Annotated in this window: 49 protein-coding genes, 2 tRNA genes and 1 riboswitch (2 of these 52 running past the window's edge); of the genes, 29 read left to right on the top strand and 22 right to left on the bottom strand. The window is 71.3% G+C overall.

Annotated features, from left to right (window positions below; translation table 11 throughout):
• Positions 1-789, top strand: partial view of a CDP-glycerol glycerophosphotransferase family protein gene (locus tag DEJ31_RS03575; RefSeq protein ID WP_111121224.1) — the 3' portion only. The gene continues 444 nt to the left of window position 1, outside the view; 789 of the gene's 1,233 nt are visible here — the last part of the coding sequence; its start codon lies off the left edge, out of view; its stop codon occupies positions 787-789.
• Positions 790-876: 87 nt separating this feature from the next.
• Here DEJ31_RS03575 and DEJ31_RS03570 read toward each other — a convergent pair whose 3' ends face one another.
• From DEJ31_RS03570 to DEJ31_RS03555, 4 genes are all read right to left on the bottom strand, one after another.
• Entirely contained in the window at positions 877-1,179 is a 303-nt protein-coding gene (locus DEJ31_RS03570; RefSeq protein WP_110903249.1) for a hypothetical protein, read from the bottom strand.
• A 108-nt stretch (positions 1,180-1,287) separates the two neighbouring features.
• Positions 1,288-2,058, bottom strand: a complete 771-nt coding sequence (locus tag DEJ31_RS03565) for an ABC transporter ATP-binding protein (protein ID WP_110903248.1) — start codon at positions 2,056-2,058, stop codon at positions 1,288-1,290.
• Positions 2,058-2,882, bottom strand: coding sequence for an ABC transporter permease (locus DEJ31_RS03560; protein WP_111044676.1), 825 nt, complete (start codon positions 2,880-2,882; stop codon positions 2,058-2,060). The genes DEJ31_RS03565 and DEJ31_RS03560 overlap by 1 nt, the downstream gene beginning before the upstream one ends.
• Positions 2,883-2,960: 78 nt before the next feature.
• Positions 2,961-3,656, bottom strand: a complete 696-nt coding sequence (locus DEJ31_RS03555; protein WP_110903246.1) for an NTP transferase domain-containing protein — start codon at positions 3,654-3,656, stop codon at positions 2,961-2,963.
• A 361-nt stretch (positions 3,657-4,017) separates the two neighbouring features.
• Here DEJ31_RS03555 and DEJ31_RS03550 point away from each other — a divergent pair, with 361 nt between their 5' ends.
• The 3 genes from DEJ31_RS03550 (at position 4,018) to DEJ31_RS03540 (ending at position 7,148) form a co-directional block, all read left to right on the top strand.
• Positions 4,018-5,241: an ABC transporter ATP-binding protein gene (locus DEJ31_RS03550; RefSeq protein WP_258366125.1), complete on the top strand. Its 1,224-nt coding sequence runs from the start codon at positions 4,018-4,020 to the stop codon at positions 5,239-5,241.
• Positions 5,217-6,788, top strand: coding sequence for an ABC transporter permease (locus tag DEJ31_RS03545; RefSeq protein ID WP_146236698.1), 1,572 nt, complete (start codon positions 5,217-5,219; stop codon positions 6,786-6,788). Before DEJ31_RS03550 ends, DEJ31_RS03545 begins: the two co-directional genes overlap by 25 nt.
• 96 nt (positions 6,789-6,884) lie before the next feature.
• A complete protein-coding gene (locus tag DEJ31_RS03540; protein ID WP_110823714.1) occupies positions 6,885-7,148 on the top strand; it encodes a DUF3039 domain-containing protein in 264 nt (87 codons plus the stop codon).
• Between the two features lie 16 nt (positions 7,149-7,164).
• Here DEJ31_RS03540 and DEJ31_RS03535 read toward each other — a convergent pair whose 3' ends face one another.
• Entirely contained in the window at positions 7,165-8,451 is a 1,287-nt protein-coding gene (locus DEJ31_RS03535) for a nicotinate phosphoribosyltransferase (protein ID WP_110903244.1), read from the bottom strand.
• 131 nt (positions 8,452-8,582) lie between these two features.
• Here DEJ31_RS03535 and murI point away from each other — a divergent pair, with 131 nt between their 5' ends.
• The 3 genes from murI (at position 8,583) to rdgB (ending at position 10,878) form a co-directional block, all read left to right on the top strand.
• Entirely contained in the window at positions 8,583-9,422 is an 840-nt protein-coding gene (murI, locus tag DEJ31_RS03530) for a glutamate racemase (protein ID WP_110903243.1), read from the top strand.
• Positions 9,423-9,505: 83 nt separating this feature from the next.
• Complete coding sequence (gene rph / locus DEJ31_RS03525; protein ID WP_110903242.1) at positions 9,506-10,252, top strand: ribonuclease PH; 747 nt, start codon at positions 9,506-9,508, stop codon at positions 10,250-10,252.
• Positions 10,249-10,878 (top strand): RdgB/HAM1 family non-canonical purine NTP pyrophosphatase, encoded by a 630-nt coding sequence (gene rdgB, locus DEJ31_RS03520; protein WP_110903241.1) that lies wholly within the window; start codon positions 10,249-10,251, stop codon positions 10,876-10,878. The genes rph and rdgB overlap by 4 nt, the downstream gene beginning before the upstream one ends.
• Positions 10,879-11,018: 140 nt before the next feature.
• Here rdgB and DEJ31_RS03515 read toward each other — a convergent pair whose 3' ends face one another.
• The 3 genes from DEJ31_RS03515 to DEJ31_RS03505 form a co-directional block, all read right to left on the bottom strand.
• Positions 11,019-11,696, bottom strand: coding sequence for a DedA family protein (locus tag DEJ31_RS03515; protein WP_110903240.1), 678 nt, complete (start codon positions 11,694-11,696; stop codon positions 11,019-11,021).
• A gap of 133 nt (positions 11,697-11,829) precedes the next feature.
• Positions 11,830-11,909, bottom strand: a tRNA-Leu gene (locus DEJ31_RS03510).
• A 67-nt stretch (positions 11,910-11,976) separates the two neighbouring features.
• Positions 11,977-13,284, bottom strand: coding sequence for an MFS transporter (locus DEJ31_RS03505; RefSeq protein WP_110903239.1), 1,308 nt, complete (start codon positions 13,282-13,284; stop codon positions 11,977-11,979).
• A gap of 41 nt (positions 13,285-13,325) precedes the next feature.
• On the opposite strand from DEJ31_RS03505, the gene mnmA reads away from it, so the two are divergent.
• The 9 genes from mnmA (at position 13,326) to DEJ31_RS03460 (ending at position 26,400) form a co-directional block, all read left to right on the top strand.
• The gene (gene mnmA, locus DEJ31_RS03500; protein WP_111044677.1) at positions 13,326-14,432 is read left to right on the top strand and encodes a tRNA 2-thiouridine(34) synthase MnmA; all 1,107 of its coding nucleotides are present in this window, start codon (positions 13,326-13,328) and stop codon (positions 14,430-14,432) included.
• Between the two features lie 73 nt (positions 14,433-14,505).
• Positions 14,506-16,860, top strand: coding sequence for an NAD-dependent DNA ligase LigA (gene ligA / locus DEJ31_RS03495; protein ID WP_111121223.1), 2,355 nt, complete (start codon positions 14,506-14,508; stop codon positions 16,858-16,860).
• Between the two features lie 248 nt (positions 16,861-17,108).
• Positions 17,109-18,383, top strand: a complete 1,275-nt coding sequence (locus DEJ31_RS03490) for an alpha/beta hydrolase (RefSeq protein ID WP_146243091.1) — start codon at positions 17,109-17,111, stop codon at positions 18,381-18,383.
• A 202-nt stretch (positions 18,384-18,585) separates the two neighbouring features.
• Entirely contained in the window at positions 18,586-20,952 is a 2,367-nt protein-coding gene (locus DEJ31_RS03485; RefSeq protein WP_146243090.1) for a transglycosylase domain-containing protein, read from the top strand.
• A 111-nt stretch (positions 20,953-21,063) separates the two neighbouring features.
• Positions 21,064-21,363 (top strand): Asp-tRNA(Asn)/Glu-tRNA(Gln) amidotransferase subunit GatC, encoded by a 300-nt coding sequence (gene gatC / locus DEJ31_RS03480; protein WP_110903234.1) that lies wholly within the window; start codon positions 21,064-21,066, stop codon positions 21,361-21,363.
• A gap of 11 nt (positions 21,364-21,374) precedes the next feature.
• On the top strand, positions 21,375-22,922 hold the full coding sequence (gene gatA, locus DEJ31_RS03475; protein WP_111078680.1) for an Asp-tRNA(Asn)/Glu-tRNA(Gln) amidotransferase subunit GatA: 1,548 nt from the start codon (positions 21,375-21,377) through the stop codon (positions 22,920-22,922).
• Positions 22,922-24,424, top strand: coding sequence for an Asp-tRNA(Asn)/Glu-tRNA(Gln) amidotransferase subunit GatB (gatB, locus tag DEJ31_RS03470; RefSeq protein ID WP_111044682.1), 1,503 nt, complete (start codon positions 22,922-22,924; stop codon positions 24,422-24,424). The genes gatA and gatB overlap by 1 nt, the downstream gene beginning before the upstream one ends.
• 120 nt (positions 24,425-24,544) lie before the next feature.
• Positions 24,545-25,714, top strand: coding sequence for a type III polyketide synthase (locus tag DEJ31_RS03465; RefSeq protein ID WP_110903231.1), 1,170 nt, complete (start codon positions 24,545-24,547; stop codon positions 25,712-25,714).
• Positions 25,711-26,400 (top strand): methyltransferase domain-containing protein, encoded by a 690-nt coding sequence (locus DEJ31_RS03460; protein WP_258366121.1) that lies wholly within the window; start codon positions 25,711-25,713, stop codon positions 26,398-26,400. Before DEJ31_RS03465 ends, DEJ31_RS03460 begins: the two co-directional genes overlap by 4 nt.
• 14 nt (positions 26,401-26,414) lie before the next feature.
• Here DEJ31_RS03460 and DEJ31_RS03455 read toward each other — a convergent pair whose 3' ends face one another.
• A complete protein-coding gene (locus tag DEJ31_RS03455; RefSeq protein ID WP_110903230.1) occupies positions 26,415-27,467 on the bottom strand; it encodes a zinc-binding dehydrogenase in 1,053 nt (350 codons plus the stop codon).
• A gap of 79 nt (positions 27,468-27,546) precedes the next feature.
• Here DEJ31_RS03455 and DEJ31_RS03450 point away from each other — a divergent pair, with 79 nt between their 5' ends.
• Positions 27,547-28,491, top strand: a complete 945-nt coding sequence (locus DEJ31_RS03450) for a DUF3097 domain-containing protein (RefSeq protein WP_111121362.1) — start codon at positions 27,547-27,549, stop codon at positions 28,489-28,491.
• 67 nt (positions 28,492-28,558) lie between these two features.
• A complete protein-coding gene (locus tag DEJ31_RS03445) occupies positions 28,559-29,212 on the top strand; it encodes a spermidine/putrescine ABC transporter substrate-binding protein (protein ID WP_110903229.1) in 654 nt (217 codons plus the stop codon).
• On the opposite strand, the gene DEJ31_RS03440 is transcribed toward DEJ31_RS03445, so the two are convergent.
• The gene (locus DEJ31_RS03440; RefSeq protein ID WP_110903228.1) at positions 29,209-29,634 is read right to left on the bottom strand and encodes a DUF3054 domain-containing protein; all 426 of its coding nucleotides are present in this window, start codon (positions 29,632-29,634) and stop codon (positions 29,209-29,211) included. The two genes, DEJ31_RS03445 and DEJ31_RS03440, sit on opposite strands and share 4 nt — an antisense overlap.
• A 105-nt stretch (positions 29,635-29,739) precedes the next feature.
• Between DEJ31_RS03440 and DEJ31_RS03435 the strand changes: the two genes are divergently transcribed.
• The 4 genes from DEJ31_RS03435 (at position 29,740) to DEJ31_RS03420 (ending at position 34,229) form a co-directional block, all read left to right on the top strand.
• On the top strand, positions 29,740-31,326 hold the full coding sequence (locus tag DEJ31_RS03435) for an inositol monophosphatase family protein (protein ID WP_111121220.1): 1,587 nt from the start codon (positions 29,740-29,742) through the stop codon (positions 31,324-31,326).
• A gap of 124 nt (positions 31,327-31,450) precedes the next feature.
• Positions 31,451-32,239, top strand: coding sequence for a hypothetical protein (locus tag DEJ31_RS03430; protein WP_110903226.1), 789 nt, complete (start codon positions 31,451-31,453; stop codon positions 32,237-32,239).
• 86 nt (positions 32,240-32,325) lie between these two features.
• Positions 32,326-33,372, top strand: a complete 1,047-nt coding sequence (locus DEJ31_RS03425; RefSeq protein ID WP_111121219.1) for an ATP-binding cassette domain-containing protein — start codon at positions 32,326-32,328, stop codon at positions 33,370-33,372.
• Positions 33,369-34,229, top strand: a complete 861-nt coding sequence (locus DEJ31_RS03420) for an ABC transporter permease (RefSeq protein ID WP_111121218.1) — start codon at positions 33,369-33,371, stop codon at positions 34,227-34,229. Before DEJ31_RS03425 ends, DEJ31_RS03420 begins: the two co-directional genes overlap by 4 nt.
• A gap of 44 nt (positions 34,230-34,273) precedes the next feature.
• On the opposite strand, the gene DEJ31_RS03415 is transcribed toward DEJ31_RS03420, so the two are convergent.
• Positions 34,274-35,959, bottom strand: coding sequence for a long-chain-fatty-acid--CoA ligase (locus tag DEJ31_RS03415; RefSeq protein ID WP_111121217.1), 1,686 nt, complete (start codon positions 35,957-35,959; stop codon positions 34,274-34,276).
• Positions 35,960-36,168: 209 nt separating this feature from the next.
• Here DEJ31_RS03415 and DEJ31_RS03410 point away from each other — a divergent pair, with 209 nt between their 5' ends.
• Positions 36,169-37,119 (top strand): oxygenase MpaB family protein, encoded by a 951-nt coding sequence (locus DEJ31_RS03410; protein WP_111044686.1) that lies wholly within the window; start codon positions 36,169-36,171, stop codon positions 37,117-37,119.
• Between the two features lie 783 nt (positions 37,120-37,902).
• Here DEJ31_RS03410 and DEJ31_RS03405 read toward each other — a convergent pair.
• The 4 genes from DEJ31_RS03405 to DEJ31_RS03390 all read right to left on the bottom strand — a co-directional run bounded on the left by DEJ31_RS03405 (position 37,903) and on the right by DEJ31_RS03390 (position 41,662).
• Positions 37,903-38,904, bottom strand: coding sequence for an aldo/keto reductase (locus DEJ31_RS03405; RefSeq protein WP_111044687.1), 1,002 nt, complete (start codon positions 38,902-38,904; stop codon positions 37,903-37,905).
• Between the two features lie 103 nt (positions 38,905-39,007).
• Positions 39,008-39,574: a TIGR03086 family metal-binding protein gene (locus DEJ31_RS03400; protein WP_110903220.1), complete on the bottom strand. Its 567-nt coding sequence runs from the start codon at positions 39,572-39,574 to the stop codon at positions 39,008-39,010.
• Positions 39,575-40,057: 483 nt separating this feature from the next.
• Positions 40,058-40,618, bottom strand: a complete 561-nt coding sequence (locus DEJ31_RS03395; RefSeq protein ID WP_110903219.1) for a YceI family protein — start codon at positions 40,616-40,618, stop codon at positions 40,058-40,060.
• Positions 40,619-40,720: 102 nt separating this feature from the next.
• Positions 40,721-41,662: a hypothetical protein gene (locus DEJ31_RS03390; protein ID WP_146243089.1), complete on the bottom strand. Its 942-nt coding sequence runs from the start codon at positions 41,660-41,662 to the stop codon at positions 40,721-40,723.
• Positions 41,663-42,065: 403 nt separating this feature from the next.
• Here DEJ31_RS03390 and DEJ31_RS03385 point away from each other — a divergent pair, with 403 nt between their 5' ends.
• Complete coding sequence (locus DEJ31_RS03385; protein ID WP_111045262.1) at positions 42,066-43,070, top strand: aldo/keto reductase family protein; 1,005 nt, start codon at positions 42,066-42,068, stop codon at positions 43,068-43,070.
• A gap of 97 nt (positions 43,071-43,167) precedes the next feature.
• Here the strand turns inward: DEJ31_RS03385 and treZ are convergent, their stop codons facing one another.
• Genes treZ through glgX form a run of 3 tightly spaced genes read right to left on the bottom strand, consistent with a single transcriptional unit; the run spans position 43,168 to position 49,849 of the window.
• Positions 43,168-44,922 (bottom strand): malto-oligosyltrehalose trehalohydrolase, encoded by a 1,755-nt coding sequence (gene treZ, locus DEJ31_RS03380; RefSeq protein ID WP_110905062.1) that lies wholly within the window; start codon positions 44,920-44,922, stop codon positions 43,168-43,170.
• Complete coding sequence (gene treY / locus DEJ31_RS03375) at positions 44,919-47,447, bottom strand: malto-oligosyltrehalose synthase (RefSeq protein WP_111045263.1); 2,529 nt, start codon at positions 47,445-47,447, stop codon at positions 44,919-44,921. The genes treZ and treY overlap by 4 nt, the downstream gene beginning before the upstream one ends.
• Positions 47,444-49,849 (bottom strand): glycogen debranching protein GlgX, encoded by a 2,406-nt coding sequence (glgX, locus tag DEJ31_RS03370; RefSeq protein ID WP_258366119.1) that lies wholly within the window; start codon positions 49,847-49,849, stop codon positions 47,444-47,446. The genes treY and glgX overlap by 4 nt, the downstream gene beginning before the upstream one ends.
• Before the next feature lie 213 nt (positions 49,850-50,062).
• On the opposite strand from glgX, the gene DEJ31_RS03365 reads away from it, so the two are divergent.
• The 5 genes from DEJ31_RS03365 to DEJ31_RS03340 all read left to right on the top strand — a co-directional run bounded on the left by DEJ31_RS03365 (position 50,063) and on the right by DEJ31_RS03340 (position 54,562).
• On the top strand, positions 50,063-50,392 hold the full coding sequence (locus tag DEJ31_RS03365) for a hypothetical protein (RefSeq protein ID WP_110905060.1): 330 nt from the start codon (positions 50,063-50,065) through the stop codon (positions 50,390-50,392).
• Between the two features lie 64 nt (positions 50,393-50,456).
• Positions 50,457-50,567, top strand: a riboswitch (TPP riboswitch).
• Positions 50,562-51,209, top strand: a complete 648-nt coding sequence (locus tag DEJ31_RS03360) for an ECF transporter S component (protein WP_110905070.1) — start codon at positions 50,562-50,564, stop codon at positions 51,207-51,209. (Overlaps the previous riboswitch by 6 nt.)
• Positions 51,206-53,158 (top strand): ATP-binding cassette domain-containing protein, encoded by a 1,953-nt coding sequence (locus DEJ31_RS17695; RefSeq protein ID WP_309147269.1) that lies wholly within the window; start codon positions 51,206-51,208, stop codon positions 53,156-53,158. Before DEJ31_RS03360 ends, DEJ31_RS17695 begins: the two co-directional genes overlap by 4 nt.
• A gap of 83 nt (positions 53,159-53,241) precedes the next feature.
• Positions 53,242-53,961 (top strand): energy-coupling factor transporter transmembrane protein EcfT, encoded by a 720-nt coding sequence (locus DEJ31_RS03345; protein ID WP_258366118.1) that lies wholly within the window; start codon positions 53,242-53,244, stop codon positions 53,959-53,961.
• Positions 53,954-54,562, top strand: a complete 609-nt coding sequence (locus tag DEJ31_RS03340; protein ID WP_258366117.1) for an ATP-binding protein — start codon at positions 53,954-53,956, stop codon at positions 54,560-54,562. The genes DEJ31_RS03345 and DEJ31_RS03340 overlap by 8 nt, the downstream gene beginning before the upstream one ends.
• Before the next feature lie 8 nt (positions 54,563-54,570).
• Here the strand turns inward: DEJ31_RS03340 and DEJ31_RS03335 are convergent, their stop codons facing one another.
• From DEJ31_RS03335 to DEJ31_RS03320, 4 genes are all read right to left on the bottom strand, one after another.
• On the bottom strand, positions 54,571-54,915 hold the full coding sequence (locus DEJ31_RS03335; RefSeq protein ID WP_110905059.1) for a metallopeptidase family protein: 345 nt from the start codon (positions 54,913-54,915) through the stop codon (positions 54,571-54,573).
• A gap of 125 nt (positions 54,916-55,040) precedes the next feature.
• Positions 55,041-55,116: transfer RNA gene (locus DEJ31_RS03330), tRNA-His, on the bottom strand.
• A 73-nt stretch (positions 55,117-55,189) separates the two neighbouring features.
• On the bottom strand, positions 55,190-55,864 hold the full coding sequence (gene orn / locus DEJ31_RS03325) for an oligoribonuclease (protein ID WP_111045264.1): 675 nt from the start codon (positions 55,862-55,864) through the stop codon (positions 55,190-55,192).
• Between the two features lie 891 nt (positions 55,865-56,755).
• A protein-coding gene (locus DEJ31_RS03320) for an MFS transporter (RefSeq protein WP_111121359.1) crosses the window boundary here: on the bottom strand, positions 56,756-57,190 show its final stretch. Its footprint extends 771 nt past the window's final position; 435 of the gene's 1,206 nt are visible here — the last part of the coding sequence; its start codon lies off the right edge, out of view; it ends in the stop codon at positions 56,756-56,758.

The raw sequence follows: 57,190 nt of genomic DNA, 5'->3' as shown, positions 1-57,190 counted from the left end.
ATGACGACGAACCAGTTCAAGGCCTACGACGCTGCGCTGATCGCCGGCGACGCGGCCCGGGACCGGCTCGCCGACGCGCTCTGGGACTACGACCTGGACGCCCGGACGATCGCGATCGGTCGGCCTCAGGCGGACCACTTCGCCGGCGAGCCACCGTACCCGGCGGACGACCGCACCGTCGTGCTGTACGCACCGACCTGGGAGGGCGACCGTCCCGCGGCCGCCTACGGGTCGATCGCCAGCCACGGCACGACGATCGCCGAGCAGGTCCTGGCGTCGGCACGACACCGGCTGGTGTACCGGCCGCACCCTCGGAGCGGTGTGCTCGACGCGGACTACCGGGCGGCCCACCAGCGGATCGTCGCCGCCATCACGGCCGCGAACGCCGCCGACCCGTCGGCGCGCCACGTGTACGACGACGGGCCGACGCTGGGCTGGCAGCTCGCCGGGGCCGACGTGGCGATCACCGACATCAGCGCGATGATCTACGACCGCCTGGCCGTGGGCAAGCCCCTGATCGTCACCCGACCGGTGTCGCCCGAGGCCGACGTCGACGAGCGCGGCTACCTGGGTGACGCGAACTGGCTGCGGGCGGAGGACGCCGGGGACGTCGTGGCGCGAGTGGACCGCGCCGCCACGGACGCGGACGAACTGGCCCGGCTCCGTCACTGGGTGGAGCGGTACTTCGGGGACACCACGCCGGGCGTCGCCACGGCGCGTTTCCACGACGCGATCGACCGGCTCGTCGCACGCTGGCACGAGGTCGCGCGCGCCCGATCGGCCGACTGACCACTGGCGTGCGGCGGCGTCGCCCGTGCCGGCGTCGCCCGTGTCGGCGCCGCACGGGTGCTCGGGTGCCCCGGGCCGGGTACCCGGTCACGGGGCGAGCCCGGGGCCGGCGAGCGACATCCGCCACAGGAACTCCGTGCGGTCCGGTCGGCGCCACCGGACGATGACGACACCGGTCTCGTCCGCGCCGGCGCCGAAGACGGCCAGGGACAGGCCGCGCCCCGGCTCGAGGCGTCGGACGACGAGCGGTGGCGAGTAGCCGGTGCCGAGGTGGGTGAGGGAGATCCCGTCGAGGGTCTCGGTACTGGTGTTGACCAGTTCGTAGCGGCGTGGAGCGGCTGATCGGTCGATGGAGAAGGGAACCGGGTAGGCGGTGGTGGGGTGGTGCATGGGGAGCACGTTAGGGGTGGGGTCCGACGTCGGGACCCCCGGGGAGCCCTCGGGGACCCGGGGCTGTGGAGCGTGCTGCGGAGGTGCTCGGTTGTGGAGGAGTGGGCGTCAGACGCCGTGGTCCGCGTTGTACCGCTCGAGGGCCTCGTCGATGGGTCCGTCGAACTGCAGTCGGCCACCGTCGAGGTACAGGCCCCGGTCACAGAACCGGCGCAGGTCCTTGTCGTTGTGCGAGACGAAGAACAGCGTCCGGCCGCCCGCCAGGAGCTCCTCGATCCGCTTGTAGCACTTCTCGCGGAACTTCTTGTCGCCCACGGCCAGGACCTCGTCGACCAGGATCACCGGCTCGTCCAGCCGGGAGATGACGGCGAAGGCGATCCGCACCTTCATGCCGCTCGACAGGTGCTTGTAGGGGGTGTCGACGAAGTCCGCGATCTCGGCGAACGCGATGATCTCGTCGAAGGCAGCGCGGATCTCGGCCCGCGACATGCCGTGCAGCCCCGCGGTCAGGTAGACGTTGTCCCGCACCGTCAGGTCGCCGACGAACCCACCGGTGATCTCGATCAGCGGCGCGACACCGGCCCCGACGTGCACACGGCCCTCGTCCGGCAGCATCACCTGGGCGACGAGCTTGAGGAGCGTCGACTTGCCCTGCCCGTTCCGTCCGACGACGCCGATGGCCTCGCCGGGACGGACGTCGAACGACACGTTCCGGAGCGCCCAGAACTCGTCCGCCTTCCGCCGGCGCTGTCCCCGGCCGAAGAGGTCCTTGAAGCTCCGGCTGGCACGGCGGTTCCGTTTGAAGCGGATCCCGGCGTCGGTCACGGAGATCACCGGCGCGGTGGCGCGAGCGGTCGTCACGGGTTCGGTCGTGGCCATCACAGCTCCTTGAGGACGCGGTGCTCGCTCCGACGGAACACCACGAGCCCGATGACGAGGACGATGCCCGTGACGACGACCGACGCGAGCACCTCCTTCCAGTCCAGCTGCCCGGGGAAGAACGCCGAGCGGTAGATGCCGAAGATCCCGCTCAACGGGTTGATCGCCGCGAGGTCGTGCAGGGCCTCCGGCAACGCCTGCGTGCCGTAGATGATCGGGGATGCGTAGAACAGGAAGCGCAGGACGAGCTTGACCGCGCGTTCGAGGTCGCGGAAGAAGACCACGAGCGGTGCCACGATGAGCCCGAGACCGTAGACCAGCGCGACCTGCAGGACGATCGCGAGCGGCCACAGCACGACCTGCCAGTGCAGGTGGGCACCGGTGGCGATGACGAATACCGCGAGCACCGGGATGCTCAGCAGGAACTCGATGCCCTTCGACGCGTCGATCCGGGCGACCCAGATGCTCCGCGGGATCGTCGTCGAGCGGATCAGCTTGGCTTCCTTGATGAAGGCCCGGGTCGAGTCCGACACGGCCCCGGTGAACCACATCCAGGGCAGCAGCGCGGTGAGCAGGAAGACGATGTACGGCTCCTCGCCCACCTTGCCGCGGTGGAACACCTGGGTGAAGACGAACCAGTAGATGGCCGACATCACCAGCGGGTCGAGGATCGACCAGAAGTACCCGAGCGCCGACGTCGAGTACCGCACACGCAGGTCGCGCACCGTCAGCAGCCAGAGGGCCTGGCGGTACCGACGACCGGAACCACGCTGAGCCACCGGCGTCGCGGCGACGACGGTGGTCTGCGTCTGCGCGTCAGTCATGGGTTCCCTCCGGCCGGGACCGCGCCGAGGGGCGGGCCACCCGGGCCGGTGGGCCGGACCGGGGGATCCTGACCGGGCTCAGGCGAACAGGTCGTTCGCGCGCTGCAGGTCCTCGGCGAAGTCGATCTCGACCGCGTACAGGTCGGAGATGTCGATCGGCGTCCAGCGTAGCCCGTCCTCGGCGATGGCAGCCTCGATGCCGCCCTCGAAGTACTCCTGGTCGTCGACCCGGCCGAGCTGGCGGATCAGCGCCTGCTTGTCGGCTGCGGAGACGTAGTTGATGCCCACGGCTTCACCCAGGCCACCGACGACCTTCTTCGAGAGCTTCGCGATGAAGCCCTCGGCGTCGACCGTGTACTTGACCTCTTCGTCGGAGACCTTCTCGGTGTTGACGCTGACGAACGACCGACCCTCGTCGATCATGTCGGCGGCACGGACGAGGGCCATCGGGTCGAAGACCACGTCGCCGTTCATCCAGAGGACGCCGCTCTTGCCGGTCGCCTTGAGTGCCCGGAGCAGGCTCTTCGAGGTGTTCGTGGAGTCGTAGGACTCGTTGTAGACGAAGTTCGCCTCGGGGAAGGCCTCGACGATGTACTCCGACTTGTAGCCGACGACGATCGTGACCCGCGCGCTGGACCCGAAGGCGGCACGGATGTTGTCGAACTGCTGCTGCATGATGGTGCGGCCGTCGCTGAGCTCGGTGAGCGGCTTCGGCAGGCTGCGCCCGAGGCGGCTGCCCATCCCCGCTGCGAGGATGACGATCTGCGTGGTCATGCTTGTCCCTTCCGGTGTCCGCCTGCGCCCGGTCCGCCCGCGAGGGTGGAGGTTCCGGTCCGCACTGGGGACACGTCGAGCGTGTCCTGACGGGCACTTCGATACGGCTTTCCTGAATACTGCTCGCACCGCGTTCGAGTTGGCCGGGAGTCGCGTGATCCGGAGCGACGAACGCCCGGTCCAGCAACCGCTCCGGGAGCGCTGCGGGCAGGTTTCCGAGTGGTGAACACTCCGTCGTGTCTCGGTGAATGATACGGAACCACCCGGTGCCGGGGTACGGGCCGGGCAGCATCGTGTTCAATTCGTGACCCGGTCGGACACGGCTCAGCGAGCGGTCGGAACCGTTGGTACGGTTGGCCTCGTGTCGGCAGGAACAACGGGAAACGACGACGTCTACAGCACGTCGGACGCGACGTGGACGGCCGACGCGGACGACGACGGCACGACCGTCGCCCTGGGGACGGGCGACGACGACCACGACGACACGGGGGACACGGGTGCGTACGGCGCGCTCGCGGGTGACGACATGACGGACGACAGGACCGGCTCGGAGACGACGGCGGGGGCGGGCGTCCTGCCCGCCGGGTCGCCGTCGAGCACGACGTCACAGCCTCGCCAGGGGAAGAAGCGGGACAAGCGTTCCGGCCGGGCGACCCGGCCGCAGGGCGCGGCCCGGACGGGCGACGAGCCGGACGGCCGGGAGGCCCGGGGTGGTTCCGGCACGTCGGCATCCCGGGGCGGCACGGGCGGCTCGGCTGGCACGGGCGGCGCGCCCGGCTCGACCACGACGAAGCGCCCCACCGGTCGGCCGAACGTGCCGCAGCAGCCCGTCGTGCTCCGCGCCGACGGCCTCGTCAAGCGGTACGGCCAGACGCTCGCCGTGGACGACGTCGACCTGGAGATCCGGAAGGGCTCGATCTTCGGGGTCGTCGGCCCGAACGGCGCCGGCAAGACGACGACGCTCTCGGTCCTCACGGGCCTCCTGCGCCCGGACGCCGGCACCGTGACCGTGCTGGACCACGACGTCTGGGCCGACCCGATCGCCGCCAAGCGGGCGATGGGCGTCCTGCCGGACCGGCTCCGCCTGTTCGACCGCCTGACCGGCGCGCAGATGCTCTTCTACTCGGCGACGCTGCGCGGACTCGACGGCAAGACCGCTCGGAGCCGCAGTGCGGACCTGGCCGAGGCGTTCGGCCTCGGCGACGCCCTCGGTCGACCGGTCGCGGACTACTCGATGGGCATGGCGAAGAAGATCGCCCTCGCCGCCACGCTCATCCACTCGCCGCGCGTGCTGGTGCTCGACGAACCGTTCGAGTCCGTCGACCCGGTCAGCGCGACGACCATCACCGACATCCTGCGGCGCTACACCGCGGGCGGCGGCACCGTCGTGCTCTCCAGTCACTCGATGGAACTCGTCCAGCGCACGTGCGACTCCGTGGCGATCATCGTCGGCGGCAAGGTCCTGGCCGCCGGCACCATGGCGCAGGTCCGCGGTCGTCGGAGCCTCGAGGACAAGTTCGTCGAACTCGCCGGCGGTCGTCCCGTCGCAGAGAGCATGGAATGGTTGCACAGCTTCTCCGGCTGAGGGCCGACCTGCTCGCGGGCGAGGTCCGCGGTGGGGCGCGTCGTTCGGCCGCCGTGGTCGTCGGCAGCCTGGCCGCCCTGGTCGTCGTCCTCTGGGCAGCGACCGTCCTCGGCGGGCTCCGCGCCGGCGACCCGGTCGCCGCCCGGACGACCGTGGTCCTGGTCGGCACGGCGGTGGCCCTCGGGTGCACCCTCGTGCCGTTCGCCGTCGGTGTCGCCGACCAGTTCGACCCGCGGCGTTTCGCCGCCTTCGGGATCGGGCAGCGCGACCTGGCCGTCGGGCTCGGTGTCGCCGGGCTCCTGGGCGTCCCGGTCGTCGCGGTCGCCGTGCTCGCCGTCGCGCAGGTCGTCACCTGGAGCCGTGGTGCCGGCCCGGCCCTCCTGGCCGTCGTCGCCGCGGTGCTCGTGCTCGCCACCACGGCCCTGCTCATCCGGGTCGGCAGCACGCTCGGCGCGCTGGCGTTCGCCGGCCACCGCGCCCGCGAGGCCACCTGGCCCGTGGTGCTCGTCGGACTCGTGCTGCTCGTCCCGTCCGTCTCGCTCCTGCTCCGGACCGACCGGCTCGACCCGGCCGGACCCGGACTGCAGCGACTCGCCGACATCGCCGGGTGGACGCCGTGGGGTGCAGCGTGGGCCGTGCCCGCCGACGCCGCCACCGGCCACGTCGGGACGGCGGTCGCCCGGCTGCTCGTGGCGCTCGTCGTCGTCGGGCTGCTCGGCCTGGCCTGGTGGGCACTGGTCGGTCGCGTGCTCGTCACGGTCCCGCGTCCGCTCCGTGCGCGCCGACACCGCGCGCTGGGCTGGTTCGACCGGCTCGGCTCGACCCCGTTCGGCGCCGTCGCGGCCCGGGCGCTGACGTACTGGACCCGCGACCCGCGGTACCGCAGCTCGTACCTGATCCTGGCGTTCGTGCCGATCGTGGTGCTGCCGCTCGGAGTGGCCGGGGTGCCCTGGGCGTGGACGGCCCTCGTGCCGCTGCCGCTGATGGCCCTGATCGCCGGGTTCCTGCCGCACAACGACGTCTCCTACGACAACACCGCGGTGTGGTTGCACGTCGCCTCCGGCGCTCCGGGCTGGACCGACCGCCTCGGCCGTCTGGTGCCGCTCATCGTCGTCGGCGTGCCACTGCTGGTCGCCGGGGCTGCGGTGTCCGCCTGGCTGTACGGCGACATGGCCGCGTTCCCGCTGCTCGTGGCGGTGTCGGCCAGCGGGTTGCTCGGCGGGCTCGGCCTGTCGAGCATCGTCTCGGTCGCACTGCCGTACCCGACCGTCCGACCGGGTGACCACCCGTTCCACCAGCCGCAGGCCGCGGGGGCGACGGCGACCGTCGCGCAGACCCTGATGGTCATCGGCACGGTGCTCTGCATGGTGCCGGCCGGGTGGCTCGGCGTGCGCGCGCTCATCGGCGCGGAGGACCCGTCGCTGACGCTCGTCCTCGGTGTCGGGATCGGCGTCGGCGTGGTCGTCCTGGTGCTCGGCGTCGTCGTCGGAGGCGCGGTGTTCGACCGACGTGGCCCGGACCTCCTGGCCGCCGCGCAGCGGAACTGACCCACCGCAGCCGGTCCGCCCGCGCACTGCAGCCGCTCCGCCCACAGCGTGACCGATCGGCCGACGGACCCGGCGGTGACGACGTACCCTGGTGACATGAGCACGACGGAACCCGGTGGTGGCGGCCTCGATGTGATGGACCGCGAACTCGAGAAGCTCCTGGAAGAGGAGGCGATCGAGCCCGGCGACCACGAGCGCTTCTCGCACTACGTCAAGAAGGACAAGATCCTCGAGTCTGCCCTGACCGGCAAGGCCGTCAAGGCCCTGTGCGGCAAGAAGTGGATCCCGGGCCGGGACCCCGAGAAGTTCCCGGTCTGCCCGGACTGCAAGGCGATCTACGAGAAGATGAAGTCCGAGTGACCCCCGCCGACGCCGCTCAGACGAGCAGCGTCGGGATGGCCGGGTCGCCCCGACCGATCCGCTCGGCATCGGCCGGCAGTTCCGCCTTCGCGCGCTTGTGGTGGGCCCGAGCGGCCTCGACCCCGGCGGATCCGAGGAACGCCGGATCGACCTCGCCGTGCGTGACGACGGGGACGAGCAGGTCCCGCTCGTCCGGGCCGACGGACCCGGAGGTCAGCACGACCTCCGCCGTCGCGATGCCGTTCCGCAGACGACGGCCGGCCTCCTTCCGTCCGCCGACCGACGCCTTGTCGGCGGACTTCTTCGCCACCGGCACCCACTCGCCCGCGGGGGAGTGGTGTGCGACGAGCTTGAAGACCATGCCCGCGGCCGGGTGCCCCGACCCGGAGACGACCGACGTGCCGACGCCGTAGGAGTCGACCGGTGCGGCACGGAGTGCGGCGATCGTGTACTCGTCCAGGTCGTTGGTCACCGTGATCTTCGTCGCGGTCGCGCCGAGCCGGTCGAGCTGCGCGCGCACCGACGCGACGACCGACGGCAGGTCACCGCTGTCGATGCGGACCGCGCCGAGCTTGCCGTCGGTCAGGCGGACGGCCGTCTCGACCGCCGCCTCGATGTCGTACGTGTCGACGAGCAGGGTCGTACCGCTGCCGAGCGCGTCGAGCTGGGACCGGAACGCGGCCTCTTCCGAGTCGTGCAGGAGCGTGAACGCGTGCGCCGCGGTGCCCATCGTCGGGATGCCCCAGGTCCGGCCGGCCTCCAGGTTGCTCGTCGCACCGAAGCCCGCGATGTAGGCGGCCCGGGCGGCGGCGACGGCGTTCCACTCACCGGTCCGACGCGAGCCCATCTCGGCGAGCGGGCGCCGGTCGGCGGCGGACACCATGCGCGCGGCGGCGGAGGCGATGGCGGAGTCGGCGTTGAACACGCTGAGCGCCAGGGTCTCGAGCATCACGGCCTCGGCGAAGGTGCCCTCGATCTGCAGCACGGGGGAGTTCGGGAAGAAGACCTCGCCCTCGCGGTACGCACGGACGTGCCCGCTGAACCGGTAGTCGGCGAGCCACCGGGCGGTGCCCTCGTCGATGACGCGGCGGTCCCGGAGGAACCCGATCTCCTCGTCGCCGAACCGGAACTCGGTCAGCTGGGTGAGGAAGCGTCCGAGGCCCGCGGCGACGCCGTACCGGCGCCCGTCCGGCAGTCGTCTCGCGAAGACCTCGAAGACGCAGCGGCGGTCGGCGGTGCCGTCCTTCAAGGCGGCGTCGACCATGGTGAGTTCGTACTGGTCCGTCAGGAGCGCGGTGGTCACCCCTCCGACGATAGTCACGACCGGTACCGGAACGCACGGCTCGGGGCAGGAGAGCGTCCCCGGCGGTCCGTGTCGGACTGGAGGCCCGGAGCACGCCCGCAGGGTCGGCGCGCGTCGGTACGCTGGTCACCGTGACGGATGCACCGATCGGAGTCTTCGACAGCGGCGTCGGCGGGCTGACGGTGGCCCGGGCGATCATCGACCAGCTGCCCCGCGAGAGCATCCGCTACGTCGGGGACACGCTGCACTCGCCGTACGGCCCGAAGCCCATCGCCGACGTCCGCCGCTACGCACTCGAGGTCATGGACGACCTCGTCGACCAGGGCGTCAAGGCGCTCGTCATCGCGTGCAACACCGCGAGTTCCGCCGTCCTCCGCGACGCCCGTGAACGCTACGAGCAGGCGTACGGCATCCCCGTCGTCGAGGTCATCCAGCCCGCCGCGCGGGCCGCCGTCAAGCAGACCCGCACCGGCCGCATCGGGGTCATCGGCACCATCGGCACCATCGCGTCCCGTGCCTACGAGGACGCCTTCGCGGTGGCCGCGGACGTGACCCTCACCACCGCCGCGTGCCCCCGCTTCGTCGAGTTCGTCGAGGCCGGGGACACCTCGTCCGCCCGGCTCCGCGAGGTCGCCGCGGGCTACCTCGCACCCGTGCGGGCCGCCGGGGTCGACACGCTGGTCCTCGGTTGCACGCACTACCCGCTCATGTCCGCCGCGATCCAGTACGTCATGGGGCCGGACGTCACGCTGGTCTCGAGCGCCGAGGAAACCGCGAACGACGTCTACCGCCGACTGGTCGAACACGGTCTGGAACGCACCGGCACCGAACCGCCGGAGTACTCGTTCGAGGCCACCGGTGCCGACGAGGCCGGGTTCGTCCGCCTGGCCCGCCGGTTCCTCGGCCCCGAGGTCGCGACCGTCGGCCACCTCGAGACCGGCTCCATCACGCTACCGCGCACCCTGCGCTGACCATGCCCCACGCCGCCGCCCGGCGGACGCACGACGACCGGACCACCCGCACCGAGCCTCCAGGCCGGACCGAGAGGAACACCATGAACGCCACCGACGGCACCGTCCGCATCGACGGCCGGACCACCACCGACCACCGACCCGTCACCATCGAACGCGGCTGGAGCACCCAGGCCGAGGGCAGCGCGCTCATCTCGTTCGGCAACACCCGGGTGCTCTGCACCGCCTCGTTCACCAACGGGGTTCCACGCTGGATGGCCGGCAAGGGCACCGGCTGGGTCACCGCCGAGTACTCGATGCTCCCGCGGTCCACGAACGAGCGCATGCAGCGTGAGTCGATCAAGGGCAAGGTCGGCGGGCGCACGCACGAGATCTCCCGGCTGATCGGCCGTTCGCTGCGCGCCGTCGTCGACATGAAGGGGCTGGGCGAGAACACCCTCGTGCTCGACTGCGACGTGCTGCAGGCCGACGGCGGCACCCGCACCGCGTCGATCACCGGCGCCTACGTGGCGATGGTCGACGCGATCGAGTGGGGTCGCGAGCGTGGCTTCATCGGCAAGAAGGCGACGCCGCTCACCGACAGCGTGCAGGCGATCTCCGTCGGCATCGTCGGGGGTGTGCCGATGCTCGACCTGGCCTACGAAGAGGACTCGCGCGCCGACACCGACATGAACATCGTCACGACCGGGTCGGGCAAGTTCATCGAGGTGCAGGGCACCGCCGAGCACGCGCCGTTCGACCGCCAGGAGTTGGACGCGTTGCTCGAACTCGGGCTGGCTGGGAACGCGTCGCTCGCCGCGGTGCAGCGCACGGCACTGGGGCTGGCATGACCGCGGCGACGGCGGACGGCACCGCCCGGACCGTCGTGCTGGCCACGCACAACCAGGGCAAGGTCGTCGAACTGCGTGAGATCCTCGGTTCGGCCCTGGGCGACGGCGTGACGCTCTCGTCCTACGACGGGCCCGAACCCGTCGAGGACGGTGACACCTACGCGGCGAACGCGCTCATCAAGGCACGGGCCGCGGTCGCCCACACCGGACTGCCGGCCCTGGCGGACGACTCCGGCATCGCGGTCGACGCGCTCGACGGAGCACCCGGCATCCACTCCGCCCGGTACGCCGGCACCCGGGTGGACGCCGACAACATCGCGCTGCTGCTGCAGAACCTGGACGGTGTGGTCGAGCGCACCGCGGCGTTCGTCTGCGCCGCCGCGTTCGTCACGCCCTCCGGCGTCGAGCACGTGTTCGAGGCCGTCTGGAACGGCGAGGTCCGCACCGAGCCGATCGGGGACGGCGGACACGGCTACGACCCGGTGTTCCAGCCGGACGACGCGGACCGCTCGGCGGCGCAGCTGACCCGGGCGGAGAAGAACGCGCTGAGCCACCGGTCGAAGGCCTTCCGGGGCATCGCACCGATCGTCCGCGAGTGGTTCGACGGCGAGACGCCGCGGGCGTAGGCGCGCCTGGCGCTGGCGCTGGCGCTGGTGCTGGCGCCGATCGGCAGCGCACTACGGAAACCGGCTCGAACCACGGGATTGCGTGGTTCGAGCCGGTTCGTGTTGTGCGGGTCCCGCTCGCGCCGGGCGGGCGCTGCGGGCTACGGCTGCTCGGGCTCGCGCTGCTTGGCCTTGCGGGCGTTCCGGAAGTAGGTGATCGCGGCGGGGACCACGGTGACGACGACCGCCGCCAGCAGGATCACGTCGATGTAGTTGCGCACGAGGTACGCCACGGCCGGGATGTACCCGAGGAAGTAGCCGAGGAACGTGACGCCCACGCCCCAGATGACCGCTCCGACCGCGTTGTAGAGCGAGTACTTCTTGTAGTTCATCCGGCCGACACCGGCCGCGATCGGTGCGAACGTCCGGACGACGGGGACGAAGCGCGCGAGGATCACCGCGAGGGCGCCGTACCTGTGGAAGAACGCGTTCGTCCGGTCGACGTTCGCCTTCGAGAACAGACCGCTGTCCTTGCGCTCGAAGATCGGCGGACCGGCCTTCTTGCCGATGTAGTAGCCGAGCTCGCCGCCGAGGAACGCCGCTGCGCCGATCATCAGCGCGACGACCCAGATCGGGATCCCGCCGATCTGGCCGTCGCGGTCGAAGGCGAACAGGCCCGTGATGACGAGCAGGCTGTCGCCGGGGAAGATGAAGCCGACCAGCAGCCCGGTCTCGGCGAAGATGATCGCGCAGACGATGAGCACGGCGAACGCCCCGAAGTGGTCGAGGATGTACTGCGGATCCAGCCAGGGGATCAGGGCGAGTGCGACGGAGTGCATGGTTCTTCCGGTCGGCGGGCGAGGGCGGGTGGAGCACCCGCCGGACCGAGGCTACCGTGCAGGCGTGTCCGGGCCGTCCGTCGGGAGGGTGACGTGCGGAGCGGCCTCGAGCACCGTCCTCGGGGACACTCGGTGCGGAAGGAGGGACTCGAACCCTCACGCCGGAGCACAGGAACCTAAATCCTGCGTGTCTACCAATTCCACCACTCCCGCTGGCCGACCCAGTGTACGCAGCGGGCCGGGTGGCTGAGCTGGGGCGCGACCGCGCGACGGACCCCGGTCAGCGCAGCGTGCGGGGCAGGTACCGCGGCACGTACCGGAGCAGGATGCCCGCGCCGACCAGGCCGAGCACCCCCATCACGCCGCTCGCGACGGCGATCGTCGCGAGCGCGGTGACGCCGGAGATCACGAGCGGGGCCGCGGCGGACCCGAGGTCGCCGGTGAACCGCCACGCCCCGAGGAACGGCGCCGGCCGGTCGGAGGGTGCCAGGTCCGCGCCGAGCGTCATGAGGATCCCGGAGCCGACGCCGTTCGCCAGTGACATCGCCATCGCGACCGCGACGAACCAGCCGACACGGGCGTCGAGGTGGTCGCTCCAGGCCAGCAGGAAGTAGCAGATGCTCAGGCCGAGCATGCAGGGCAGGGCGCTCGCCAGGCGTCCCCAGCGGTCCATGATCTGCCCGCTCGTGTAGAAGAGCGCGAAGTCGACGGCGCCGGCGATGCCGATGACGAGAGCAGCGGTGGAGTCGTCCAGGCCGACGCTGACCGCCCAGAGCGGCAGGATCACCTGGCGTCCGGCGCGCATAGCGCCGATCAGCGCCGCCCCGCTGCCGAGACGCACGAGCACGCGGTGGTGCGCGCGGATGGTCCGGAAGAGACCGTGGGACTCCTCCTCGACGAACTGTTCGCCCTCGAGCTCGCCCGGTCGCGTCGTACCGGCGGTCGTCGCCGCCGCGTCGGTCGCCGTCGGCCGGGAGGCCCGTGCCGGCCGCTGCAGGCCGCGCACGCCCGTCGCGGGGTCGCGGATGACGAGCAGCACCACGGCAGCGCCGAGGCAGCAGACGACGTGCACCCAGAACGCGCTCTGGGTCGTGCCGGTGAGGTGGATGACCCCGGCCGCCAGGAACGGACCGACGAAGTAGCCGAAGCGGAAGACGCCGCCGAGGCTCGACAGGGCCCGGGCCCGGATCCGCAACGGGATCGCGGTCGTCATGTACGCGTGCCGGGCCAGCGCGAAGACGGCGGTGGACAGACCCACCAGGAAGACGCCGACGGCCAGGACGAGGGGGTTCGGAGCGACGGTGCAGACCAGCAGCCCGACGACCGAGACCACCGCGGCGCCGATCATGGCGTTGCGTTCGCCGATCCTCGCCACGACGACACCCGAGGGGACGTCCCCGATGAGCTCGCCGACCAGGATCAGCGAGGCGACGAACCCGGCGACCGCCAGGGTCGCCCCGAGGGAGTCCGCCGCGATCGGGATGATCGGGATGATGGCGCCCTCGCCGATCGCGAAGAGCGCAGCGGGCAGGAACCCGGACAGCAGGACGCCCCGGAGGTCGAAGGCGTCGTTCGTGGTGCTCGTCATCGTCGAGCAACGGTACGCCGTGTCGGAGTTACCCTGGACGCATGCGTGTTCTGGCGGCGATGAGCGGTGGTGTCGATTCGGCGGTGGCCGCGGCCCGGGCGGTGGACGCCGGCCACGACGTCGTCGGGGTGCACCTGGCGCTCAGCCGGATGCCCGGCACCCTGCGCACCGGCAGCCGCGGCTGCTGCACGATCGAGGACTCGATGGACGCCCAGCGTGCCGCCGCGGCCCTCGGCATCCCGTACTACGTGTGGGACTTCTCGGCTCGGTTCAAGGAGGACGTCGTCGACGACTTCGTGGCCGAGTACCAGGCTGGCCGCACGCCGAACCCCTGCATGCGCTGCAACGAGCGGATCAAGTTCGCGGCCCTGCTCGAGAAGGCACTGGCCCTCGGGTTCGACGCCGTCGCGACGGGCCACTACGCCTCGATCGTCACCGGCCCGGACGGCTCGCGGGAGCTGCACCGCTCGGCGGCGTGGGCCAAGGACCAGTCGTACGTGCTCGGCGTCCTGACGGCCGAACAGCTCCGCCACGCCATGTTCCCGCTCGGGGCCACCCCGTCGAAGGACGAGGTCCGGGCTGAGGCCGCCGCCCGCGGGCTGACGGTTGCGCAGAAGCCGGACTCGTACGACATCTGCTTCATCCCCGACGGTGACACCCGCGGGTGGCTCGCCGACCGCGTGGGCAGCGAGACCGGCGACGTCGTCGAGCGCGACGGCACCGTCGTCGGCAGCCACGACGGCGCGCACGGCTACACGGTCGGGCAGCGCCGCGGTCTGGCGCTCGGACGTCCGGCGGCGGACGGCAAGCCCCGCTTCGTGCTGGAGATCCGCCCGAAGGACAACACCGTCGTCGTCGGCCCGAAGGAGGCGCTCGACGTCGCCTCACTCTCGGGCACCCGGTACACCTGGGCCGGCGCGGCACCGGCGGACCCGTCCACCCCGTTCCGCTGCGACGTGCAGATCCGGGCGCACGCCGACCCGGAGCCCGCGACGGCCCGGATCGAGGACGGCGCGCTCGTGATCGTCCCGGACGCGCCGCTCTCCGGTGTCGCGCCCGGACAGACAGCCGTCGTGTACGTCGGCACGCGCGTGCTCGGGCAGTGCACGATCGACACCACCGTGTCGGCGGCACCCGTCCCCGCCTGAGCGCACGCGCCTGACCTCGCACGTGCCTCAGGCCGCTGCGACCGGGGTCGGTGGCGCACGGTAGAACTGACACATGAGCGACACCGACGCGACCTTCGAGACCATCGACCCCGCGGGCCTCGACGCCGCGCAGGCCGCTCGAGAGGTCGACCGGCTGCGCCTCCGTCTCAACGAACTGCGGCACGCGTACTACGAGGGCAACGGCTCGCCGGTCGCCGATGCCGAGTACGACACGATGATGCGCCGACTCGATGCGATCGAGCAGCGCTTCCCGGAACTCCTGACCGAGGACAGCCCGACGCAGACCGTCGGCGGGCAGGCGCAGACGACGCAGTTCGCGCCGGTGGAGCACGCCGAGCGCATGCTGAGCCTGGACAACGTGTTCAGCCCGGAGGAACTGACCGACTGGGCGCTCAAGGTCCAGCGGGACGCCGGCACCGAGCGCGTGCGCTTCCTGTCCGAGCTGAAGATCGACGGCCTCGCGATCAACCTCCGCTACGAGCACGGTCGCCTCGTATCGGCGGCCACCCGCGGCGACGGTGTGGTGGGCGAGGACGTGACCGGCAACGTCCGGACCATGGGCACGATCCCGGACCGGCTCGCCGGCAGCGGTCACCCGCCCCTGGTGGAGGTCCGTGGCGAGATCTTCTTCCCGGTCGCGCAGTTCGACGAGCTGAACGCCCGACAGCGCGACGCCGGCGAGCGTGTCTTCGCCAACCCGCGGAACGCCGCCGCCGGGTCCCTCCGCCAGAAGGAGGAGGGCAAGTCCGCCGCGAAGCGCGAGCTCATGGTGGACCGCCTGCGCCGACTCCGGATGCTCGTGCACGGCATCGGTGCCTGGCCGGTCGCCGAACTCGAGCGCGACACCGACGTCCGCGCCCAGTCCGAGGTCTACGAGCTGCTGCACGAGTGGGGGCTGCCGACCGGCACGCACCACCGCGTGTTCGACTCGGTGGAGGACGTCCTGGGCTTCGTCAAGGACTACGGGGAACGCCGGTCCTCGGTCGAGCACCAGATCGACGGCATCGTCATCAAGGTCGACGACCTGGCGCTGCACGAGGAACTCGGGTCGACCAGTCGTGCCCCGCGCTGGGCGATCGCCTACAAGTACCCGCCGGAGGAGGTCCACACGAAGCTGCTCGACATCGTCGTCAGTGTCGGCCGCACCGGTCGGGCCACCCCGTTCGCCGCGATGGAGCCCGCCGAGGTCGCCGGCTCGGTGGTCCGGCAGGCCACCCTGCACAACCAGCAGGTGGTGAAGGCGAAGGGCGTCCTGATCGGTGACACGGTCGTGCTCCGCAAGGCCGGCGACGTCATCCCCGAGGTCCTCGGCCCGGTCGTCGAACTGCGCGACGGCACCGAGCGCGAGTTCGTGATGCCGACCGACTGCCCGGAGTGCGGCACCCCGCTCCGCCCGGCGAAGGAGGGCGACATCGACCTCCGTTGCCCGAACGCCGAGAGCTGCCCCGCCCAGGTGCGTGGGCGGGTCGAGCACATCGCCTCCCGCGGGTCGCTCGACATCGAGGGCCTGGGCGAGGTCGCCGCCGCCGCCCTCACGCAGCCGGTGTTCCCTGAGACCCCGCCACTCGTGACCGAGGCGGGGCTGTTCGACCTGACGCTGGAGGACATCGTGCCGATCGAGGTCGTCGTCCGCGATGCCGAGACGGGCATGGAGAAGACCGAGGACGGCGGCGCCCCGAAGCGCGTGTCCCCGTTCAGCCGGGCACGGAAGAAGACCGACCCGCCGTTCGACCCGGAGGCCCGCGGTGCGGACTACACCGGCGAACCCAGCCGGTACCCGTCGAAGAACGCGTTCGAGCTGCTCGCGAACATCGACGCCGCGAAGACGAAGCCGCTGTGGCGCATCCTCGTCGGGCTGAACATCCGTCACGTCGGACCCGTCGCGGCCCGCGCGCTCGCGAACCACTTCGGGTCGCTCGACGCGATCCGCTCGTCCTCGCGCGACGAGCTGGCGGCGGTCGACGGCGTCGGCGGGGTCATCGCCGACGCACTGCTCGACTGGTTCGAGGTCGACTGGCACCGCGAGATCATCGATCGCTGGACGGCGGCGGGCGTGCAGCTCACGACGCCCGGACACCCCGGGCCGGGAGTGGCTACCGAAGCAGGTGGTGTGCTCGCCGGCATCACGGTCGTCGCGACCGGGTCCCTCGAGGGCTTCAGTCGCGAGGGCGCGCAGGAGGCGATCATCGCCGCCGGGGGGAAGGCAGCGTCGAGCGTCAGCAAGAAGACCGACTTCGTCGCCGCTGGCCCGGGCGCCGGCTCCAAGCTGACGAAGGCGGAGCAGCTCGGGTTGCGGATCATCGACGCGGCGCAGTTCGCCCTCCTGGTGAGCGAGGGACCGGCTGCCCTGGGTGACCCTGCACCCACGGAGCTCGACGAGCCCGCCGCCGAGCCGGGAGCGCAGTAGCGGCGGATGCACGGCCGTGCGGGATCCGGCTGTCGCGACGCGCCCCCGGATTGACCCCAGTACGGGGGGCAAGTCGCCCTCCGCATGACCCCCGAAGGGCCGGATCTCCATAGACTCGACAGAGCATCACCTGTCGTCTGCAGGGGAACGACAGGCCGGCCTTCCCGGGGGAGACCCGTTTGCTGTTCATCGCCGCGGCGCTGCTGACCGCCTCGATCCACTCACTGGGAGTCGTCGAGGCACCGACCGTGCCCGTTTCCGCCGTCATCTCGTCGGGCGCCGCGGGGACCTCAGGACCGGGACGGCCCGAGCGGGGCACGCAGCCGGCCGTCGACGCGCTCGCCGGAGCCTCCGGGCAGCGCTGGCTGGACGCCCTCGAGGCGGCGGCGCCGGTGACGCTGCGAGCCGCCGACGACGACTCCCGCGTGACCGCGACCGCGATGGACGACCCGCCGAGCACGAACCTCGTCGCGAACTGGTGGCGTGCCCTGTCGCCGGCGTCCCGGACGTCCCTGACGGACGACGCCCCCGTCGTGATCGGCAACCTGGACGGGGTGCCGTACGCCGTCCGGGACGTCGCGAACCGGGCCGCCCTGGCTGCGGGTCTCACCGACACGGACACCCCGACCGCGCTCGCCTCGATGCTCGGCCAGGTGCGGGAGTCACTCGAGCAGGCCCCCGACGACCCGCGGAAGTACCTCGTCACCCTCGACACCCGGGGGAGTGGCCGGTGCGCGATCTCGGTCGGTGACCTCGACACCGCGGGCGACGTCTCGGTCGTGGTGCCCGGCATCTTCTTCTCCGTCAACGGCCAGATGGTGGACTTCACCGCGACGGCCGGCGACGTGTTCCGGGAGCAGGCCACCCTGGCACCCGTGGCCGCCCCGGCGGACGGACCGGGCAACGCGGTCCTCGCGTGGATGGGCTACCGCACGCCCGGCATCTCGGACTTCATGTCGCTCGATCTGGCTCACCTCGGTGCCGACCGGCTCGTGCGCACCCTCGACGGCATCCGTTCGGTCCGCAACGACCACCAGCCGCGCCTGGGCGTCGTCGCACACTCGTACGGCTCGACCACCGCGCTGATCGCGCTGTCCTCCGGGCGTACCCGGGTCGACAGCCTCACCATGCTCGGGTCGCCGGGGAGCGCGGTCACCTCCGTCGACGAGCTCGGCGTGCCGCGCGGCGAGGTGTACATCGGCGGGGCGCACTGGGACCCCATCGCGGGCACGGGCTTCTTCGGCACCGACCCGGGGCGCGCGGCGTTCGGTGCTGCGGCGCTCGACCTCGTCGGCGGGAGCGACCCGGCGGACGCCGGTGACGTCTTCCGGCAGCCGTGGGGGCACAACGACTACCTCAAGCCCGGCACCGCCTCGCTGCACGACGTGGCGCTCATCGCGGTCGGACGGGGCGACCTGGTCCGCAGTGGGCACGGGCCGGGTGACACCCCGGACGACGGGGTCGTCCAGGCGTCGCCGGACATGTACCTCGTCCGTCCGCAGGACCTCCAGCCGCGCGACTGAGTACTGATCACCGCAGGCCGGACGGGAGGCCCGTCAGACGTGACCGGATCGTGACCGGACACATGTGGGCCCGGTGATCCGGGCCTCCAGGCCGGGTCGGAGCACGTGGCGGAGGCGAGGTCGAGAGCATCCTGTGCGGCTGCGCAGTCGCGCGACCGCGCGCACCAGAGTGGACCCAGCCCGTCTCCTTACCGTGCTCGGCATGCGAATCGTGCGGTGGCCGGGTGCCCTCCTGATGTTCATCGTCATGTCGGTCCTCGCCGGCCTGCTCGTCGCGGTCGCGCTCACCCCGGCCGTCGCGGTCGCGGGGGAGGGCACGAGCGGAGCGGCCGAGTTCTTCGAGGACCTGCCGAGCTACCTGGACATCCAGACGCCGCAGCAGGTGTCCACCGTCTACGCGAAGCAGGGCGGACACGAGGTCCCGATCGCGTCCTTCTACGCCGAGAACCGCGTCAACGTCACGTCCGACCAGATCGCCGACACGCTCAAGCAGGCGGCGATCGACACCGAGGACCCGCGCTTCCACGACGAAGGCGGGATCGACGTGGTCGGGACCCTTCGCGCGACCATCGCGGACGCACTCCACCAGGGTGTGCAGGGCGGCTCGAGCATCACGCAGCAGTACGTCAAGAACGTGCTCGTGCAGCAGTGCGAACAGCTGAACGGCACGGACGCGGCCTCCACCAAGAAGAAGGTGGATGCCTGCTACGAGAAGGTCGCCGGTCAGTCGAAGGCACGCAAGCTGCAGGAGATCCGGTACGCGATCGCCGTCGACAAGAAGTACACGAAGGACCAGGTCCTCACCGGGTACCTGAACATCGTCGGGCTCGGCGGTCGTGTCTACGGTGGCGAAGCGGGGGCCGAGTACTACTTCGGCGTGCACGCGAAGGACCTGTCGCTCGTGCAGTCGGCGACCCTGGTGGCGATCCTCAACAACCCCTCGAACCTGCGCATCGACCAGCCGGCGGACAAGACGAACGGGGCGGCGAACGGGTACGCCCTGACGAAGGTCCGCCGCGACTACGTCCTCCGCCGCATGCACGCCCACGGAGCCATCACCCGGGACGAACTGGCGAAGGCCGTCGCGACCCCCATCGCACCGGAGATCACCGCGACCGCCAACGGCTGCTCGACCGCCGCCACGAAGTACGACGCGGGCTACTTCTGCGACATGGTGCGCTCGCAGCTGCTCGCCGACCCGGCGTTCGGCAAGACGGCCTCGGACCGGATCGCCACCCTCGACACGAAGGGACTGTCGATCCACACGTCCCTCGACCTGGACCTGCAGGCGACGTCCCAGAACGCCCTGTCGTCCTACGTGCCGACCACGATGGCGGGCGTCGACGCCGGTGGCACGAACGTCACGGTCGAACCCGGCACGGGACGTGTGCTGTCGATGGTGCAGAACACGGCCTACACACAGTCCGACGCGCCCACTGCCGGCGCCACCGCGGTCAACTACAACGCCGACCAGGCCATCGGCAGTTCCGGTGGCTTCCCGACCGGGTCGACCTACAAGGTCTTCACCCTCGCCGACTGGTTGGCGAACGGGCACACCCTGTCGCAGTCCGTCTCGACGACCGAGCACACCTTCCCGCAAGCCGAGTTCACCAACTCGTGCACGCCCGTCGGTGGCGCACCGTGGATGGTGGCCAACGCCGAGCAGGTGCCGTCCTCGATGACGGTCCTCGCGGCCACGGTCGAGTCGATCAACACCGCGTTCGGCGCGATGGCGGAACAACTCGACCTCTGCGGCATCCAGAAGACCGCCGAGAGCATGGGCATCCACCAGGCCGACGGCAGCGCACCGGACTCGAACCCCGCCTCCGTGCTCGGCACCAACCCGCTGGCACCCATCGACCTGGCCGAGGCGTACGCCGGGTTCGCCAACGGCGGCGTCGCCTGCACGCCCACCACGATCGACTCCGTCACGACCGCCAGCGGCGGCACCATCCGACCGACCCCGGCCACCTGCAACCGCGGGGTCAGCGCCGAGGTCGCCGGCACGGTCGACTACGCGTTGCAGGGCGTCCTGAGCGGGTCGGGCACGGCGGCCAGTGCGAACCCCGGCGACACGGTGCCGAAGTTCGCGAAGACCGGCACCACCGACGGTGACGAGCAGAACTGGCTGATCACCTCGTCGACGAAGTACACGAACGCCACCTGGATCGGCAACGTGCAGGGCCACGTGCGCCTCGCGAACTGGCCGTTCCTGCAGGGCACGACCGGGTACAGCGCGAAGTTCGGCGTCGGCAAGCAGATGATGACCTACCTCGACGGCGCGTACGGCGGCGGGGCGCTGCCAGCGCCGGACCCGGCGATGATCGGGACGACCGCGAAGGCGAAGACCGCGACGCCGTCGACCGGCTCCGGTGCGCAGCAGGGGACGCAGGCGGCCGGGCAGCAGGCCGCGGGGACACAGACCCAGGGCACGCAGACCCAGGGCACGGGGACCACGGGCACACAAGCACCGGCGTCGTCGGGCACTGCGGCGCAGGCTCCGGCCGCGCAGGCTCCCGTCACCGGCGGGGCTGCGGTCGGCGGTGCAGCTGCGCCTCCGGCCGGCTGACCCAGTCCTGCACAGGCGAGCGCTCGGCGTCGGCCGTGCGCAGCCGTCCGACCCCCGCGTGGCGTGCCCAATAGACTGGTGCGCATTCCACGAACCGATCGACGGAGCACCATGCCTGACATCACGAGCGAGCAGGTCGCACACCTGGCGAACCTCGCACGTATCGCACTCACGCCCGACGAGATCGAGAAGATGACCGAGGAGCTGTCACTCATCGTCGACAGCGTCGCGAAGGTCACCGAGGTCGCGACCCCGGACGTCCCCGCGACGAGCCACCCGGTCCCGCTCGAGAACGTGTCCCGCCCCGACGTGGTCGGCGCGACGCTGACCCAGGAGCAGGCGCTCTCCGGCGCCCCCGACTCGGACGGCGAGCGCTTCCGGGTGACCGCGATCCTCGGCGAAGAACAGTAGGCGGACGAACAGTGACCCACGACATCACCACGCTGAGCGCTGCCGCGCTCGCCGACGCCCTGGTGGCCCGCGACGTCTCGAGCGTCGAGGCCACGCAGGCCCACCTCGACCGGATCGCCGCCGTCGACGGGGACGTGCACGCGTTCCTGCACGTCAACCAGAACGCGATCGCCGCCGCGAAGGCCATCGACTCCCGCCGCGCGGCCGGGGACGACCTCGGTCCGCTGGCCGGTGTGCCGATCGCCGTCAAGGACGTCCTGTGCACGCAGGACATGCCGACCACCTCGGGCTCGAAGATCCTCGAGGGCTGGGTGCCGCCGTACGACGCCACCCCGGTCGCCAAGCTCCGCCGTGCCGGCCTGGTGCCGCTCGGCAAGACGAACATGGACGAGTTCGCGATGGGCTCGTCGACCGAGTTCTCGGCGTACGGCCCGACCCACAACCCGTGGGACCTGGACCGGATCCCCGGCGGGTCCGGCGGCGGCTCGGCGGCAGCGGTGGCCGCGCACGAAGCCCCGCTCGCCCTGGGCTCCGACACCGGTGGGTCGATCCGTCAGCCCGGCGCCGTCACGGGCACCGTCGGTGTGAAGCCGACCTACGGTGGTGTCAGCCGTTACGGTGCGATCGCGTTGGCGTCGAGCCTCGACCAGATCGGGCCGGTGTCCCGCACCGTGCTCGACGCCGCACTGCTGCACGACGTCATCGGCGGGCACGACCCGAAGGACTCCACCTCGCTGCGGCAGGAGTGGCCCTCGTTCGCCGCCGCCGCACGCGACGGTCTGCAGGCCGACTCGCTCAAGGGCGTCCGCATCGGCGTCGTCAAGGAACTCGCCGGTGGCGAGGGCTTCCAGGCCGGCGTCACGCAGCGCTTCCAGGAGACCGTCGCGCTGCTCGAGTCGGCCGGTGCCGTCGTCGTCGAGATCGATGCGCCGTCGTTCGCCTACGCGATCAGCGCCTACTACCTGATCCTCCCGGCGGAGGCGTCCTCGAACCTCGCGAAGTTCGACTCGGTCCGCTTCGGCCTGCGCGTCACGCCCGAGGGCGGCGCCACGGTCGAGGACGTCATGGCCGCAACGCGTGAAGCCGGCTTCGGGCCCGAGGTCAAGCGCCGCATCATCCTCGGCACGTACGCCCTGAGCGCCGGGTACTACGACGCCTACTACGGCAGTGCGCAGAAGGTCCGCACGCTCGTCCAACGTGACTTCACCGCAGCGTTCGAGCAGGTCGACCTGCTGATCAGCCCGTCGGCTCCGACGACGGCGTTCAAGATCGGGGAGCGCATCGATGACCCGCTCGCGATGTACCTCAACGACCTCACCACGATCCCCGCGAACCTGGCGGGCGTCCCCGGCATGAGCATCCCGAACGGTCTGGCGCCCGAGGACTCGCTGCCGACCGGCGTGCAGCTGATGGCCCCGCAGCGCGAGGACGCCCGGCTCTACCGGGTCGGTGCCGCGCTGGAGCGTCTGCTCGAGCAGCAGTGGGGTGCCCCGCTCATCTCCCGGATCCCGAACCTGGACGCCACGCAGCAGTCCGCCGCAGAGGAAGGTGTCATCTGATGGCCAAGGACGCACTCATGGACTTCGACGAGGCGCTCGAGCGGTTCGAGCCGGTCCTCGGCTTCGAGGTGCACGTCGAACTCGCGACGGCCACGAAGATGTTCTCGGACGCGCCGAACTTCTTCGGTGGCGAACCGAACACGAACGTGACACCGGTCGACCTCGGGCTGCCCGGGTCCCTGCCGGTCGTCAACGAGCAGGCCGTTCGCTACTCGATCCAGCTCGGGCTCGCGCTCGGCTGCTCGATCGCCGAGAGCTCGCGGTTCGCACGGAAGAACTACTTCTACCCGGACAACCCGAAGAACTACCAGATCTCGCAGTTCGACGAGCCGATCGCCTTCGAGGGCGAGGTCGAGGTCGAACTCGCCGACGGCACGATCTTCCAGGTGCCGATCGAGCGCGCCCACATGGAAGAGGACGCGGGCAAGCTGACCCACGTCGGTGGTGCCACGGGCCGCATCCAGGGCGCCGAGTACTCGCTCGTCGACTACAACCGCGCGGGTGTCCCGCTGGTCGAGATCGTGACGAAGCCGATCGTCGGTGCCAAGGAGCGCGCCCCCGAGCTCGGTGCCGCGTACGTGCAGGTCATCCGTGACCTCGTCCGTGCGCTCGGCGTCTCCGAGGCCCGCATGGAGCGCGGCAACCTGCGCTGCGACGCGAACATCTCGCTGCGCCCGTGGGGCCAGGAGAAGCTCGGGACCCGCACCGAGACGAAGAACGTCAACTCCTTCCGCGCAGTCGAGCGTGCCATCCGCTACGAGATCCAGCGGCAGGCGGCGATCCTCGCGGCCGGCGGCACCATCACGCAGGAGACCCGGCACTGGCACGAGGACACCGGTCGCACCTCGGCCGGCCGTCCCAAGTCGGACGCCGACGACTACCGCTACTTCCCGGAGCCGGACCTGCTGCCCGTCGTGCCCGACCCGGCACTGATCGAAGAACTCCGCGCGGGTCTGCCCGAGGCACCGGTGGCCCGACGTCGTCGCCTGAAGGGCGAGTGGGGCTTCGCAGACCTCGAGTTCCAGGACGTCGTCAACGGCGGGCTCCTCGACGAGGTCCAGGCGACCGTCGACGCCGGTGCCGGTCCGCAGGCAGCACGCAAGTGGTGGACCGGTGAGATCAGCCGTGTCGCGAACGCGCAGGACGCTGCCCCAGGCGACCTGGTGTCGCCGCAGCACGTGGCCGAGGTCATCGCGCTGGTGGAGTCCGGTGAACTGACCGACCGTCTCGCACGCCAGGTCCTCGAGGGCGTCATCGCCGGGGAGGGCTCGCCGGCGCAGGTCGTCGAGTCCCGTGGGCTGCAGGTCGTCTCCGACGACTCCGCCCTCACCGCCGCGGTCGACGAGGCACTGGCCGGGCAGCCGGACGTGCTGCAGAAGATCCGCGACGGCAAGGTGCAGGCCGCCGGGGCGATCATCGGCTCCGTGATGAAGGCGATGAAGGGCCAAGCCGACGCAGCTCGTGTGCGCGAGCTCGTCCTGGAGCGCGCGCAGCAGCAGTAGCACCGGCGGGAGCGCGACCCGCAGTAGACGGGAGGCCCGTGGCGGATCCGCCACGGGCCTCCCGTCTGCCGCGTTCCACCATCCTGGGGACACGTCAGCGATCCGGTGACAGGATGGAGCGTGTCAGCAACGATCCGAGCCATCGGTACCGCCGTCCCGCGGACCACCCTCGGGCAGGCGTCGGTCCGTGACCTGTTCGCCGCCCAGCCCGGCCTCGGGAGGCTTGCCTCGCGGCTCGTTCCCGCGGCCTTCAACGCCTCCGAGGTGGAGCACCGCCACAGCGTCCTGCCGGAGCTCGACGCGACGGCCGCGCCCGGTGCGTTCCGTGACGCCGACGGGATCCTCAGCTCGCCGAGCACCGGGACACGGAACGACCGCTTCCGCGAGCTCGCTCCGCCGCTCTTCGTCGGCGCCGCTCGTGACGCCCTCGAGCGTGCCGCGGTCGACCCGGCGACCGTCACGCACGTCGTGACCGTGTCCTGCACCGGCTTCACGCAGCCCGGGCCGGACCTGGCGATCGTCGAGGAACTCGGGTTGCCGCGCAACGTCTTCCGGCAGCACGTCGGGTTCATGGGGTGCTTCGCCGCGTTCCCCGCCCTCCGCATCGCCGACGCGTTCGTCGGCGCGGACCCGACGGCGGTCGTCCTCGTCGTCTGCGCTGAGCTCTGCACGTTGCACGTCCGTCACTCAGAGGACCCGGACCAGATCGTCGCGAACAGCGTCTTCGGCGACGGAGCCGCGGCGGCCGTCGTCACGGCGGACGGCCCGGGCCTCCGTCTCGACGCCTTCACCACCATGGTCCTGCCCGAGGGTGCGAGCGAGATGGCGTGGAACATCGGTGACGAGGGCTTCGAGATGGTGCTGAGCACCGAGGTCCCGAAGCTGATCGGCGTGCACGCGGCCGAGGCGGTCGCCCCGCTCCTCGGTCCCCGCGGATGGACCCCGGACGACGTGCCGGTCTGGGCCGTGCATCCCGGCGGGCGGGCCATCCTGGACCGCACCCAGGACGCCCTGCACCTGCCGGACAGCGCGTTGACTGCGAGCCGCGCGGTCCTCCGCGACCACGGCAACATGTCGAGTGCGACGGTGCTGTTCGTCCTCCGGGAGGCCCTCGAGGCACGTCCCGCGGACGGTACGCCCGTCGTCGCGCTGGCCTTCGGGCCGGGGCTGACCGTCGAGGCGGCGTCGCTGACCGTGGTCGGGAGCGCAGTCGCCGCGGCGGACGCCAGCGGTGCGCCCGCAGTGGTCGACGCGGCCAACGCTGTCGCCCCGGTCGGGGTGGGGGCGTGACCGAACCCGTCGACCTCTCCACCCGCGCGGTCGACCTGCGCGAGTTGATGGACGACCCGGACTGCGACCCGGCGATGCTCGACCGGACCTTCCGCCGCTTCGCCCTGGTGAACGCCGCGGTGTCCGGCTGGCGGTCGGTCTGGCGGACCCACGTCGCCCCGGCGCTGCCGGCGACCGGTCGGGCCCGCGTGCTCGACCTCGGCTGCGGTGGCGGTGACCTCGCCCGGTCACTGCTCCGGTGGGCGCGGGGGGACGGCTTCGACCTCGAGGTCGTCGGGGTGGACCCGGACCCGCGGGCGATCGCGGCGGCGGAGCGACGGACGACGGCCGGGGTGACGTTCCGCACGGAGTCGAGCGCCGACCTGGTCGCGGCGGGCGAGCGGTTCGACGTCGTCGTGTCGAACCACGTGCTGCACCACCTCGACGACGCCGAGCGGGCGGCGTTCCTCCGGGACTCCGGGGAGCTGGCCGTCACCCGCAGTGTGCACTCCGACATCCGGCGTTCGGTGTCCGCCTACCGGCTGTACGCGATCGGGGCGCCGTTCGTCTCGGCAGGCACGTTCATCCGCGAGGACGGTCTCCGCTCCATCCGCCGGAGCTTCACCGTCCCCGAGCTCACGGCCGCCCTGCCGCCGGGCTGGCGTGCCGAGGCGGCGTCCCCGCACCGGGTCCTCGCAGTCCGCTGACCTTCCCTGAGGAGCTACGGGCGCAGCAGCACCTTGATCGCCCGGCGCTCGTCCATCGCGGCGTAGGCCTCGGGAGCCTGGTCCAGGGGCAGTTCGAGATCGAACACCTTGCCCGGGTCGATGGTCCGCGACAGCACGTCGGGCAACAACTCCTCGATGTACGCGCGTGCCGGGGCCATGCCGCCGCCGACCGTGATGTTCTTCGCGAACAGGAACGGCATCGGCAGCTCGGGGTCACCGGCCGGCACGCCGACGTAGCCCACCGCACCGCCGGGACGGACGACCCGCAGAGCCTGGTCCATGCTCTCCGCGGTGCCGACGGCCTCGAGCGCGCAGTCGGCGAGGTCGCCGTCCAGCAGGTCCCGCACAGCCTGGACGCCCTCGTCGCCGCGGGTCTCGACGATGTCGCTCGCGCCGAAGTCGCGTGCCAGCGCCTGCCGGTCCGCGTGCCGGCTCATCGCGATGATCCGGTCGGCGCCGAGACGCTTCGCCGCGAGGACCGCCGACAGCCCGACCGCACCGTCGCCGACCACGACGACGGTCTTGCCCGGGCCGACGCCGGCCGAGACCGCGGCGTGGTGCCCGGTGGAGAACACGTCGGACAGGGTCAGGAGCGACGGCACGAGGTCCTCGTCGACCGGCCCGGGCACGACGACGAGGCTGGCGGCGGCGTCCGGCACACGGATGTACTCGGCCTGGGCGCCGCCCAGCGGGTGGCCGTAGGCGTCCGGCGTGACACCGAACGTGGAGCCGTGGTCGCAGCCGCTCGTCATGCCGTGCGCGCAGGCCTGGCAGGTGCCGTCGTTGGTCGTGAACGGTGCGATGACGAAGTCGCCGACGCGCAGGTCGGTCACGTCGTCGCCGACCTGGTCGACGACGCCGACGAACTCGTGACCGATCGCCCGCGGTTCCTTCGTGTCGCGGACACCCCGGTAGGGCCAGAGGTCCGAGCCGCAGACGCACGCGGCGACGACGCGCACGACGGCATCGGACGGGGTGAGGATCGTGGGGGCGTCACGCTCCTCGACACGGATGTCGCGGGGAGCGTGGATGACTGTTGCACGCACGGGTGTGCCTTCCGTCGGGATGATCGGGGAACGGCCGGTCGACGTTGTCCGGACGCCAGTCGACAGTACGCTCGTGCGGGTGGACGAGGACCGGTACGGCAGTGACGTGCTCTCGGGCGACTGGCGCTCGCGGGGTGTGCAGAAGGTGCGGCAGGTGCCGCTCGAGCGCGACATGGTGCTCGAGGACCCCGACTCCGGGTGGGCCGGCGCCGTGGTCGGCCTCGAGGCCGGCAACGTCTCGCTCGAGGACTGGAAGGGTCGGGTCCGCGCCTTCCCCTTCGTCGGTCAGTTCCTGCTCGAGGGTGAACTGGTCACCCTGACGCGCCCGCAGGCACCCGTCGGTCGGTCCGCCGCGGCCGCGCCGCCGGCTCGTTCCACCGCCACCGCCGGCACCGCCGCGGCCGGGAGGCCCGGAGCGGCCCCGGCGGTCCGGCACGCCTCCGACGGTGGTCGCCTCCGCACCGCGTCCGGGTCGTTCGCCGTCGAGCAGCAGCGCGCCCGGGTGGCCCTGCCGAGCCGGATCATGGTCGAGGGCAAGCACGACGCCGAACTCGTCGAGAAGGTGTGGGGCGCCGATCTCCGGGTCGAGGGGGTCGTCGTCGAGGAGCTGTCCGGCGTGGACAACCTGGCTGACGTGCTGGACGACTTCCGCCCGACCCGGGAGCGCCGGGTCGGCGTCCTCGTGGACCACCTCGTGCCGGGCTCGAAGGAGTCCCGTTTCGCCGACGCCGTGATGCGCGGGAAGTGGGGCGCACACGTGCTCGTCGTCGGACACCCGTTCGTCGACGTCTGGCAGTCGGTGAAGCCGGCACGTGTCGGACTGCAGGCCTGGCCGACGATCCCACGGTCGATCGAGTGGAAGGCCGGCATCTGCCAGGCGCTCGGGTGGCCGCACGCCGAGCAGGGCGACATCGCCCGGGCGTGGCAGCGGATCCTCGGGCAGGTGCGGACGTTCGCCGACCTCGAGCCGCAGCTGCTCGGTCGGGTCGAGGAGCTGATCGACTTCGTGACCGAGCCGGTCTGACGGTCGTGCGCCGGGCCTCCCGTCGCGCCTCGGGGCGGATCCCGGGCGCGCCGCCTACGCTTGCAGGATGGACGGCATCGACGGACGCGTGCGGAACGCCGTCGACGTCTGGCTGCGCTGGCTGCCCCGGTGGCAGATCGGGACGGCCCGTCCACGCACCCGCATCTGCCGACGCTGCACGGGCTCGCCGATCGCCGCCGCAGCGGGATTCGGGCCGGACGTTCCGCACCCGGTGCAGCACGCGCTGATCGGTCGGATGTCCGCCATCGTCGAGGACGCGGTCGACGACCACACGGCGAAGAACCTGCCGCTGCTGCAGCGTGAACTCGAGCGGGCCGCAGCACGCAAGCGACGCTCGGGGTACCAGCCCGCCGAGGGGTTGTCGCCGGAGTTCCAGGGCCTGGACGTGGACCCGCAGCCCGAGCCGGGCGAGCCGTTCCTGTTCACCCTCGGGGAGCTGGCGGGCACCGGGGCGAGCGAACAGGAGCCGCGCGAGCCGCTGTCGGACGAGGCGAAGGCCGCACTCCGCCACGAGATCGAGCTGTCCGACGAGTGCGCCCGGTCGACCGGTACGGCCGTGTGCCTGGCGCTGCTGGACCACCGGGAGCGCATCGCCGAGGCCGTCGAGCGTCTCGTCGAACCGCAGATCGCCGCGCTGGTGTCGGACATGTTCCGCGGGTTCGACGGCCCGGACGAGGGTCCGCGGGGCGGCCTCTTCTAGCCGGCAGCCCGCGCGTCGCCGCCCGCCGGACGCCTGCCCGACCGGAGGCGCACCACGAGTCGGGTGAGGAGCCGCCAGCCGACCAGGAACACCCCGAGGACGACGGTGGCCACGACGAGGAACGAGATCGGCAGCGGGTTGCCGTCGACCACGCCCTGCCCGGTCGCGACCCGGATCGCCATCCCGACGAACACCGTCAGGATCCACGCCACGACACCGGTCGGCCAGATCGCGAGCGGGCGCGACCACGCCCCGGAGGTCACGTACGCGATCGCCCACCCCGCCAGGAACGGGTACGCGGTCGTCCACAGGCCGAGTGGCGCGAACGCCTCGCCGTGCGAACTGCGTCCGATGACGGCGAACGCCACGATGAGCACGACGTCGACGACCGCCGCGAGCCAACCCCAGGTACGAGTCTCCACGGCACCATCCTCTCAGGCCCCGGCCGCGTGGCCACCGGCCTCGTGACCACCGGCTGTTCACCGACGCGTCACGTGGTGTTCGGGCCGCGCTCCCACGATGGGACGGTGACGACGCTCGAGACCCCGGCACCGATGACGACCGGGAAGCCCGGCCTCCGTCCGCCCCGGATCGTCGCCTCGCGTGGGGCCCCGGGTGTCCGCCGTGAGAACACGCTGCCGGCCGTCGCCGTCGCCGAGGCCCTGGGTGCCGACGTCGTCGCGGTCGACGTCCGGGTCACCGCCGACGGGGTCGCCGTGCTGCTGCACGACGAGACCCTCGGCCGGATGTGGGGCGACGGCCGCCGCGTCTCCGCGACGCCGTGGTGCGACGTCGCCCGGCTGGGCAACGGGCTCGACCGCATCCCACGCCTCGACGCCGTGCTCGAGCGCCTCGAGGGGTGCTCCGCCGCCCTGGTGATCGGGCTCGCGGACCCGGCTGACGCCGACGCCGCGGTGCGCACCGTGGCGGGAGCCGGCACCGGCGTGGACGACGCCGTGCGGGTGGCCTGGCGCGGGACGCTGGCTGCGATGCGGGCCGTCCGGGCGCTGCTGCCCGAGGCCGACGTCTGGATGCCCTGGGACACCCTCCGAGCACCGACGGCCGCCGAGGTGCAGGAGCTCGGGCCCTCGACACTCGACCTCGACGTCGCCTTCCTCACGCCCGCCACCGTCCGCGCGGCACACGCCCTCGGGCTGTGCGTCGCGGTGTGGACCGTCGACGACCCGGAGCCGACGCGCTGGGCGACCCGGCTCGGCGCGGACCTGGTCCTCACCCAGGACGTCGCCACGGTGCACGCCGTCCTGGCCGCCGCGGAGCGGGACGGCTGGTCGCGGCCGGCCCGGGAGCCCGGTGAAGCCGAGATCGCCGGCCGCGCCCAGACCCTGGCACACCGGATCGCGCACGAGGTCATCGCCTTCACCCGCGAACACCGCGTCGACCCGGACACCGGCGACACCGAAGGGCAGGTCGCGGCGCTGGACCGGTCGATCGAGCAGCACGTCCGCGGTCGCGTCCGGGCGGCGTTCCCCGAGCACGGCTTCGTCGGCGAGGAGTACGGCGTCGCCCCCGGGGACAAGCACCGGTGGTACCTGGACCCCGTCGACGGCAGCCGGAACCTGGCGAACGGCGTGCCGTGGACGAGCACCTCGCTGTGCCTGACCCGGTCCGGGCGCCCCCTGGTCGGCGTCGTCGCGGACCCCTGGCGCGGCGAGGTCCTGGAGGCCCGCCGCGGCCGAGGAGCGACCGAACGCGACCGGGTGCTGCGCCTCGACGACGCACCGCGCGCCCTCGCCGGCGCCGTGGTCGGGACCGAGCTCGACGGTGCCCACCCGTGGCCCGGCTTCGGCGCGTTCGTCGACGCGCTCGCCGCCCGGTCCTGCTCCGTGCGCGTCCCCGGCTCGGGCACCCTGACGATCGCCCAGGTGGCCGCCGGCCGGGGGATCGGGGCGTGCATGCCGGCGTTCGACCCGATCGACCACGCTGCCGCCGTGCTCCTCGTGCACGAAGCCGGCGGGGTGGTGCTGACCCTCGACGGGCCGGTGCAGGACTTCCCGCCCGCCGGTGTGCCGTTCCTGGCGGCGCACCCGGGCGCGGCCGACGAGCTGTTCGCGGTCTGGACCGCGGCGATCACCGGGGCCGGGCCGACGTCCTGACGGTGGACGGGCCTCCCGGACGGGAGGCGCACGGCGGCTTCTGAGCGCACGCACAGTCAGACCCGGCCGACGGTGCCTAGCGTGGGCGCCAGTGGGCACGGTGCCCGCGACGAAGGAGCACACCATGGGATTCCTCGACCGTCTGCTCGGCCGCGAGGAGCGTCCGGAGCAGCCACGACGCGGGACCGGTGGTGCACCGCAGCCGGGCTACCAGTACGGCCAGCAGTCGTACCAGCAGGCGCCGGCCGCGCCGTACGGTGCAGCCACGCCGTACGGTGCACCCGACCGGTCAGGACCCGGCCAGCAGCCCGGGGGCGAGGACCAGCGGGCCGTCGAGCGGTACCGCTACCTGCTCCGGACCGCGCCGCCGGAGCGGATAGAGGAGGTGCACGCCGAGGCGTTCGCCACCCTGACGCCCGAGCAGCGCCGGATGGTCTACGACGAGTTCACCCGCACGGCTCCGGCCGGCGAGGCCCCACGTGGCGACGATCCTCGCTCGCTCGCCCAGAGTGCGACCCGGTCCGAGCTCCGGCAGCCCGGGTACATGGAGCGCTCGCTCGGCGGCATCGGTGGCGGGGGCATGGGCGGTGGCTTCGGCGGACGGCAGGGCCCGGGCTTCGGCAGCATGCTCGGCGCCTCGCTGCTCGGCACCGTCGGCGGCTACGTGATCGGTTCCGCCCTGATGAGCGCCTTCCTCCCGGACCCCGGGTCGTTCGACGGTGGAACCGATGCGAGTGGTGCGGATGACGGCGGTTCGGGGGACACTGGTGACGGATCCGGCGACGGCGGTGCGGCCGACGGCGGCGGGTACGACAACGCCTCCTGGGGTGACGGTGGTTCCGACTTCGGCGGCATGTCCGACGGCGGGTTCGACCAGGGCTCCAGCGACTTCGGTGGTGGCTTCGACGTCTGAGTGACGTCCGTCGCTCCCGCCGCCCGGTCGACCGGTCCGCGTGTCCGGTCGGCCCCGAGGGACGCAGCCGGTCACGAAGGAGCGACATGGCCATCATCGAGGCCTCCGGCCTCACCAAGACCTACCGATCCAAGTCGGGGCCCGTGCACGCACTGGCGGGCCTCGACCTCTCGGTGCCCGAGGGCACCGTCACCGCACTGCTCGGACCGAACGGGGCCGGGAAGACCACCACCGTGAAGGTCCTCACGACCCTCGTCGAACCGGACGCCGGGTCAGCGTCCGTCGCCGGCATGGACGTCGTCGCCGACCGGCAGGGCACCCGCCGCGCGATCGGCGTCTCCGGGCAGTACGCCGCCGTCGACGAGAACCTCACCGGGTTCGAGAACCTCGAGATGATCGGGCGGCTCTACCACCTGGGACGTCGGGCAGCGCGCGACCGGGCACGCGAGCTCATCGAGGTGTTCGGGCTCTCCGAAGCGGGCGACCGCCCCGTCAAGGGGTTCTCCGGCGGCATGCGCCGTCGGATCGACCTCGCCGGGGCGCTCGTGATGAACCCGCGCGTGCTGTTCCTGGACGAGCCGACGACGGGCCTCGACCCGCGCAGCCGGCTCGCGCTCTGGGGCATCATCGAGGACCTCATCGCCGACGGAGCCACGGTGCTCCTCACCACGCAGTACCTCGAGGAGGCCGACCAGTTGGCCGACGACATCGCCGTCATCGACGACGGTCGGGTCATCGCCGAAGGCACCTCGGACGAGCTCAAGGCCCAGGTCGGCGGACACCGCGTCGTCGTCACCCTCGTGGACGCCGCCGACGGGGACGCCACCACCACCGTCCTCCGGCGGCACGGCAGCGGGGAGGTCGAGACGAGCGGCGATGGTCGCACCCGGGCCGTCACCGTCGACGCCGGGCCCGCGGCGCTGCAACGGGTCCTCACCGACCTCGGCGCCGCCGGCATCGCGCTGCACGACGCCGGGATGCGCCGCCCGACGCTGGACGACGTGTTCCTCCGGCTCACCGGTCACGCCGCGACGGACGACCAGGACGGCGGTGGGGGTGGACGCATGGACGCGACGGCGGGGACCGGTCCGTCGGGCGGGGAGCGGGCCTCCCGACAGGAGCTGGTGCCATGACCACCACCACGACCGGCACCGGCAGCGCACTCGGGCGGCAGTTGCCCGTCGTCGTCACCGCCCCGCTCGCCGTCTGGTTCGAGGACGGCTGGACGGTGACGAAGCGGAACCTGATCAAGATCAAGCGGTCGCCGGACATGCTCGTCTTCGCCGTGCTGCAGCCGATCATGTTCGTCCTGCTGTTCAGTCAGGTCTACGGCGGCGCGATCAGCGTGCAGGGGACCGACTACACGCAGTTCCTGATGGCGGGGATCTTCGCGCAGACCGTCGTCTTCGGCGCCACGTTCTCCGGGTCGGCGATGGCGCAGGACCTCAAGGAAGGACTCATCGACCGGTTCCGGACCCTGCCGATGTCGGCCTCGGCCGTGCTCGTCGGACGGACGAACTCCGACCTCGTGCTCAACGGCATCTCGATGGTGATCATGATGGTCACCGGGCTGGCGGTCGGCTGGCGGGTGGGATCGTCACCGGTGGAGTTCGTCGGCGGGCTCGCACTGCTCCTGCTGTTCAGCTACGCGTTCAGCTGGGTGATGGCCCTGCTCGGCATGAGCGTCAAGACGCCCGACGTGATCAACAACGCCTCGTTCATGATCCTGTTCCCGCTCACGTTCATCTCCAACGCCTTCGTACCCAGCGAGACGATGCCGCTCGTGCTCCGGGTGTTCGCGGAGTGGAACCCGGTCTCCTCGCTCGTGCAGGCAGCGCGCGAGCTGTTCGGCAACGCCGGGTCGGCGCCGGTGCCGGACATCTGGACCATGCAGCACCCGATCACGACGGCGTTGATCGGGATCGCGGTGATGCTCGCGGTGTTCGTGCCGTGGGCGGTGAACAAGTACACGCGGATCAGCAGCAAGTAGGAGCGGGCTGCCGTCGCTCGTCGCTCGTCGCTCGTCGGCCGTCGCTAGTCGTGCAGGATGGCGTCGCGCACCTTGCGGCGCAGGACCTTGCCGATCATCGAGCGGGGGAGGTCCTCGACCACCACCACCCGCCGCGGCACCTTGTACGCGGCGAGGTGGTCGCGGGACCAGGCCCGGAGCGCATCTCCGTCGAACGTCGCCGGGTCGGTCGGGATCACCGCGGCGACGACCTGCTCGTTGCCGCCCTGCGTGATGCCGACGACCGCGACCTCCTTGACGCTGGGGTGCTTGAGGAGCGTGTCCTCCACCTCGGAGGGCGCGACGTTGAACCCGCCGGTGATGATGAGCTCCTTGAGCCGGTCGACGATGCGCACGAACCCGTCCGCGTCGATCGCCACGATGTCGCCCGTCCGGAACCAACCGTCGGAGGTGAAGACCTCGTCGGTGGCCTCGGCCTTGCCCCAGTAGCCGCCGAAGACCTGCGGGCCGCGGACCTGCAGCTCACCGGACTCGTCGGTGCCGAGCACCCGGGACTCGTCGTCGGGGTCCACCACCCGGCACTCGGTCGACGGCAGCGGCAGGCCGATCGCACCGAGGCGACGGGCGTCCGACACCGGGTTCGCCATCAGCACGGGAGAGCACTCGGACAGGCCGTAGCCCTCCACCAGGAAGCCGCCGGTGCGGGCCTCCCAGGGCTCGATGACGTCCTGCGACAGCGGCATCGCGCCGGAGATGCCGATGTCGATGCCCGCCAGCGACACCTTCGCCGAGTCGGCGGCGTGCTGCAGCCGGGCGTAGATCGGCGGTACGGCCGGCAGGAACGTCGGCGGACGCTTCTTGATCGCCTTGAGGACCAACGCAGGGTCGAACGCCGGGAACAGGACGAGCCTCCCGGCGATGCTCATCGCGAACGTGAGGCACAGTGTCAGGCCGTACGCGTGGAACATCGGCAGGACGGCGTGCACGACGCTGCCGTCACCCGCGCTGATCTGGGGGATCCAGGCCCGGGCCTGCGCGGCGTTCGCCAGCAGGTTCCGGTGCGTCAGGACCGCGCCCTTCGGGGTGCCGGTCGTGCCGGAGGTGTACTGGATGAGCGCGACGTCGTCGGTCTCCGGCCGCGGGTGCCGCTTCGACAGCTTCCGGGCCGACACCAGGTCGTCCCACCGCGTGGTTCCGGACACCGAGGTCGTGAGCTTCGCGCGGGACTCGCGGGCCTTCGCCACCGGCAGCGACAGTGCCAGGCGCGTGCTGCGCGGCATCGCCCGGGTGAGGTCCACCGAGACGATCGCGTCCAGCGCGACGTCCTTCGGGAAGTCCTGCAGCGTCGCCACCGACTTGTCCCACGCGATCGCGACCTTCGCGCCGTGGTCCTCGAACTGGTGCCGCAGCTCCCGCGGTGTGTACAGCGGGTTGTGCTCCACGACGATGCCGCCGAGCCGGAGCACCGCGTAGAACGCCACGACGTGCTGCGGACAGTTCGGCAGCACCAGTGCCACCCGATCGCCCTTCGTCACGCCGAGCTTGCGCAGCCCGTTCGCTGCGCGGGCGATCTGCTCCTCCAGCTGGGCGTACGTGGTCTCCCGCGTGAAGAACTCGAGCGCGACCGCCTTCGGGAAGCGCCGTGCCGACTGCTCGACCAGGTCCGGCAGGGACCCCGTCATCGTTTCGATGTCGTGCGGCACCCCTGACGCGTAGGAGGCAAGCCAGGGACGAAGCGTGTCGATGCTCACGTCGTCCAACCTAGCGGGCGGAGCCGAGGGGTTGTCAGACGCGCGTGGTGCGCGTCTGCAGCGGAGCTGCCGCGGGTGCCGCGGGTGCCGCGGGTGCCTCGGGTGCCTCGGGACGTTGCTCGGGGCGTTGCTCGGGACGTTCCTCGGCGCGGACGCGGTTTCCGGCGAGCGTCCGGTGCGCTGTCAGGGGGTCGACGGAGCATGACGGCATGTCGTTCGTCACCGATGCGTTCCGCACCCGCTTGCAGGCCACGTTCACGGGCAACACCCACGGCAGCCCGCAATGGGTGGACGAGCTCGAGAAGGGAACCGACGCCGGCTTCTTCGGCCCCGGCTCCGCCACCTGGTCCGTGCACGGCGGCAACCAGACCATCGTCGCCGGCGTCCGGGCGCTCCTCGTCCAGGCCCTGCACCCCGGGGCGCTCGCCGGGGTCGCGGACCACTCCCGGTACAAGGAAGACCCGTTCGGCCGGCTCGCGGGCACCATCCGCTGGATCTACACCGTCACCCACGGCGACACCGCCACCGCCACCTCTGGCAGCGAATGGGTGCTGCGGCTCCACGAGCGGGTGCGCGGCCTGTACGTCGACGGCCACGGCATCGGACGGCCGTACACAGCGAACGACCCGGACCTCGCCCGCTGGGTGCACCTCGCGTTCACCGACGCGTTCCTCCGCACGGCCCAGCGCTGGGGCGAGCCGATCCCCGGTGGCGCCGACGCGTACGTCCGCGAGTGGGCCGTCGCCGGACGCCTGATGCGCGTGCACGACGCCCCCGAGACCGAGGCCGAACTCCGCGCGCAGATGGACGGCTACCTCGACCGCGGCGAGCTCGCCGTCACACCCCGGACCCGTGAGGTCCTGCGGTTCATCAAGAACCCGCCCCTCGCCGCGATGCTCCGACCCGGCTACCGCGCGATCTACCAGGGCGCGGTGTCGACCCTCGACCCGCGACACCGGGCGCTGCTCGGGATCCGGGCACCCATGATCGGTCCGATCGAGCTGCCCGTCGACCGGGCGACCGGGCTGGTCCTCGACGGCATCACCGGCGTGCTCGGCAACCAGACGGGCAGCGAGCGGGCGGCGCTGCGGCGCATCGAGCGGCTCGAGCGTGAGGCCGCGGATGCGAGGCCCGGAGAGCGCGGGCTCGGCGCAGCCTGAGGGGTGCGGGAGCGGGGGCTCGGCGCGGCTGCGCCTGCGGCTGCGGCGGACGGCTGCGGCGGGCGGGGCGCCTGCGGCTGCGGCGAGCGCCTGCGCCTGCGGCGAGCGGGCGGATCTGTGCGGAGGCCGCTCCCGTCATCCGGGCTTTCCGCCCGCTCGCCCTGGGGACGGACCGATGAAGGGGTCACGCAGTCCGTCTCCGGCGAGCGGGCGGAATCGCCGTCGCACCCGGCCTGAAGTCCGCGCATTCTGCCCACTCACGCTCCGTGCTCGGCTTTCTCGGATCTACGGGCCTCTGGGCACCGGGGCCGACTCCGCGGTGGTCCGGGCTGCAAGCGAGCTTGCGGCGGGGCCGGCGAGCTTGCGGGCGGGGCCGGCGAGCTTGCGGGCGGGGCCGGCGAGTGGGCGAACCTGCGGGGTATGACGCCGGGACGCACTGTGTTCGGCCCGCTCGCGCTCGATGGTCTCGGTTGCGAGTCGAGGTGCTGGGCCACGGGTGCGAGGGCGAGTGTCCGGACGGTCCTGCTGTCGGCGAGCGGGCGGACCTGAGCGGCGCCGCCCGCGAGTCATGCGACATCTGGCCCGCTCGCGTCGCCGGAAGGAACGGACGGGCGGGGGAAACGGTGTGCGCCTCGATGAGCGGGCGCAATCACATGACAGCTCGAATGGTGCGCCAGATGTTTCGCCCGCTCGCCGGCCTGGGGCGGGGGGGGGGGGAAGAGAGACGCGGCGGACGGGAGGCGCGGTGCCAGATGGAACCGTGCCTCCCGTCCGTCGGGTGGGTCAGAAGCCGGACGGCACCCGCGGGGTGTAGGCCTGCTCGAGTCGTGTGACCTCGTCGTCGTTCAGTTCGATCGTGGTCGCGGCGACCGCGTCGTCGATGTGGTGCTCCTTCGTCGCGCCGATGATCGGTGCCGAGACGGCCGACTTCCCAGCGACCCACGCGAGGGCGATCTGCGCCATGCTCGCGCCGCGCTCCTCCGCGACCTGCCCGACCGCTTCGACGATCGCTCGGTTCGCGTCCTCGTCCTGGCGGTACAGCGTCTTGCCGAACTCGTCCGTGTCGGACCGTGAGCCGGAACCCTGCGCGTCCCAGGGGCGGGTGACCTTGCCGCGGGCGAGCGGGCTCCACGGGATGACGCCGACGCCGGTGTGGGCACAGAACGGGTGCATCTCGCGCTCCTCCTCACGTTCGAGGAGGTTGTACTGGTCCTGCATCGCGACGAACTTCGTCCAGCCGTTGCGCTCCGCGACGTGCTGCATCTTGGCGAACTGCCACGCCCACATGCTCGACGCACCGATGTAGCGGGCCTTGCCGGACTTGACGACGTCGTGGAGGGCCTCCATCGTCTCCTCGACCGGGGTGAGCGGGTCGAAACGGTGGATCTGGTACAGGTCGACGTAATCGGTGCCGAGTCGTGTCAGCGAGGCGTCGATCTCGTGCATGATCGCGACACGAGACAGCCCTGCCCCGTTGCGGCCCGGACGCATGCGGTTGAAGACCTTCGTGAAGACCTGGACCTCCTCACGGGGAGCGAGCTCCTTGAGGAGTTCGCCGGTGATCTCCTCGCTGCTGCCCGCCGAGTAGACGTTCGCGGTGTCGAAGGTCGTGATGCCGGCGTCGAACGCCCGGCGGACGAAGGGGCGCGCGTCGTCGATGCCGACGCTCCACGCGTGCGAGCCCTTCGTCGGGTCGCCGTAGGACATCATGCCGAGGATGACACTCGAGATCTCGAGGCCGGTGTTGCCGAGGCGGACGGTGGGGACGGTGGGGGTGTCGGACATACGGGGTCCTTCCGTAGCGGAGCGCTGGTGGGGTCGTGCCTGCTTGCGTGCGTGCGTGCGCGCATGCGTGTGTGCCCGCGAGCGGGCTTTCCTGACGGGTGTGTCAGGCGGAGACCCGGGCATCTCGCCCGGTCACCGCGAGCAGACGCACCTGCAGAGGAGCATCGTCGTCCACCTGCACTGGAGCCGCGTACAGCCCGGTCGCCGCGAGGGACTGGATCTGCGGTTCGAAGTGCGTCCACACCGCGTCGACGAGCTCGTCGGGCAGGCGCTCGTCGCTCCCCGTCGCGCGGGCCAGGTCCCACGTGTGGATCGTGATGTCGCTGGTCTGCTCCGCGAGGTACTCGCCGGCCCGCACCACGTCGGTCGACAGGTGCACGGGCGTGTCCTTCGGTGCGCGCTGCCAGGCTTCGATCGCCGCGCTCGAGTGCCGTTCCCACTCAGCGAGGAGGTCATCACCGATCGGCTCCAGGTCCGCTTCGGCCTGGGCGTAGTCACAACCGGTGAGGAGCTTGGGGATCCAGCGCTGTTCATCCACAACGTGTGCGACGAGATCGCGCGTCGTCCACTCGGAGTCGGGGGTGGGAGCGTCCCAGTCGGTGACGGCGGCGACGCGGCGGCCGAACTCCGCCACGGCGAGTGTCTGCAGCGTGATCCAGTCGGTGGACATCGGGGTGCTCCTGTTCGTCGGCGAGCGACATTCCGACGACCGCGTCGGACGTGCTTCGTGTGCAGCGGTGTTGCGTGCAACCCTGGGACCGAGGGGCGGATTCCCCCGGGTGGGCCAGAGCGTTCCTCACGGTACCGCTCCGGTCGGTCGGGAGGCGCTGGGGCGGATGGCGCGGAGCTCCCTGCTCGTGATGGGCGCGCGGGCGACGGGTGTGGCGGGCGAGGGGCGCGTCGGCGGCGAGCCGGCGGCTGAGCGGGCGGCTGAGCGCTCGGTTCCGCGTGCGCGCTGAGCGCTGAGCGCTGAGCGCTGAGCGGGCGGAATCCCCGCTGGATCCGGGAGAACGCCCTGGTGTTCCGCCCGGTCGGCAGGGAAGACGCACCCATCCACCCACGGGCACGACCACGAAAGCGAACGCTCGAGCCGGTCCCGGACAGCACGAAGCCCCGACGCCGAGGGCGCCGGGGCTTCGAGAGGGCGGAGAGGTCAGGCCGCCTGGAGGACGAACTGGACGTCGAGGTTGATCGTGACGTCGTTGCCGAGCGTGAAGCCGCCGGCCTCGAGGGCTGCGTTCCAGTTCACGCCGAACTCGGTGCGGTCGATCTTCGTCGTCGCCTCGGCACCGAGCTTGACCTGACCGTAGCCGTCGGTGATGACGCCGCCGAACTCGGTCTTCAGCGTGACGGGCTTGGTGACGCCACGGAGCGAGAGTTCGCCGTCGATGAGCATGTCGTCGCCGTCCTCGCGGATACCCGTTGAGCGGAACGTCATGTGCGGGTGCTCCTCGGTCAGGAAGAAGTCACCGGTCGCGAGGTGCTGGTCACGCTGCGCCTGGTTGGTGTTGATGCTCGAGACGTCGATCGAGGCCTCGAGGGTCGTGTCGAGGGGGTTCTCGGCGGTCACGAGGGTCGCGTCGAACTTCTCGAACTTGCCCTTGACCTTGCTGATCGCGAGGTGACGGACGGAGAAGCTGACCTCGGAGTGGGTCGGGTCGAGCTTCCAAGTGCCGGTGACGTAACCGGGGATGGCGGAGGCGTTGAGAGCCATGGTGTGTCCTTCTTCGAGCGATGAGTCATGGGCGGGCGCGAGATTTCATGCACCTGCATCGAACCTGATGGTAGCCCATTCTGCACCGCTTTGGTTGAAGCGTCAACCATTGTTCACCGAGGTGTTGTTCTTCGGGCGGTGCCGGCCCGTTCGGCCGGCGATGAGGAGACGACGCATCCGCGCGACGAAACGGTCGGCGGACGGACCGACGTCATCCGCGGTCGCCCGCACCAACCACCAATCGTCGTCCTTCAGCAGTTCACCCCTGGTCAGGTCCTTCCGGAACGTCGCCGGGTCGGTCCGATGGAGGTCGCTCTCGTACTCGATCGCGACACGAGCATCGGGGTATGCGAGGTCGACGCAGGCGACCCACCGTCCGTCCACCACCACGTCGTGGTTGAGGACGGGTTCCGGGAGACCTGCGCGGGTCAGGAGGAGCCGCATCCGCGTCTCCCCAGGCGACCGTGATCCAGCCCGGATCTCGGCGAGGGCTGCCCGGAGCTTCACGACGCCGCGACCGCCTCGCCGCCGACGCACGGCCGCGGCCAGTTCGGGGAGCGTCGACCAACCGAGCCATCCCACCAAGGCGTCCCCAGCCACGATGAGTTCGTCCAGCGACAGGAACGAGGCGAGCGCGGTGAAGGTGTCGGCCGGATGCGTCAGCGCGACACCCCTGGTCTGGACGACTCGGACCGAACCCGCCTTGGCCCGGTGCCCCACCGACCCACGGACGCGCAGCGCCTGGTCCGTCCCGATCGTGGTGACGTGCAACCGCGGATCACGTTCGATCCGGCGGGGCAACGGCACGCCGAGGAGCATCGCGGCGGTCGTGTGGCTGAAGACCTGGTCATGGCGCAGCCGAGGAGCGAGTGCCCGCGCGAAGGCGTCCGGCGTGTGCGGTTGCTCGGCACATCGCACGCCGTGGAACGGACGTCGCAGGTCGCGGGCATCGAGCCGCCCGCGTGGAACGCCCATGTGGAGCGCGCGACGCACTCGGAACGGCGTCTGACGCAGGGCCGGGGGGAGCGGGGTCCTCGGAGACATGGGTCCATGGTGCGAGCCGCACCGGAGCGCCGGGGCCAGACCGAGGCTCCAGTGTGGACAGGACCGGCCGTCGGCCGGATGTGCAGGACGGGACGCAGCTCGCGAGCGGGCGGAACCACGGTTGTGCGGCATGGGCTGCCCCGGCGTTCTGCCCGATCGTGGGGGGGGGGGCACGGGGGCCTGGCATGTCGCCCGCTCGCGGGGAGGGCGCCACCGGGGGCCTGACATTTCGCTCGCTCGCGCCGCCCGCTCGCGCCGCTCGCTCGCGCCACCCGCTCGTGCTGGCGCCGGGTCAGCGCGCGACCGAGGGACAAACGGAGGAACGGAGGAGCGGAGGAGCCGACTGCACACAGGTACTGCCACGGCCTCCCGCGTGCGCGCTCACTCCAGTAGCGTCGGACCCATGGAATTCAGGTACCTGGGCAACTCCGGACTCAAGATCTCCGAGATCACCTACGGCAACTGGCTGACGCACGGCTCGCAGGTCGAGAACGACGTCGCCACACAGTGCGTGCGGGCAGCGCTCGACGCTGGCATCACCACGTTCGACACCGCGGACACCTACGCCAACACGGCAGCAGAGACCGTTCTCGGCGAAGCACTCAAGGGTGAGCGTCGTCAGTCCCTCGAGGTCTTCACGAAGGTCTACTGGCCGACCGGCCCGATGGGGCACAACGACGTCGGCCTCAGCCGCAAGCACATCATGGAGTCCATCAACGGCTCGCTCGAGCGTCTGCAGACCGATTACGTCGACCTGTACCAGGCCCACCGCTACGACTACGAGACCCCGCTCGAAGAGACCATGCAGGCCTTCGCGGACGTGGTGCGTCAGGGCAAGGCGCTGTACATCGGCGTCAGCGAGTGGTCCGCCGAGCAGATCCGTGCCGGTGCTGCCCTCGCGAAGGAACTCGGCTTCCAGCTCATCTCGAACCAGCCGCAGTACTCGATGCTGTGGCGCGTCATCGAGGGCGAGGTCGTCCCCGCGTCAAAGCAGCTCGGTCTGTCGCAGATCGTGTTCTCGCCGATCGCGCAGGGCGTCCTCACCGGCAAGTACAAGCCGGGCCAGCCGCTGCCGCAGGGCTCCCGCGCCACGGACGAGAAGGGCGGCGCGGACATGATCAAGCGGTACATGCGCGACGAGGTCCTCGAGGCCGTCCAGCGTCTCCAGCCGGTCGCTGACGAGGCCGGGCTCACCCTTGCCCAGCTCGCCGTCGCCTGGACCCTGCAGAACGAGAACGTCGCCTCGGCGATCGTCGGTGCCTCGCGTCCGTCACAGGTCGAGGACAACGTGAAGGCAGCAGGCGTGAAGCTCGACGCCGACACGATGGCGCGCATCGACGAGGCCCTCGGGGACATCCCGGAGCGCGACGCCTCGAAGAACGTCTCTCCGACGCAGCGTCCCGCCTGAGCGGAACGCGCCGCGTGACGAACGGGAGGCCCGGTACCAGCTGGTACCGGGCCTCCCGTCCGTCACGGGGCTGAGCTGGGTCAGCCGGCTGAACTGGTCAGCGCACCACCACGAGCCCTCGGCCCGTGAAACGGACGCCGTCGGTGTCGAAGTCGGCGTCGCCGAAGCTGAACAGCACCTCGCCGGTGGCACCGACGAGCGGAACCTCCGCAGGGTCGTCGGACAGGTTGACGACGACGTGGACCGGTGCTGCCGTCGGGCCGAGCAGCCCGCGGGTCAGCACGAGCCATCGCTCGTCCTCGCTGAAGCGGACGGCGTTCGCCTCGTAGCGGTGGTCGACGAACGCCTCGTCGGTGCGCCGGAGGGCGACGAGCACCCGGTAGGCGTTGAGGATTCGTGCTCCACGCTCGGACTCGACGTCAGACCAGTCGAGCTTGGAGTTGGTGAACGTCGTCGGGTCCTGCGGGTCGGGGACCGTGGACTCGTCCCAACCGTGCTCGGCGAACTCCTTGATCCGGCCCTCGGCGGTGACCTTGCCGAGTTCCGGCTCCGGGTGCGAGGTGAAGAACTGCCACGGGGTCGTGGCGGCGAACTCCTCACCCATGAAGAGCATCGGGGTGAACGGGCCGAGCAGCGTGAGCGCTGCGGCGATGACGAGACCTTCGTCCGACACGGTTGCGGCGAGACGGTCACCGGCGGCGCGGTTGCCGATCTGGTCGTGGTTCTGGTTCGCCACGACGAGGGCGGTCGTCGGCGACGTGCCGCGGTCGATCGGCCGACCGTGACGCTTGCCGCGGAAGGACGACCAGGTTCCGTCGTGGAAGAAACCCTGGTCGAGCACCTTCGCCAGGGCGGTCAGCGGGGCGAAGTCGGCGTAGTAGCCGTTCGTCTCCCCGGTGACGGCGACGTGCACGGCGTGGTGGAAGTCGTCCGACCACTGGCCGGCGAGCCCGTAGCCGGAGGCTTCGCGCGGGCGGAACATGATCGGGTCGTTGAGGTCCGATTCCGCGATGAGTGACAGCGGCTTGCTGGTGAACGCCGAGAACGCGTCGGTCTCGCTGGCCATCTCGGCGAGGATGTGCGGTCGCGTCGTGTCACGGATCGCGTGCACGGCGTCGAGTCGCAGACCGTCGACGTGGTGGTCGCGGAACCACATCCGGACGTTGTCCAGGACGTACCGGCGGACCTCGGGCTCTTCGACGTTGACGGAGTCGCCCCAGGTGTTGGCCAGCCCCTGCACGAGGTACGGGCCGTAGAGCGGCAGGTAGTTCCCGCTCGGACCGAGGTGGTTGTAGACGACGTCCTGGATGACGCCGAGACCGAGGGCGTGGGCGCGGTCGACGAAGCGGTCGTAGGCATCCGGGCCGCCGTAGGGAGCGTGCACGGCGTACCACGCGACCCCGTCGTAACCCCAGTTCCACTCACCGTTGACGCCGTTCACGGGCAGCAGCTCGACGAACTCGACCCCGAGCTCGACCAGGTGCTCGAGCTTGGCGGCAGCGGCGTCGAGGGTGCCCTCTGGCGTGTAAGTGCCGACGTGCATCTCGTAGATGACACCGCCCCGCACCGGTCGACCGGTCCAGGCGTCGTCCGTCCAAGCGAAGCGTGCCGGGTCGACGACCTCGGACGGCCCGTGGACGCCCTCGGGCTGGAAGCGGCTGCGCGGATCGGGCCGGACGGACTCATCCTCGTCGATGCGGAAGCCGTACCGGGCTCCGACGACGGGGAGGACCTCGTCGGTCGTCCACCAGCCGTCGTCCCCGCGGGTGAGCGGGAACTCGGTGCCGTCGACGACGAGGCGGACGTTCTCGGGCTCGGGGGCCCAGACGCCGTAGCGGTCGGGACTGGTCATGCGTGACCCTCCAGGATCTCGACCTCGGCCTGCGCGTCGGTCTCGTTGTCTTCGGTGCTGCTGGTGGTGGTGTTCGCGGCGGTGGGGTTCGTGCTGTCGGACGTGCTCGTGTCCGTGGCGTCATGACCACCGCCGTCGACGACGTCCGCGGGCACCAGCAGTGCGACGGGGAAGTCGGTGAGGATCTCGTCGAGCAGGAGGTCCCGGTCAGCCGGGAAATGCCTCCCGGTCAGCAGGTCCACGCGCTCCACCGGCACGACGTGCAGGAGCGTGTCCGCCCATCCGCCGACGGTCTGGAGGCCCAGGGGCAGTCTCGTGGCCACCGTCACGACCCCGCCGCGGTCGAAGGCGACCACGTGGTCCGCTGCGGGGCCGGTGGCGTCGAGCGGGACGTACCGGGTGAACAGCTCCGGGTGGTCGCGACGGACGCGGAGTGCGCGGCTCGTGACGAGGGTCTTCGCGGCGGCGCCCAGGTCGATGCCGGGCAACGCGTCGGGGCCGTCGTCGTCGGCACCGTCGAGCGAGGCGAGGACGTGCCGCCGTTCGGCGTAGTCCACGGGCCGACGGTTGTCCGGGTCGACGAGCGAGCGGTCCCAGGCCTCGGTGCCCTGGTAGACGTCCGGGACGCCGGGCGCCGTGAGCTGCAGGATCTTCGCCCCGAGACCGTTGGACCAGCCGGCGGCGTCGATCCGCTCGTCGATCGCGTCGAGCTCGGCGACCACCGCGGGGTCGTCGAAGGCGGCGTCGACGATCGCGTGCATCTGCTGCTCGAACGACTCGTTCGGCTCGGTCCACGTCGTGCTGTTGCCGGCCTCTCGCGACGCCTTCTCGGCGTAGGCGTGCAGACGCTCGCGTGAGGCCGGGCGGGCCCCGACGATCGCCTGCCAGAGCAGGTTGGCGAACACCCCGTCCTCGAGCGGAGCGAGCGCGTTGAGACGGTCGAACGTCGCCGTCCACTCCTCGCCGAGTTCAGCGAGGACAGCGATGCGAGCACGGGTGTCCTCGCTGCGCTTCGTGTCGTGCGTCGTCAGGGTCGTCATGGCATGCGGCCAGCTGGCGAGACGTTCGCGCTGTGCGGCGTGGAACTCGTCGAGGGTGACCGAGAACACGCTCGGGTCGCCGCCGACCTCGCTCAGGGACGACAGGCGCGAGGTCCGGTAGAACGCGGTGTCCTCGACGCCCTTGGCCATCACCATGCCGCTGGTCTGTTGGAGGCGGATCGCGGCGGCGTTGTCCGCATCGCACAGTGCCGGTGCGATGCGGTCGATGACGTCGGCCAGGTCGGGGCGGGCTTCCGCCGCGACCTCGAGTGCCTCGATCAAGTGGTGGATGCCCTCCGGCAGGTAGGTGCGGTAGACCTCGAAGCTCGCCACGATCTCTGCGACAGCATCGACGATCCGGTCCTCGGAGACGGATCCAGAGGCGGACACGGAGGTGGCATCGCCCTGCACGGCCGGGTCGACGACCAGGAGGCGTGCCAAGCGTCGGACCTCACTGTTCAGGATGCCGTCGGCGATCCCACGACGGGTCCGGTGCGTCAGGTCCTGCCACGACACGTGCTCGCCGCGCAACCGGTCCTCGAGCGCCGTGAGGGGCGCTTCGCCGGCGGGGTCGACGAACACCCGGTCGATGAACCCGAGGGCGTCGTAGCCGGTCGTCCCGTCCACCGGCCAGGACGAGGGCAGCAGTTCGCCCGGCTCGAGGATCTTCTCCACCAGCGTGTACGCACCGCCCGTCAGGTCGGCGAGGTCGTCGAGGTACCCCGCCGGGTCGTAGAGGCCGTCCGGGTGGTCGATGCGCAGACCGTCGACCAGGCCGTCGCGGAACCAGGAGCCGATGACCCCATGCGAAGCGGCGAACACCTCGGGCTCCTCCACACGGATCGCGGCGAGCGTGTTGACCGCGAAGAACCGTCTGTAGTTCAGCTCGGAGTCGGCGCGCTTCCAGTGGACGAACTCGTAGTGCTGTCGGGCGTGCACGGTCTCGACGTCGTCACCGTCGTGCACGGTGCCGGGAGCCGTCGGGTACTCGGTCTCACCGACGAGCAGCCGCGGGGCCTTGCCGTCCGGGCTCCCGGCGTCGAGGGTGACTGCATCGAGCAACCGGTCGTCGAGCACGGGGATGCGGATCCGTCCCGAGCCGGCGGCCCAGTCGATGTCGAACGCCCAGGCCACGGGGGACTCCTGGCCGTGCTCGAGGAGCGACCACCACCACGGGTTCACGGCCGGGGTCGCGACGCCGACGTGGTTCGGGACGACGTCGACGAGGACGCCGAGTCCCGCGGCGTGTGCTGCCTCGGCGAGGGCGCGGAGCGCGTCGTCGCCGCCACGCTCGGTGTCGACGTGCGTGTGGTCGACGACGTCGTACCCGTGACCGGAGCCGGGCTCCGCCTGCAGCACGGGGGAGAGGTAGAGCCAGTCGGCACCGAGGTCGCGGACGTAGTCGACGACGTCCTGCGCGGCCCTCAGGTCGAACTCGGCGGTGACCTGGAGACGGTATGTGGAGGTCGGGTTTCGGCGGGTCATTCGGTGTCCCCAATGGTGTCGTGATCGGTCTGGGTACGGGGGACGGCGGGTGCGTCGCCGTCGGGCGAGAGGGCCCCGGGAGCCGGGGCGTCGCTGGGCGCAGCTGCGGTGTCATCGATGTCGGGGCGGGCGGACACGGACGTCGGCGCCGTCGCGTCCGGCGCCGTGTCGGCCCCGGATCCGGTCGTCCCGACCGCGCTCGGCGCGGCCGATCCGGCCGGGTTCGTCGGGGTGGCTGCTGGGTGCTCCGGCTCGTCCTCGTGCGCCGTGTCGACCGGGGTGCGCTGGATCTCGTGCTCGGGCTCGGCACGGAGGACGATCATCGAGCGGGCGGGGACGTCGAGCGCGTCCCCGGCTTCGAGGACCTCGTCCCGCGCTCCGGGTTCAGCGGTGTCGATGCGGACGGTCCACCCGGGCGAGTACTCCTCCGGGGGGAGCGTGAAGGTCACGACACCGTCGTGCGCGTTGAAGTACGTCAGGAAGGCCACGTCGGTGATGCGCTCCCCGCGGGCGTCACGTCCGCGGATGCCCTCGCCGTTCAGGTACATCCCGACGCTCTTGCCGAAGCCGGAGTCCCACTCTTCGGGCTGCATGGCGTCGCCGGCCGGGGTCAGCCAGACCACGTCGGGCAACGGTTCGCCCTCACCACGGCGCACCGGTCGACCGTTGAAGTACCGGGTCCGTCGGAAGGTCGGGTGGTCGTGCCGGAGCTTCACGACGTCAGCGGTGAACTGGATGAGCTCGTCGTCGGCGGTCGCCCAGTCGATCCAGCTCAGTTCGGAGTCCTGCGCGTAGACGTTGTTGTTGCCCTGCTGCGTGCGGCCGAGTTCGTCGCCATGGGCGATCATCGGCACACCCTGACTCAGCAGGAGCGTGGCGATGAAGTTGCGGCGGCGCTGCAGTCGGAGTGCGGTGACCTCCGGGTCGTCCGTGGGGCCTTCGATGCCGGAGTTCCACGAGCGGTTGTGGCTCTCGCCGTCGTTGTTGTCCTCACCGTTGGCGTCGTTGTGCTTCTCGTTGTAGGCCACCAGGTCGTACAGCGTGAAGCCGTCGTGGGCGGTGATGAAGTTGATGCTCGCCTTGGGCGTGCGGCCGTCGTGCTCGTACAGGTCGGCGGATCCCGAGATGCGCGATGCGAACTCGCCGAGGGTGGACGGCTCGCCCCGCCAGAAGTCGCGCACGGTGTCGCGGTACTTGCCGTTCCACTCCGACCACTGCGGCGGGAAGTTGCCCACCTGGTAGCCGCCGGGGCCGACGTCCCACGGCTCGGCGATGAGCTTCACCTGCGACACGATCGGGTCCTGCTGCACCAGTTCGAAGAAGGCGGAGAGCCGGTCGACCTCGTAGAACTCCCGGGCCAGGGCTGCGGCGAGGTCGAAGCGGAAGCCGTCGACGTGCATCTCGGTCACCCAGTAGCGGAGGGAGTCCATGATCAGCTGCAGCGAGTGCGGGTGCCCGACGTTGAGCGAGTTGCCGGTGCCCGTCACGTCCATGTAGTACCGCTTGTCGTCGTCCATCAGGCGGTAGTACGCCGCGTTGTCGAGACCGCGGAAGGACAGCGTCGGGCCGAGGTGGTTGCCCTCGGCGGTGTGGTTGTAGACGACGTCGATGACGACCTCTATACCGGCACGGTGCAGTTCGCGCACCATCGTCTTGAACTCCTGCACCTGCTGCCCGCCGTCGCCCGAGGACGAGTAGTGCGAGTGCGGCGCGAAGAACCCGATGGTGTTGTAGCCCCAGTAGTTCGACAGCCCCTTGTCCTGCAGCGTCGAGTCGTTCACGAACTGGTGCACCGGCATGAGCTCGAGCGTCGTCACGCCCAAGCGCTTGAGGTGCTCGATGACGGCCGGGTGTGAGACGCCAGCGTAGGTACCGCGCTGCTCTTCGGGTACGTCGGGGTGCGTCTCGGTGAGGCCCTTGACGTGCGCCTCGTAGATGACGGTCTCGCCGTACGGGATGCGGGGTGCGCGGTCGCCCTGCCAGTCGAAGAACGGGTTGATGACCACGCCCTTGACCATGTGGGAAGCCGAGTCTTCGTCGTTCGTCGAGTCCGGGTCGCCGAACGTGTACGAGAAGAGGGACTGGTCCCAGTCGATGTCGCCGCTCGTCGCCTTCGCGTACGGGTCGAGGAGGAGCTTCGCCGGGTTCGAGCGGACGCCGTTCGTCGGGTCGTACGGGGCGTGGACGCGGAAGCCGTACTCCTGGCCCGGGCCGACGGTGGGCAGGTAGGCGTGCCACACGTGGGCGTCGACCTCGACGAGTCGGACCCGTTCTTCGGTCCCGTCGGCATCGAACAGGCAGAGCTCGACCCCTTCGGCGACCTCGCTGAACACAGCGAAGTTCGTGCCGCTGCCGTCGTAGGTCGCGCCGAGCGGGTAGGGGTTGCCGGGCCAGGTGTGCAAACGTGCCTCCAGAAGAGATGAACTGGGCCAACGTATCGGCGGGCCCCTGTGATGTCCGGGCCCGAGACGCGCACTGTGGAGCGTTGCGGCCCTCCACAAGCGTTGGTCGGACAGGCCTGCTCAGTCCTGCACAGGACGGACGTCGAGTCGAACTCCTCCACAGTTCGTCACGGCCCGTCCGCCAGCCAGTGCGCGCGGAGTAGCGTCGCCGCCATGACCAACATCGTCACGCAGATCGCAGACAAGGTGCGGCCCGTCGGCGTCGCCTCCAACTACGGCGACCCGGTGGACGTCGGGGACAGCACCCTGATCCCCGTCTCCGTCAACTGGTACGGCTTCGGCGGCGGCTCGGACGCCGACGAAGACGGGGCCGGTGGTGGCGGCGGCGGTGCCGTTTCGCTCCCCGTCGGCGCCTACGTCCGTCGTCCCGGACAGGACCTCGCCTTCGAGCCGAACGTCATCTCGCTCCTCACGATCAGCATCCCGGTGATCTGGGTCGCCGGCAAGGTGCTCGTCAAGCTCATCCGCGCGCTCAAGAAGTGACCACCTGACGGACAGGAGGCTCGTGGTGACGGACCACGGGCCTCCTGTCCGATGGGTACACTGCTGGGACACACACGGGAGTCCGCCAGAGCGGGCTGAGAGGGAGCGAACCGCGCTCCGACCGTCGAACCTGATCCGGATCATGCCGGCGCAGGGAGGAGTCATCGCGATGTCCACTGGCGCACCTACCGAAACGTCCATCGAACGCCCCGTCTCGAAGCGCTCGCTCCGCTGGCGTGTCGTCGACATCGTCGTCGCCGCGGTCCTCGCGGTCGCGGTCGGCGTCGTCTTCAAGCTCTGGGACTTCGCCTACGAGCCGATCGGCGCGGGTCTCGGCCTGGTCCTCCCGGGTTCGCAGGCACTGGTCGGCGGCGTCTGGCTGCTCGCCGGACCGCTCGTCGCCATCGTCGTCCGCAAGCCGGGTGCAGCGCTCTTCGGCGAGATCGTCGCCGCATCGGTCGAGGCCATGCTCGGCACGCAGTGGGGCTGGGGGACACTGCTCTCCGGGTTGGTCCAGGGCGTCGGCGCCGAGATCGTCCTCGCGCTGTTCCTCTACCGGGTGTGGAAGCTGCCCGTGGTCATGCTCGCCGGAGCCGCGACCGGTCTCGCGCTCGGCCTGAACGACGCGTTCCGGTACTACGCGGGAGCGACCGCCTCGTTCCAGGTGACGTACGTGATCTGCGCGATCATCTCCGGCGTGGTGATCGCGGGCATCGGGTCCTGGCTGCTCGTCCGCGCACTCGCCCGGACCGGGGTGCTCTCCTCCTTCGCGGCCGGACGGGAGCACGGGCGCCGGCCACGATCCTCCGCAGCGTGACGACCGACGCGGGATCCGGCGCGTCGTCGGTGGCCCGTCCGGCGCACCTCGTGTTCCAGGGCTGGGGATGGCGGTACCCCGAGCGGCAGACCTGGGCCGTCCGGAACGTCGACCTCGACATCCTCCCGGGCGAGCGCGTCGCCGTCGTCGGTCCGTCCGGCGCCGGCAAGTCGACACTCCTCCGTGCTGCGGCCGGTGTCCTCGCCGACGACCCCGACGACGGCGACGACACCGCGGCCTCGGTCGAGGGTGTCGTCCTGATCGACGGTGCCGACCCGCGGACCGTCCGAGGACGCGTCGGCCTCGTCATGCAGGACCCCGAAGCGCACACGGTGATGTCGCGGGTCGGCGACGACGTCGCGTTCGGCTGCGAGAACCTCGGCGTCCCACGCCACGAGATCTGGCCGCGGGTGCAGCACGCGCTCGACATCGTCGGGCTCGACCTCCCGCTCGGCCGGTCCACCACGCAGCTCTCCGGTGGGCAACGGCAGCGGCTCGCGCTCGCCGGGGTGCTCGCGATGCGTCCGGGCGCCCTCGTGCTCGACGAACCCAGCGCCAACCTCGACCCCGCGGGCGTCGGCCAGGTGCACGACGCTGTCCGGGCGCTCCTCGACGACACCGGAGCGACGATGCTCGTGGTCGAGCACCGCATCGGCACGTGGCTCGACCTGGTCGACCGGCTCGTGTTGCTCGAGCCGGGGGGCGGAGTCGCCGCCGACGGCCCCCCCGACGTCGTGCTCGCTGCCCACGGGGACGCGCTCGAGCGCGGCGGGGTGTGGATCCCGGGGAGCGAACCCGCAGTCGGTTCGGCGCGGAGTGCACCCCGTGGCGGTGCGTCCTCCGGTGGAGCGTCGCGCGGAGTCGCCCTCCGCCGCGCTACGCGAGCGCGCGGAATGCCAGGGTCCGGCGATGCGGACACCGGGGGATCTCGCCCGCTCGGCGGCGCGGGCGGGCCGGAAGCCGCACGGCTAGCGCGAGCGGGCGGAATGCCAGGGTCGGGCGACGCGGACGCCGGGGGATCTCGCCCGCTCGGCGCCGTGGGGGAGCCGGAAGCCCCACGTCCCGCGCGAGCGGGCGGAATGCCAGGGGACGCAGTCCCCGAGACCGTGGTGTTCCGCCCGCTCGGCGCGGGAGCGGCCGGACAGGAGGCCCACCCCACGACGGGCGGGACCGCACTGCTCCGCGCGCGCGGCCTGGCGACCAGTCGGAGCGCGAGCCGGAGCAGCAGACGACGCAGGCGCGGCTTCGACCAGGCGCTCCACGTTGGTCACGACATCGACCTCGAGGTCCGGAGCGGACGGGTGCTCGCTGTCACCGGGGCGAACGGCGTCGGCAAGAGCACCCTCGGGCTCACTCTCGCGGGGCTCCTCCGCCCCGCTGCCGGAACGCTGGAGGCCACCCCGGTCCTGGTCGGAACAGCGAGCCCGGCGCCGACCGGAACCGCCCCGACCGGAACGGCTCCGTACTCCTGGTCCAGCCGCGAGCTCGCCGCCCGGATCGGTACCGTCTTCCAGGACCCGGAACACCAGTTCATCGCGCGCTCCGTCCGCGAGGAACTCGTCGCCGGCCCGGCCGCGCTCGGGATGCCCGCTGCCGCGATCGACGAGCGGGTCATTGAACTGCTCGACAGGTTCCGGCTCGACCACCTGGGCGACGCGAACCCCTTCACGCTCTCCGGCGGTGAGCAACGGCGGCTCGCGATCGCAGCGGTGATCGCGACACGCCCGCCGGTCCTCGTGCTCGACGAACCGACCTCCGGCCAGGACCGAGCCACCTGGAGTGCCGTGGTCGAGCAGCTCGGCGCCCTCGCCGATGCCGGGACCGCCGTCGTCGTGGTGACACACGATCGAGATCTCGTCCGAGCGCTCGACGCTGACGAGGTCGTCCTCCACGCGGACGGCCTGATCCCGGCAGCGCCGGTCGTCACTTCCACGGGGGAACCACGGTGACCGCCCCGTCGACCGCACTGAGTGGTCGGACCGGTGCCGAGCCTCCCGTCCGTCCCGGGCGTGGTGTTGCCTCCGTGCAACCGGTGGCATTGCTGCTCGGGGTGATCGCACTGGGTGTCGTGCTGGTCCTCAGCCTCGACCTGGTGTCCGCGACGGTCGCGCTGCTGCTCGAACTCGCGCTCCTGCCGTTGCTCCGCATCCCCGTCCGCACCCTCCTCCTGCGCACGTCCCCGGTCCTGGTCGCTGTCCCGTTGACCGGCGTGAGCATCGCCCTGTACGGGCAGCCGTCCGGGCGTGTCTGGTTCGACTTGGCCTTCGCGCACGTCACCGACGGGTCGTTGCAGCTGGCGCTCGCGACGATGTTGCGTGTCCTCGCCGTCGGCGTGCCGGGCATCGTCCTGTTCATCAGGACGGACGTCACGGACCTGGCGGACGGGCTCGCGCAGATCCTCCACCTTCCGGCTCGGTTCGTCCTCGGTGCCCTGGCCGCTGTCCGCATGATGACCCTGCTCGGCGACGACTGGCGGCAGCTCGCGATGGCACGGCGCGCCCGGGGTGTCGCGGACAGTGGTCGCATGCGTCGCGGCCTGTCGATGGCATTCGGGTTGCTCGTGGTCGCGTTGCGTCGAGCGACAACGCTCGCGGTGGCCATGGAGTCCCGCGGATTCGGTGCGCCCGGCAGACGCACCTGGGCACGTCCAGTCCGGTTCGCCGGTCCCGAGTGGGCGATGGTGGCGGTCCTGGTCGGCATCGGCGCGTTCGCGGTCGTCGCTGCCCTCCTCGCGGGCACCTGGCGTGCCTGACGTCGACGCACCGGCTGCGTCGGGAGCGGACGCCGACGGCCTGGAGGCCCGGATCGCCTCGACGGGGGCGCTCGCTTCCCGCGCGCGGTCGGCCTTCCGGACGGCACGGAACGCCCCCTCCCGGACGGCTCGGAACGACCGTCTCGTGGTCCTCGTGGACGGACGCTCGGGGACCGGCAAGACGACGCTCGGGAACGCTCTCGCGGCGGAACTCGACGCGACCATCGTCCATCTGGACGATGTCTACCCGGGGTGGGACGGCCTCCAGGCTGCTGCCGACAGCGTCGTTCGGGACGTGCTCGGGGCCCCCTCCGGGTACCGGCGGTGGGACTGGGCGACTTCTGCGCCTGCGGACTGGGTTCCGGTGGACCCCGCCGCGCCGATCGTCATCGAAGGGTGCGGGGCGTTGTCCCGCGCGTCGGCACCGCTGGCGACCTTCCGAGTGTGGTTGACCGCGGAGGAGGGCGAGCGTCGTCGCCGCGCACTCGACCGGGACGGCGAGACGTTCGCGCGGCAGTGGGAACGGTGGGCCCGGCAGGAGGAGGCGTTCATCGCTGCCGAGATGCCGCAGACCCTCGCCGACGAGGTGCTCCGGTCGTAGGGACGGTGCTACGCCCAGCCGAGTTCGTGCAGCCGTTCGTCGTCGATGCCGTAGAAGTGACCGATCTCGTGCACGAGCGTGGTGTGCACCTCGTCTTTGAGGTCCTCCAGGGTGTCGCACTCGAGCAGGTGTTGCTTGCGGAACACGACGATCCGGTCCGGGAGCTCCCCGAAGCCGTACTGGCCGCGCTCGGTCTGGGCGACGCCGTCGTAGACGCCGAACAGGTCGGAGCCGTCTTCGGGCTCGTCCTCGACCACGAAGACGACATTGTCGAGCCCGTCGACCATGTCGTCGGGCAGGAGGTCGAGCTCGTCGGTCACGAGCTGTTCGAAGGCCTCGGTCGACATCTCCATCACGGGAGGATCGTGGCACAGCTGCCCGGACGTGTCCTGGTCGGCGTGGACACGCCGGCACGACCCTCCACACGACGTCCGCACGACGAAGGCCCCCGTCCTGCGGACGGGGGCCTTCGCGGAACTGGGGTGAGTAACGGGGCTTGAACCCGCGACCTCCTGGACCACAACCAGGCGCTCTACCAGCTGAGCTATACCCACCATGAGTCAATCCGGCGAGCCGGAGCAACCACTCGATTGTAGTACATCCGGACGCCTGCCCGGACCACCGTCGCTACTCGCCGGCCTGCGGGGTCGGCTCCGGCTGCGGTTCGGCGCTGGACTGCGGGGCCAGGCGCGACTCCCACTTCGCCACGACCTCGGCCGCGACGGCCTTCACGTCGTCGCTCGCCGGGCCCGGCTCCGGGGTGAAGCCGGCGCGGCGGTAGTACTCGAGCTCACGGATCGACTCGAGGATGTCGGCGAGGGCGCGGTGCCCCCCGTGCTTCTCTGGCGAGTTGTAGTACACGCGCGGGAACCAGCGACGGCAGAGTTCCTTGATGCTCGAGACGTCGACGCTCCGGTAGTGCAGGTGGTTGTCGATCCGCGGCATGTACTTCGCCAGGAACGCACGGTCCGTGCCGATCGTGTTGCCGGCCAGGGGAGCGGACCCCTCGGTCGGGACGTGGGCGAGGATGTACTCGAGGACCTGGTACTCGGCGTCCGCGAGGGACACACCGTTCGGGATCTCGTCGATGAGGCCCGACGTCGTGTGCATCTTCGTGACGAAGTCGTTCATGTTGTCGAGTGCCGACTGGTCCGGCTTGATGACGATGTCGAACCCGGGGTGCACGGGGTTGAGGTCGAAGTCCGTGATGACCACAGCGACCTCCACGAGCTCGTCGACCTCGACGTCGAGGCCCGTCATCTCACAGTCGATCCAGACGAGGCGGTCATTCGCGGCAGACATACCGCGATCCTACTTCCGTGCGCCGACGCCCCGGGCTCCCTGCGGACCGGAGGTCCGGCAGCCGGCGGCGAGTGGTCGGACGAACGCACGCGCGGGCGGTCGGGCGGGGCAGCGAGCCGGGGGCGAGCGGGAAGCCGCGAGCCGGGATGCCGATGAGGGAGCGGGCGAGCGCGAGCGGGCGGAGTGCCGGCGTGGTGTCGCCGGCACGACTGGTCTTCTGCCCGCTCGCGGCCGTGGTGTCACCACGGGAGGCCCGCAACCGGCTCGCGGGACCGCTGCCGGCCTCCCGTCCGGGTCGGCGAGGTTGAGCAGGCGGATTCCCCCGTCATCTTCTGCTGGAGCCCGTGGTGTTCCGCCCGCTCGCCGGCCAGCACCTCCCTTCCGCTCGCCGGCCAGCAGCTCCCTTCCGATCGCCACGCGGCGTGCCGCAGGAGGTCCGTCTCGCTCGTCACCTGACCGCGAACGGGAGGAATCCCACCGGACCGACGCGCGGCACCCTGGTGTTCCGCCCACTCGCGGGGTGGACGAGCGAGCCTCGCCGGACGGGAGGCCCCGCTCCAGTCCGCAGGTCGCGTCACGCGCCTCCCGACCACGGCGCCACCGCGAGTGGGCGGGATCCCACGTGGCTGGCGCGCCACGCCCTGGCATTCCGCCCGCTCACGCGCTGCGAGCGGCATGCGCGAGCCGAGGCCGCTCACACCCCGCCCCGACCGGTAGTCGCGAGCGGAGCCCGCCCGCGCGCCCCGACCGACAACCGCGCGAGCGCCAGCAACGAGAGCAACCAGCAACGAGAGCAGCCAGCAACGCGAGCAGCCCGCAACGCGAGCAGCCCGCCACCGACACCGATGGCCGGGCCCGCACCGCGGCCCCGGCCATCGTCGGCAGCAGGAACTACGCCATCTCGCCGGCCGAGATCGCCTCGGCTTCGACGCGCTCGGGCTCCTCCCCGTCGTCCACGCGCCGCAGCACCTTCGTGGTGAGCACGACGACCAGGAACGCGACCGCGACGGACACCCCCGCGAAGACGTAGGCGGCACTCGGCGAGTACGCGTCGGCGAGCAGCGTCGCGACGGGCGGGGCGATGGCGCCACCGATGAAGCGGACCGCAGAGTACGCGCTCGACGCGACGGAGCGGGGCAGGTCGGTCGCCTCCATGACGCACTCGGTGAGCACGGTGTTGAGGACACCGAGCACGAGTCCGCCGATGACGACGCAGACGATCAGCCCGGCCGGCGACCGGACGACGACGGCTGCGGCGAACAGGTCGAGTGCGAGCAGCGGCAGCGCGAGCTTGAGGACGCTGGTGCGCCGCATCCGCGCCGTGAG

The organism is Curtobacterium sp. MCPF17_031, assembly GCF_003234035.1.
Lineage (GTDB): Bacteria > Actinomycetota > Actinomycetes > Actinomycetales > Microbacteriaceae > Curtobacterium.
This window is presented reverse-complemented; position numbering and strand designations above follow the sequence as displayed.

What these genes read in the sequence shown, in the direction of transcription:
- DEJ31_RS03570 (WP_110903249.1), bottom strand. Translation starts at nt 1,179, where the DNA reads ATGCACCACCCCACCACCGCCTACCCGGTTCCCTTCTCCATCGACCGA.
- DEJ31_RS03565 (WP_110903248.1), bottom strand. Translation starts at nt 2,058, where the DNA reads ATGGCCACGACCGAACCCGTGACGACCGCTCGCGCCACCGCGCCGGTG.
- DEJ31_RS03560 (WP_111044676.1), bottom strand. Translation starts at nt 2,882, where the DNA reads ATGACTGACGCGCAGACGCAGACCACCGTCGTCGCCGCGACGCCGGTG.
- DEJ31_RS03555 (WP_110903246.1), bottom strand. Translation starts at nt 3,656, where the DNA reads ATGACCACGCAGATCGTCATCCTCGCAGCGGGGATGGGCAGCCGCCTC.
- DEJ31_RS03545 (WP_146236698.1), top strand. Translation starts at nt 5,217, where the DNA reads ATGGTTGCACAGCTTCTCCGGCTGAGGGCCGACCTGCTCGCGGGCGAG.
- DEJ31_RS03540 (WP_110823714.1), top strand. Translation starts at nt 6,885, where the DNA reads ATGAGCACGACGGAACCCGGTGGTGGCGGCCTCGATGTGATGGACCGC.
- rph (WP_110903242.1), top strand. Translation starts at nt 9,506, where the DNA reads ATGAACGCCACCGACGGCACCGTCCGCATCGACGGCCGGACCACCACC.
- rdgB (WP_110903241.1), top strand. Translation starts at nt 10,249, where the DNA reads ATGACCGCGGCGACGGCGGACGGCACCGCCCGGACCGTCGTGCTGGCC.
- DEJ31_RS03515 (WP_110903240.1), bottom strand. Translation starts at nt 11,696, where the DNA reads ATGCACTCCGTCGCACTCGCCCTGATCCCCTGGCTGGATCCGCAGTAC.
- DEJ31_RS03505 (WP_110903239.1), bottom strand. Translation starts at nt 13,284, where the DNA reads ATGACGAGCACCACGAACGACGCCTTCGACCTCCGGGGCGTCCTGCTG.
- mnmA (WP_111044677.1), top strand. Translation starts at nt 13,326, where the DNA reads ATGCGTGTTCTGGCGGCGATGAGCGGTGGTGTCGATTCGGCGGTGGCC.
- ligA (WP_111121223.1), top strand. Translation starts at nt 14,506, where the DNA reads ATGAGCGACACCGACGCGACCTTCGAGACCATCGACCCCGCGGGCCTC.
- DEJ31_RS03485 (WP_146243090.1), top strand. Translation starts at nt 18,586, where the DNA reads ATGCGAATCGTGCGGTGGCCGGGTGCCCTCCTGATGTTCATCGTCATG.
- gatC (WP_110903234.1), top strand. Translation starts at nt 21,064, where the DNA reads ATGCCTGACATCACGAGCGAGCAGGTCGCACACCTGGCGAACCTCGCA.
- gatB (WP_111044682.1), top strand. Translation starts at nt 22,922, where the DNA reads ATGGCCAAGGACGCACTCATGGACTTCGACGAGGCGCTCGAGCGGTTC.
- DEJ31_RS03445 (WP_110903229.1), top strand. Translation starts at nt 28,559, where the DNA reads ATGGACGGCATCGACGGACGCGTGCGGAACGCCGTCGACGTCTGGCTG.
- DEJ31_RS03430 (WP_110903226.1), top strand. Translation starts at nt 31,451, where the DNA reads ATGGGATTCCTCGACCGTCTGCTCGGCCGCGAGGAGCGTCCGGAGCAG.
- DEJ31_RS03425 (WP_111121219.1), top strand. Translation starts at nt 32,326, where the DNA reads ATGGCCATCATCGAGGCCTCCGGCCTCACCAAGACCTACCGATCCAAG.
- DEJ31_RS03420 (WP_111121218.1), top strand. Translation starts at nt 33,369, where the DNA reads ATGACCACCACCACGACCGGCACCGGCAGCGCACTCGGGCGGCAGTTG.
- DEJ31_RS03410 (WP_111044686.1), top strand. Translation starts at nt 36,169, where the DNA reads ATGTCGTTCGTCACCGATGCGTTCCGCACCCGCTTGCAGGCCACGTTC.
- DEJ31_RS03405 (WP_111044687.1), bottom strand. Translation starts at nt 38,904, where the DNA reads ATGTCCGACACCCCCACCGTCCCCACCGTCCGCCTCGGCAACACCGGC.
- DEJ31_RS03400 (WP_110903220.1), bottom strand. Translation starts at nt 39,574, where the DNA reads ATGTCCACCGACTGGATCACGCTGCAGACACTCGCCGTGGCGGAGTTC.
- DEJ31_RS03395 (WP_110903219.1), bottom strand. Translation starts at nt 40,618, where the DNA reads ATGGCTCTCAACGCCTCCGCCATCCCCGGTTACGTCACCGGCACTTGG.
- DEJ31_RS03390 (WP_146243089.1), bottom strand. Translation starts at nt 41,662, where the DNA reads ATGTCTCCGAGGACCCCGCTCCCCCCGGCCCTGCGTCAGACGCCGTTC.
- DEJ31_RS03385 (WP_111045262.1), top strand. Translation starts at nt 42,066, where the DNA reads ATGGAATTCAGGTACCTGGGCAACTCCGGACTCAAGATCTCCGAGATC.
- treZ (WP_110905062.1), bottom strand. Translation starts at nt 44,922, where the DNA reads ATGACCAGTCCCGACCGCTACGGCGTCTGGGCCCCCGAGCCCGAGAAC.
- treY (WP_111045263.1), bottom strand. Translation starts at nt 47,447, where the DNA reads ATGACCCGCCGAAACCCGACCTCCACATACCGTCTCCAGGTCACCGCC.
- DEJ31_RS03365 (WP_110905060.1), top strand. Translation starts at nt 50,063, where the DNA reads ATGACCAACATCGTCACGCAGATCGCAGACAAGGTGCGGCCCGTCGGC.
- DEJ31_RS03360 (WP_110905070.1), top strand. Translation starts at nt 50,562, where the DNA reads ATGTCCACTGGCGCACCTACCGAAACGTCCATCGAACGCCCCGTCTCG.
- DEJ31_RS03335 (WP_110905059.1), bottom strand. Translation starts at nt 54,915, where the DNA reads ATGGAGATGTCGACCGAGGCCTTCGAACAGCTCGTGACCGACGAGCTC.
- orn (WP_111045264.1), bottom strand. Translation starts at nt 55,864, where the DNA reads ATGTCTGCCGCGAATGACCGCCTCGTCTGGATCGACTGTGAGATGACG.